The following is a 41664-nucleotide window of genomic DNA, read 5'->3' as shown; positions in this document are numbered from 1 at the left end:
CACTAATTTCTTCAGGTGCTTTTGAAGAAAGGATAGCCTGGTTTCCAGATTTTGAGGTGAAGACTAGAGTAAACAAGAACTGAAAGAGTACCACAGGACTAACACCGCGAGTTTTTTTTACATTCGCTCGGTTCAAGAGTGTTCCAATTTTGAATTCTTTAAAAAAGTGGGAAACGGTCGATTCAACCTCGTGATTTTCTGATTTTTCTGGTAAAATATTAGTCATAAGACATCTCTCCTTTGAATGTTGTTGTGGTGACTACATTTTACCAAAGAGAGGTGTCTTTTTGTGTGTTTTTTGATAATTATTTATAAGAAGTTTCAATAACCGCAAGGGTTAAACTTGGATATTCAACTGCAAAACTTGAGTTAAGTAATTGATTCCAATCAGAATCCTGATGATATAAATCTTCAATACTATCTTTCAAATCATCTATTGCAGTATTAGTTACTAATTTAGCGTTTACTAAATTTCCAGAACTTGACCTTGCAAATCGACCAATAAATTGTAATGTAATCGGCAGTGATTTATATTTGTCATGAATTGCTGCTATTTTTAATGAAGGAATATCTATTCCTTCACCAAACATGTCAACACATACCACAATTTTAGACTTGCCATTTTTAATTTTATTTAAAGATTCTCTGTTTTCATTTTTCTTACGCCCAGAATGAATAATAACTGGGTTCAGTTTATAATGCTTAGAATAAATATCATTAAATAAGTTTTCTGCTCGCAGACGATTTTTTGCCCTAGCTAAAAGAACATGATCTAAACCTTTTTTTATATCTTCAGACAATAGTTCTATTACCATTTTTGCAATTTTTCATCTGATTTTTTAGCTTCAAATTCTTGTATTGGATAAAAATCAATAGGTTTAAAATACCCACTTTATTGAGCTAAACTTAAACTGTAATTGTAAATAATCTTTCCTTCAAGTTTTTTCCATCATTTCTATATGGTGTCGCAGTATATTGTAAAAGTTTTTTATCTAAAAACTTTTCTCTTACAAATTTCCAGTCGGGCGCTGCTAGATGGTGGGCTTCATCAAAAACAACAAGTTCCACATTATTAATTAAATGTTCAAATAATTTATTTGGCATATTCTTAATTAAGGTAGGTGTTGAAACAATAATATTTGTATTGTCGAGGTCTTTTAGAAACAGTTCTACTTTATCTTCTTTAAACTTTGATTTATATAATATGCAGTTAGGAAAAACTATTTCATTCGATAACATATCTAACTTAGGTAGTATTCCGAAATGAGTAGCTCCCTCAAAAACTTGTCTCCTTTTCACTGTACGAGTTTTTCCAACTATCTACAATAGTATTTTTATCAAAAGACTCTCCATCAGAATTCAAACTATATACAACTTTATTTCCGTTACCAATAGTTTTTTTAAATTGTTTACTCATATTTGTCACCTATCCTTTTGCCCTTATTAAAGCATCTATTTATTTGTAAGAACTAAAAACAATGAGTACTTTCTATTATCTATAAAAAGTTAGATAATTTCGACAAAATAATTGGATCTCTTAAAGGTAGATATTCGCAAAGTTGTTAACGTTTGCATTTATTAGTAGACAAGCACATGGGGTAAATATAATAATGTGCTTGTGGACAATTACTTCCTCTGCAACGGCAATATGTCGTTCTGCATTACTTCCTTGAGATCTGACCGAACTGTTTTCCAATAGCGCAGTTTGGGTACAGGGTTCTCTACTTTTTCTCTGTAGGCCTCATAATTTGCTGACTGCTTGAGTTCGTTTTCGCCGTTCTGCTTGTCTCTCTTAGGATTGTAATTAGCGACAACATACGTCAGTTCGTCTTCGTTAACATGCCATTTTTCCGAAAAGTCATGGATGAATTCCTGCTCCTCACTTTGGATCATATCTTCCAGAACATTAGACACGTTTTTATCTCTAAAGTCTTCTGGATTCTGTTTGATGCCGTCCCACAGTTTTTGCATGACAAGTGACAATTTAGGATTGCTTTTACCCAATTCAGCGATATACTTATCCACTTCTGCATTGGACACTTCATCTTCACGAGCAAGTAACTCATATTCATCGTCTCCACTTGGTACGAATGCCTGGATAAGCATAACGATATACTCATAGTTGATGTCCTCTGTTTTGACGGATTCCAGTTCGTATTCAATGTCGATCTCTACTGGATCATCTTCGTCTGGTTCATTTCTCAATTCGTCTAAGGCATTGACATACTTGCCGTTGAACTCTTCTATTTCCCTGAGCTGAATCGGAAAGTCCGTTCCCATCTGTTCCATTTCAAAATCGCTGTAGACTTGCACTGCCGCAAAACTTCTATCTAGTGCCTGATAGGCTTTTACGAACTTCTTCAGCTGTGCCGTATTTAAAGCTTCCACGTCTTCCGGTTTCTGTACAAGATCTCTTAGTTCTTTAATGGCTTCGATAAATGTGGCCTGAGCTTCTTCCCAAGTTGGAGCCAGCACTTCATTTTCTCCGCCATTCGAATACAGCACCAATGCTTCTTTGACTTTCTGCTCAAATATTTTAGGTGTCTGGAAGGTCACGATCTGTCCATACTTTTTAGGTTTTTCAAATAAACGGTTTGTTCGTGAAAAGGCCTGTATCAAATCATGTGGCTGCAAAGGTGACCGGTCGATAAATAACGTAGATAGACAAGGAGCATCAAATCCAGTAAGTAAGCGGTCCACTACGATCACTAAATCAAGCTGCTCACTACGGAGTTTGAACAGATCCTTTTTACGGGCTATACGCTCGTTCACGTTTCCGTTGTATGCACGAATCGTCTCTATCGTAAAATTGGTTCCGAACTCATGATTATAATCTCTTAATGACTCTTTCATTTTATCCTGATTTGTGATTGACGCTTCCTCGTTTTCGCTGATTGAATAGGTGATGGCCACTTTTGGAAAGTCAGGCAATACTTTCTTCGTTTCTTCATCAATTGTTACAGCGGCCTCACCTGCTTTAACACGTTTGATTAAATCATAATACTGTTGTGCCTGTGCTATTGAAGAGGTTGTCAAAATTGCATTAAATGTGGGTTCAGGAGCGTTCTGAAAACCCAATTTTTTTCTCGATTTGTTGACTATGGAATTAATAACCTCTAGCATATGTGCTTCTTTTTCGTAAACATCTTTTGGTAAGCGAGCTTCTTTATCGACCCATTCCATCGTATCTAAATCAATCTCACTATTACCTAATGCAGCTAGTACTGCTTTGTCCAACTGCTCTTCAGAAAATGTAGACTTGTATTCAACCTGAAAGCCTAATACAGCTTTATCATGTATTGCTTCCTTGACTGTGTACTCGTGTAGACAATCGCCATACTGCTGGGTAGTTGTCCGAGGCAAGTCTCCCACGACTTTTTTCGCGTTTTCTAAAAATATCGGTGTCCCTGTAAAGCCATACCATAACGAGTAAACGAAGAATTCTTCAATTTCACGTTTTTTGGCTGGACTGATAGCTCGGTGACATTCATCTACAACGAATGCCAATTTTAACTGCGTCATCTTTTCAAAACGCTTCGAGTTCTCACTATTTCTGAATCGTTTCATTACGATATCCAGTTTCTGTATCGTAGTCACGATCACATTCCGATCATCTGAGAGCAGTTTTTTGATGAGCATTTTAACGTTATCTGTTTTATCGATATCGATAACATCATTTTCAGCGTAGGATGTAAATGATGACGTCGTCTGCTGGTCCAGATCTACCCGGTCTACAATAAAAATAGTCTTTTGTAATGAAGGGATTTGAAGCAGATTCCGAGCCACTTTGTAGGAGGTCAGCGTCTTACCTGATCCTGTCGTATGCCACACGTATCCTGACTGTTGTCTGGTTGACGCACGTTTGACGGCTTCGATCGCATGTATCTGATAAGGGCGAAGTAATATCAGTGCTTTCTTCTCGTGATCGATCACTGTATACTGAGTAACCATCTTGTGAGCCATCGGTATAGATAGCACAGACTCCGCAAACTCAATATAATCCGTTACTGGCTGATTGTGTTCATCGACCCATTTAGTTAGAAACTGTTCGTTCAGCTTTGTATCCTGAGCTGAGGCTATATAGCGGGTATCTGTTCCATTTGTGACAACAAACATCTGCAAAGTGGAATAAATACCGGTAAACTTACCTTCTTTTAAGTACTTTTTGATTTGTCGAAAAGCATCCATATAAGGATGTGCTCTGTTTTTCAGTTCGATATGAATCATAGGAAGTCCGTTGATGAGCAAGGTAACATCAAAGCGACGATTTAAGTCTTCGATGGATCGTTTTTCAGATTTGAACTGGTTGATCACTTCATAAGACGAAATGCCACCAGCAACGTCCTGACGGTTTATTACGCGTAATCTTATCGTTCCAAGTGACGCATCTTCTCGCTGAACTTGAACTTTAGCAATGCCGTTTTCCCCTGCCAGCCATTTAGCAGCGGCGTAAAAACTGGGAAAGTTCAACTCGTTTTTGATCTGACGAAATTCCTGTTCAGTCAGCGGTACCCCGTCTAAAATATCTTTATTATTGGATTCAAGTTTCTGCCTGAAATTTTCCCACAGGTCGTCCTCAGTCCGCAAGTCTTCTCTATATGTCCACTGAGACTCACCAGTTACGAGTTTTTTTATAAGATTATCTTCCAGTACCTGTTCTGCCGTAAAGACAGCCATATCTTTCACCTCTATTCCTGATTGATTGAATTAAACAAACATCTTCTGCAAGAACGCCTGTTTCATTTCTTTGTATGCTTCCGCTTTTTGCTTGTGCTGTTCGATCGTGTCGTCTAAAGTCTTGAAGAACTGTCCGATGTGTTGTTGTTCTTCGAGTGACGGTAATTGAATTTTTAAACCAGCTAATGATGATCGAGTCAGTTGTGGTTGTCCACTTCCCGCAATATACGGATCAAAATTGAAAGCTGTCATTAGCTGGAGCATATAATTGAAATCCAAATCAGTATTCTCATAAGTGTTTACAACCATTGCATTACTTGTAATCCATGACATTTCAGGAATCAAATTGACAGTTCCGCAAGTGTTACCCCTACATGCAACAGCTATTTGTGGTTCTACATGATTATATTCAGAATAATAACCAATGAGACCATTAGCACCATAAACGGGGTATCCCGTTTCTGTAAAATCAGATTGTGGTAAATTTGAAGGTTGATACACACCCACACAATCAAGAAGATTCACTTCTTCCCAATCATCACTAAAGCCATTAAACCGCAATTCAGGAACACTCTCCTCTTTATTCGGAAACATCTTTTGAAGGAAAGCTTTTTTTCTTTGTTTTAGAAGGGTAAGTTCATGCTGATGAAGAGCGATAGTATCGTCAAGTTGTTTGAAGAAAGTGCCGATTTTTCTTTGCTCATCAATATTCGAAGGCGCTAGGTAATTATATTGATTTAACTCATCCCTATTAATCTTCGGCATTCCTGTTCTCATAGAAACAGATACTGAATACTTGTAAAAATCTTTTGTCTGTAATATTACGAATAAAAAATATTGATCGATTCCGTTATGTGAATTTAAAACATATGTGTCGGCACTAGTTAATCCTTCAAAGTTTACGTAAGCATATTTTGCTAATTGTGGATTGATTTTACCATATATAATATCTCCAGAATTAAAATGGAATTTACCACTAATTAAATTATCCTCTCTAACAGTTTTAACGTTATTAAGTATTCGTCCTGTAAAAGATTCAATGTTTCCTGGACCGATATGAGGAAGATCATCATACTTCCCCTCCTTGGGATCGACCATGTCGGTGGATATATTTACGGTATCATACCACTTACGCTGTTCCCAAGCATCAGTGAAATTCTTAAATCTAATTTCGGGTTTTACGTTATTCTTACTCATGACGTTCACCACCATCATTACTTTTGTAACCCAACAACTCCATGAATGCATCTAATTCCTTTTGTGACTCCTCGGTAGAAGCAGTCAACTCTTGAGCCATTTCAGCTAGTGCTTTATCAGACTCCTCTATTTTAGCTCTTGTTTCTTTTAATTCTTTAGCAACTTCCGCAAGTGAAATAGGTTCTTCTTCTTCAAAGGTATCAACGTATCGAGGAATATTTAAGTTATAGTCATTTTCTATAATGTCATCGTAGCTTGCAACTTGAGCATATTTATCGACATTTTCTCTTTTGGCGTAAGTTTCCAGAATTTTTTCGATGTGTTTCTCTTCTAATATGTTCTGATTTTTCGCTTTTTTGAAATCGTTTGAGGCATCAATAAATAAGACGTCTTTTGACTCACGATTTTTCTTCAAAATGATAACTGTGGTCGGAATACTTGTATTAAAGAAAATATTAGCTGGCAAGCCAATAACAGTATCAATTGCCCCATTTTCAAGTAAGGCTTTACGTATTTTCCCTTCTGCTCCTCCTCGGAACAGGACGCCATGAGGCAACACGATAGCCATTACTCCAGAATCCTTTAAATGGTAATAGCCGTGCAGCAGAAATGCAAAGTCAGCTTTCGACTTGGGTGGCAATACGCCGTACATAGAAAAACGAGGATCGTCTAAGAAACCTTTTTCTCCTGACCATTTTGCACTGTAGGGTGGGTTCATTAATACACCATCGAAGTTGGTCGGTTCTTCTGTCGGCCAGTCTGCATCCAAAGTATCTGCATTGTGCAAGTGCTGATTGGACACATCGACTTTATGCAGGAACATATTCATTCGTGCCAGATTGTATGTAGATGTATTCAGTTCCTGACCAAAGTAGTTAACAGTCCCTGGTTCGTTGGTGTATTTTTGGACATTTAATAATAGGGATCCCGATCCCATTGTTGGATCTATGTTCATGCATATTTTGATACAAAAATAAAAAGCCCTCTCTGGGGCTTAACCCCAGAAAAGGCTTGAAATCAGTGCGTTTAGGGCATCCCTCGGACTTGCTAAACGCATTAGATTGCTAACATATTGAGTTATTCGCTTGGTACGTTACCGAATAAATCTAACTTGAATACCCTTAGATTCATTAAGTCAGAATAATTAAAAAGTATAGGTAAAATTAAAAGGTTCAGTGTAGATATGTTTCCTCTAACACCATGCCTTGAGAGTACAATAAAGATGTCACTTAAGCCTGGTACACCCTTGGCGGTATGGGATTATACTTTTTTTACACCACTTTACCTTTTAGTTTTGGTAGAAACCAAAGTTATTATATTAGTATTCGCCATTCCACTCTGCATAAAACGCTTATAAAAAACTTCATATCTTTAGATCTTCTAAAACAGTTCATCCAAAAGAGTATAGTAACGAATTTTGTCCCAATCAGGGACAATATCCAATTTTTCGAATAATATATCTGCTCTAAATCCCTGATACTTCTTGTCACAATATTTTCCCTCAAAATTATGCAAGAGACTTCGATAACACAAAGCAATATCCTGCCATCTATCTGCGATTCCAGCCTTCCCCAAATCGATATATCCAGAAATTTTTTCATCTGACAAAAAGATATTTGGAAGACAAAAGTCTCCATGGGAAAATACAAACTCCTCTTCCGGTCTATTTGTTATAAGCCACTTTAGTAGATGTTCCGAACTCTCAAATCCATTTTCGCCAAATGTTTCAGGTTCAACATCATCCATATCTACCACATTGTTTTGCACATTATGTTTTGCCATCTGTAATTTTTCATCAAGTCCATGCATATACGTACAATTACTAATGTCAACTTTCCAAAGCATCTTAAGACCTTCTGCCAAAAGATTTACTAGTTGCTCTGGATTTCTCATATATTGATCAGCACATGACATCTTACCAGACACTTTGGTCATTAAGAGATAATTCTTATCCTCAGCCTTTTCATAAGCCAATACCCTTGGCACAGGTAATTTATCTTGCAGCCATTCCATAACCTGATATTCGTGTTCCGATTCTTCACTTATTGATTGAATTTTAAGTACTTTATCAGTAAAAATAATAACTGTTGAATCTGACATACCAACATCATCATACGAAAAGTTTTCATTTCCAATTAGATTTTTAATTTTGTCTGGTAAATCTAACATACATTATCTCATCCCTTCAAAAAACTTATTACCACTGTATTGATTTTTTTAAGACGTCATTTTTTGATTATACTACACAACTGTAGTAATTCTGCTTGGCAACAATAATCAACAACACCTTATTACTTAAAATAGACTAAATATCTCTGTTAATTTAATAACTGCAAAAAACGCCTTTCGGAAGTTCCCTATTATTTCTGTTAATCCATACAGCATAATATCTGCCCTATCAATATTAGAGACTATTGGGACAATAGCACTACCGTCTCAACGTGTTTTGAGAGGAATTCATAGCTGTCAAAGGACAATTTCCATTTTCCTTTTTTACTTAATTCTCTTTGAGGGAACATATCCATTGTGGACTTGCGTATGTGGGAAGATATCCAGGATTGAACCTTGTATGCAGGAACATATCCAGATAGTATTGTACTTATGAGAATAGTTTGCCAAGTAACTGAACTTAGTTTCATAGTGCTATCTTTTTCCATTTTCTTATCTTGGTTCTAAAAGTCCCAAAAGGAGCAACAGTATTAACGTGAATAAATTTATATACTTCCCATACTGCTGTTTTTGTAGCTTCATCAGCCCACTTTCTCATATGAGGTAAAAATAATTCTTCATCACTTAGTACATCAATCATTTTATTGATTGAAATAACATTTCTGTTTAGCCTATCCTTTAACTCCTCTAAGGATAAATTTGCATAGGTATCTGAAAACCACTGATATAATTCACCAAGCTGATTCCACCTAAACATATCTGATGGTGTCTTTACTGTTAAGCCGTTTTTCTCATCGGCTTCCCATTGCAGGAGCAATGTTGTCCAGCCAACTTGATAAGCAAGGTTTTCAGATGGTGTTCTGTCAACTTCGTCAACGCTTTTGTCTTTCAGTGATTCTGGGATATTATTAAATTCAGAAATATACTTTTCAAAACTTTTATTTATCTCAAATTTTAGCTCTTCTTTATCTTTATATGTTCTCATAATACCTCCTGTTATTAATACAAGGTCTAATTGATAATAATCTTTCTAGAAAAATAGAATAATTACGATGGTAAACCTCTTGAACCTCTATGGCTCAAATTTGTAACATAAATGAAATCGGGGAATTAATCCACTGTGGACTTGCGTATACGGGAAGATATCAGTTCCTTTATCCGATTAAAAAAAATACCTCCGACAAGTTGGAATCATGTTTGTTCCAAAAAAATTGTCTACTCAGTTTCTATTCCAGCAAAGAATGTATCACTTTAACAATGGTCAAGCCGTAATCAACAAAGAAGCTTTTTTGTTCTTCCGAATAGTTTTTTCTTTCCGATATTGCATCATCTGTGGCATGCCTAAAACAATGCATTTTCTTTCTATAGCTTGTTACTACATCGTTAGAAATATAATCAAAACAAATCGTAGAGTAATCTGGTGTAAGGAACTTACCGTTCTTCTTTAATAAACTTTCTATTAAATTTGCTATCTCTGCAAGTTTTTCATCTGTGCTCATATTATTGAACGATGCTTGTCGGTTTGATACCTCAATAAACTTTTGATTGATTGAATCATCTATATCAACATAGGTTGATTTCTGTTCAAATGTCAACCTTGCGACAAATGTTCTTCTAACAGCATATCGAACAGTCCCGTTATCATCATCTCCCTTTGCAATAATTCTGTTCCTAATTTCTCCATAAGTAAAGTCACTAGGTGCAACAGGTGGTCGTGCCAACAATCTAGGAAATTCTTTTATAACATATCCTATTTTGTATAAATAATACGATATAAGATAAAACCAACATTTATTTTCATTACCAGAAAAATCTACATCCGGTTGGCATAATTCCCTAAACTTTGTTATTGCTTCCTCCGCATCATACACCTCAAATTCATAATCCTCTACTTCCGTATAACCACTAAATATATTGTACCCGCAAACGACAGTCAATATTATGTTATATCAACGTTTACAGACACTTTCCAATTATGGAAGGTGTCTTTTTTTATGAAATGGCTAACTTTTGGCTAATTTTTTGTCGAGTATAAAAAAGAGCAATCATCCTTAAAATAACTAAGTGGATGATTGCATTCTAAATGTTTAAGATTTAAAAATTAGCTTTTCCACCTTTTACAGTTAAATTAGGGTAATCTTGCATTCCGTTTATAATAGGTTGTGCCTTAGTAATAATTTTACGAAAAACGTCTAGTTCCAAAGAAGCTTTGTGAGAAGCTTCATCTTTCCAAACTTCAAAAATATGGACAGCATTTTGATTGTCAGGGACAGTTGCAACTATATAACAAAAGCAATTATCAATTGATTCCATTTCTGAACTAGCCTCTAATAAATACTCTAACAACTCATCACGTTTTCCTTCTTTTGCTTCTAAATAACCATTCACTCCAAAAAAATCCATTGTCAAAATTCCTCCTTATTATTTCCTAAATTCCACGTGCATTTTTTATTAGCTTAAAAGAACACTATTTCACGAAGAATTTAAACTGATACTCCCACATTGTAACATTATTTACCACCACCTTTCGATCTTTCATGTCTATTACTTGGAAGACGTTGTGAAATGCCCGCATCTTCTAACCGCTTATTCCACTGCAAAAGATTTTCATCTGTATGCCAAACCAAGAGCCATCTATACAAAATATGCTCTGGTGTCTTTTTCCATTGATGTCCTGCTTTTTCAATTAAATCTTCAGCGTAAAATTGGTGTAAGTTTAACCCTATACACAGCGCCATGACTGTCGGCAATTCTTTTGTAAGTGATTCATTATTCCTGTAATCACTAATTATTCTTGCACTTAATCCGGACCGCTCTGCCAGAATCTCATTCGTTAATTCCCTTCTTTTTATGTGGTATTCCAATGTTTTCGAGAAACTACCAGGCATGTTCATAAGCTCTTCTGACATTTCTATAGAATATGCACTAATTATCGAAGTCTCTTTCACACGGTCCTGTATCTTTTGATTATCCTCATACTCAGGATTATACTTTGCCTCAATAAAAGGAGCTGCATCAACATCTCTACACAGAAAACACCTTCTATAAAACGAATCATCATAAAGCTTACTGATTCTATTAGCTCTATCAAAAACCAAGCAACATTCATCAACATGTTCCAAGGCATACTCTGTCAATTCAAGTGAATTGTCATCATGTCGTATTACATATTTAGGATCATTCATGCAGAACATGGAGTTAACATAAACGACTTTACCTGAGTATACTATCTCAGAAAGTTCTTCTGACATACTCGCTTCATACAATGCGTTCATCTCATCAATAACAAATGTTTGATTTTTATCTAAAGTACCATCATTAAATGAGTATGGAGGGTAATACTTTCCACCTACATATACAAAAGTTCCAGCCGCCTGTTGAAAACCTATATCAATCGCTCGTAGTTTTGCGGCTAACTTTGACACATTGAAAAAGTTAGCAAGTTCTTGAATAGCTAGTTGCATAACCTCAGCTTTGCGAAGTAGGGGATGTTGATTATGCAAAAGATTCAAAATCTCATTTAATTTCTGAGTTGTTGTTTTTAATGGCATCATAATTCGTGGCGCCAGTACATTTGCTTGCCATTCCATCCAATGTAACGCTTTGTCGATACCGTCTGTATTATCTCCGTATTCTTCAACAGTTTCACATCTTATTGCATTCAAACCAGAATTCAACAACTTTTGAAGTTCAAAGAAATTTGAATGCATATCATGATGGATACACTCATGAACTATTGTGTTGTTTATAGAACCAATATTCCTCATAAAATACACATCTGGATTTACCAAAATAGTCCCAACATCAATTGTTTCTGTTCGAGTATCTATCATGTTCTCCTCGAATACTTCTGCTTCGGTCTCGCTAAAAACTGACATCCCAAAAATATTAGAAGGCAAAGGTGCATAATGCATTGTAAGACACATATTATCCAACAACTCGACCATATCTATTGGCATCGGATTTTCAAGTGCATCAGGATAATTTCTTTGCAAGAACTTTTCAGCTTCTTTATCAAGATCCTCTGAATAAATATATGGAACCAGATACTTTGATAAAGCATTTTCTTTGCAAAATCTTTCCCTGCTATACTCTCTAACATCAATTATCATTACTTTTCGCAATCCTGATATTAGATGCCCGTAAAAAGACACAATAAACCATTTTGACTTCATATCAGCCTCATAATCTTGTTTACCCATGCCTTTTAAAACAATATCAGCATTGATAGTTGCATTAAAAAAAATTTGACGATGCTCGATACCATAAAAAGAAATACTTGTAACACGGAAATCATCCAGTTCAATATATGATGGGTCCAAGACAGTATATGAGTTAAAATCAAATGCTCTCCCTTTATTATGGATGAATTCCTTTATTGCTTCACTTATTTCGTTATAATATACATCTCCGAGATACTCTTCGAATGATTTGTAGGCCTTCTGCACCTTCTCTCACCCCCCTGCCAAACTTAAAGCGTCTTGTAGTATTGGTTAATCCTCGACTTTTTCAACAACAACGATACCGCTGATCATAACAGCATGGTCTGTTTCTCCACAATATGGACAGTCCACATTTTCTCTATCTTTACCGCCTGGATAGCCTCCCATAGACTCTCTCCAAGTAAATTTGCCATTGAATTTTTACAAATAATCACATCTGACATAAGTCACCCATTCACTTTGATTATTGATTAATAGTACTGCTCGATGTACTTATAGGCTCTGTCAAAGACTTCTTTATCCTTGATTTTATACTTTATCCAGACAACACTTCTAAGAGCTTTCTTCACTTCCTGCTTCCCAGCTGTGGTTCCCTGCCAACCTTCGAAACGAACAATCTTGACGATATCATCTATGTCTGCAACAATTCGCTCAACAATAATTGGCGTCTTGGAATTCCTTACCCCATCAAAAAGCTCAGTCAATGCTGCCTTTCCTTTGTCTAGCTCTTCCTCAGGCACAACATCTTTTTCAGCTTCTGCAGCCTCCCGCGCAAGTTCCAATAACAGTTTTAAAAACTCAATACTGGTTATTAAACCCTGTTCGTGTTTCTCACGGAGATTCTCAAGCTTTTCACCTAATTTAACGAATTTGATGTCATTACTGTGCTTCCGAATCTTCGCGACTAAATCAATTTCAACTTTAATAGTTGTCTTCCTCAAGTCTTTTTGTTTCTCAATGAATTCATCAATTAGATCTGCATCCATTTTGAGAATTTCCATATCATCATGAACTTGTCCTACTTGTAAGTTTTCATGAACAAGCTCCAATGTTTTAGCACCAAGTGAAGCCCATATTAATGCACCTCGACCATCTGTAGGTTTTATAGACTCAAATACTCTAGTAAGCCATTGAAAATCATATTTCATTGGATTTAAAAACGGATCCGGTGACACTGCGTCCCAGGCTTTGTTAAGTACTCTATAATCAGCTCCAAATTCGTCTTTGATCTTATTGTTAGGTAGGCATTCTTGAGCAGCTATTAAGCCTTCCCAACCTTCTACGGTTCGATCTACTCCCATGAAGTAGCTTAAGCATTTTCGCATTAGGGCTGGAACTTGTTTCTTAACTTCTTCAATATTTGTAATAACTTTCTTCATACTTGATTCATCAAAATCTAAAGCTGTCGCTACATTGTCAAATATACCAATATAGTCAACGATCAAGCCATGAGTTTTACCTTCATCATAGGTTCTGTTCGTACGACAAATTGCTTGCAACAAATTATGATCCTTCATTGGCTTATCAAGATACATTGCCTGTAAAATTGGTGCATCAAAACCTGTTAGAAGCTTTGAAGTTACAATTACTAATTTCAATGGATCATTAGGTTCTCTGAATCTGTCCAAAACTTTTCCTTCAGCATCTCTGTCACGTCTAAACTCTTTGTACTTATCCTCTTTGTCATTGTTTGTGTCCATGACGATTGTAGTAGCATCAGAACCCAGTAATTTATCAAGTTCTTCTTTATACATAAGACAGCAAGCTCTGTCATAACAAACTACCTGTCCTTTATATCCGTTCGGTTCAATTTTTTCCTGGTAATGTTTGGCTATGTGCTCACAAACTTTTCTGATTCGTTTGCGGTCATACATAATCGCTTTCATATTGACTCTTTTAGATAACTCCGCTTTATCTTCTTTAGATAGGTTTTCTGTTAAAGCTTCAAATTCTGCATCTATCTTTTCTCTATCAACATGAAGATCTACCGGCACTGGTTCGAAATTCAATGGAAGTGTCGCATTGTCACGAATAGAATCTGAGAAAGAATACTTGCTCATGTATCCACTCTTATCTTCAACCGCACCAAAAGTGTTAAAAGTATTTCTATCAACACGGTTTATTGGAGTACCTGTAAGGCCAAAGAAAAAAGCATTAGGTAGTGCTAAACGCATTTTGCTACCCAAATCACCTTCCTGAGTTCTGTGAGCTTCGTCAACCATCAGAATAATGTTGTCTCTACGATTTAACTCTTTTTCAACATCACCAAACTTGAAGATTGTTGTGATCGCTATTTTTCTTTGATCACCTAAGAAAAAAGTTTCCAAGTCTTCTTTTGACGATAGACTTATAAGATTAGGAATATCTGATGCATTAAACGTAGCTGTAATCTGCGTCTCAAGGTCTATTCTGTCGTCAACAATAACAACCGTTGGATTGTTTAATTCAGGGATCATTCTTAACTTCTGTGCTGCAAAAACCATTAGTAGTGACTTACCCGATCCTTGAAAATGCCATATAAGCCCTTGCTTTGGGTACCCTGCTTTAACACGATCAACAATTAAATTTGCACCTTCATACTGCTGGTAACGACAAATCACTTTATACTTACGATATTTTTTATCAGTTGCAAAGACCGTAAAAAACTGAAATATATCCATTATTTTTTCAGGTGTAATCATATCAGCAATACTTATTTTCACATCAGCGAGGCTTCCTTCACTTTTATGATCTGGCGTATGCCAAGGCCCCCACATTCCAATGGGCATAGATACTGATCCATATCTGAAACATTTACCTTCTGTAGCAAAATTAAATATATTCGTCACAAACATTCCTGGTATGCTTTTTTCATATGCAGCTATATCACCTGCAGCATCGAGCCATGTTATAGCATTACGTACAGGTGTTTTAAACTCACCGATAACAACGGGGAATCCATTAATAAGTAGAACAACATCTAATCTCTTACCATTCTCTTTTTGAGGGTAAACCCATTGGTTTGTTACAATATATTCGTTCAGTGCTAAATCGTCTTTGGTCATTGTTCCAAAGAATCGTATAGGTATCATACGTCCATCTTTTCCAAATGGATAAGAATTCTCCTCGAAAACCATTCTTTTAAACAGTTCATTCTGTGTCACCAGATTGTGTGGTTGTACGGTCAAAATTATCGTACGCAACTTATAAATTACTTCATCAGCTCGCGTCGGTTCTTCTGCGATCTCTGGATTAAGACGTATTAGCGCCTCTTTTACCATGGATTCAACCATCACATCTGAATAATCGCGCGGAAGTTCTTCTGCAGGTATATATTTCCACCCATTACTTTGAAGTGTTCTAATCGCCATTTGCTCAATTGTGTTATCTTCATTAAACATCAAGCTTTCCCCCCTATCCTTATAATAATTCTAAATTCACTTAGCCAAAGTTTTTAAACATCAAAGCTTTTGTAGTTATTTCAAGGTTATCAAGATTCTGTTTCAATTTAATTTTCGATTTGTTGGTTTGTTCCATAAAACCTGCATATTCTTCTTGTAATGCTTTGGGTGGAAGTGGTACCAATACCTTATTAAGCATTGATTTTGTAATTTGATTAACTGTGGATGTCTTTGCTTCAGTTAATTGTCTGCGAAATCCATCTTGTTGAAAAAAAGAAAATAAATAATCGTGATAGTCAGACCTGATGATTGTCATAAACGCACCAAAAGTCATCTTCTCATTAAGATCTGGTATTTTGGCTACTTTACCTACCAAATCTGCACTACCGTTTCTACTACACATTAGGATGTCGTTCACTTTCACTATCAATCGATCCTTAACGTCAACATCTACTCTTACATTATCCTCAAATACCAATGTGGAATTTTGAATATTTCCAGATCTTAATACTATCATCCCGTCAGAAGTAACATTAGCAGGTTTATATGTTAATCCAATAAAGTAGTCAGCAATTTCTCCTAGGGTCTTTACTTCCCAACCTTTGGGATTTAAAAATGGATCTCCAAACATCTCTATAAATTGTGATTTGGCAAGTTCGTCAGAAAGGAAAAGAAGTCTTTTATATGATTCTTTTGTATCATTAGCTGCCCACAATATATCAGCAAGTTTTTCTTGTTCGTCCATATTAGGAAGGGTAAATTCTAATTTTTTAAGTGCACTCCAATTTATTGTTGGTGATAATGACCCCACTGAAATTCTTATTGCGGCGTCGAAAAAATAGTCAGAACAAATAAAAAAGGGAAATAACTTTGGCAAAATCACATTCTCATTTGGGCGTAGAACCATGCCATGCGCAGAGAATAGTCCATCGTGAGGGGCTATAGACGCTCTTCTTAAGTACGCATTCCTTTTTCCAAAAAGAACGTCTCCTTTTTGCATTATTAGTTTGTCTCCTTTTATTGGCACTTTACTACCCCATCTTTGAATTGAAAGGCTACCACTATCTAAATGCTCGAGTCCGATATATGTTTCCATATCCTCTATCGTAGGTTTTCTCTTTTGAGTTATATTTAATGCAATATCTTCAAACTTATATTTAGGCATAATTATCATCACCACCATTCTCTAAAATCATAAATTTCAAACTCTCGTAGGATTCTCTAAAACTATCACTACTTCCAAGCCACTCATCAAGCGACTCTTCAACAGTATATAATATTTCTTCGTCTTCATCTCCATTAGATCCACTTACATAAAGCGGAATGCTCAACTTACTATCATTACTGATAATTTCTTCTATAGTAGCAATTGATGAGAAGCCATCATATTCTTCGAATTCAGTGTAAGTTTGAGCTATCTTTTGTATATGCTCTTCTTCTAAAAAGCTTTCAGCGTTTTTTCTTGTCACTTCATTTTTGGCATTAACAAATAATACACGACCTTTTCGTTTATGTTCTTTTTTCATTCTGCATATTATAATACATGCCTCCATTGGCGAGTTAAAAAATAAGTTTTTTCCAATTCCGATAACGCATTCAACCAAATCACTTTTTATTAATTTTTCACGCATTTCCTTTTCTTCGTCTCTAAACAGAACACCATGTGGAAATAAAATGGCGCATCTTCCTGTTTTGGGATCCAGACTCTTCAAAATGTGTTGAAAAAATGCATAATCCGCTCTTCCTTGGGGTGGCGTACCTAGAAAATTTCGACCATACTTGTCAGCTGAAAACGCGTCTCTATCCCATTGCTTTATGGAATATGGTGGATTTGCTAAGACCAGATCAAACTGCATTAACTCACCGCGCTTTACAAATGCAGGTTTTTTTAAAGTATCGTCATTAACTATATAAAAGTCTTTTACACCATGCAAAAACAAATTCATTCTTCCAATAGCAGATGTAAGTGCATTAATCTCTTGTCCGTATGCTTTGACATTTCTCCACTCAAGTCCTTGGTTTTTTAAATACGCTATTGCTGAAATAATCATTCCTGCACTGCCACAAGTAGGATCATAAATACTCTCACCCGATTGAGGTTTAAGCATCTCTGTCATTAAGTGAACAACCGTACGATTTGTATAAAATTCTTGAGCAGTATGCCCACTATCATCCGCAAATTTCTTAATTAAATATTCATAGCCTTGTCCTAGCTCATCTTCAGGACAATTTTTTAGGCTAAGTGTCTTTGAGGAAAAATGTTCAATAAGATCCTTTAGTAATTTATCTGGCAATCTATTTTTATTAGTCCAAGCACCATCTCCAAATACACCTTGTAATTTCTCAGGATTCGCTTTTTCTATAGCTCTAAAAGCCTTTACAATGGCAACACCAATATTTTCTGATGTATTTCGGACATCACTCCAATGATATCCTTTTGGGATTTTGAATCTATGATTTTCTTCCCATTCAAGCGCTTCCTCATCCCCATCATATTTTTCCAATATTTCTTCACACTCTTCATCATAAACATCGCAAATTCTTTTGAAAAACATAAGAGGAAAAATATATTGCTTATACGAACCAGCATCAATATGCGTTCGCAAAAATACTGCTGAATTCCATAAATATGATTTTAACTCGTCTAACGTAATTCTATTACTCACTAATGTATCCCCCTTCTGTTAGTAATGATTTTAAGTTCTCTTCCGCAGCAATTGTCTCTTCAAGAGCAGCAAAAAATTTCTTTTTTACTTCCTTAGGGTTAACAGTTTCCATGGGTGCTCTCTCAATATAACCGTTCACAGAAAGTGTGTAGTCATTTTGTTTTATATCTTCAATAGACACTAACTTAGCTTTTTCAACAACTGATCCGTAATTTTTAAATAGGTTGTAAACTTCTTCAACATCCTCATCAGTCATAATATTCTGTGCTCTTTGCGCAGTATAAATTTTAGACGCATCAATCAAACAAACTTTACCTTTATGTTCTGGTAATTTATTATTGTTCAACACTAAAATACATGCAGATACTCCCGTACTGTAAAACAATCCGCTAACTAACGTAATAACGCATTCTAGCTTGTCAGATTCTATTAGTTGTTTTCGAATTTCTCCTCCTCTACCTCCTTGAAAGAGGACCCCTTGTGGGAGAACTACTGCACACCTTCCATTCTTTTTATCCATAGACTTAACCATATGCTGAAGCCAAGCAAAATCAGCGCTAGAGTCGGTAGGACTTCCCCAAAAATTTCGACCATAAATGTCTGATGAAAATTGATCTGCACCCCATGCCTTTAATGAGAAAGGAGGGTTTGCAATTACGCAGTCAAATGTTTGCAATTCTCCTCGATGTAGGAAAAGGGGAGACTTCAAAGTATCACCTTGCTTAACTTTAAAATCTCTAGCTCCATGTAGGAATAGGTTCATTCGTGCAATAGCCGATGTCGCTAAATTCTTTTCTTGTCCATATATTTTCCCATAAGTGCTTTTGTCATCACGCATATTTCGTATCGCTTCAATTAGCATGCCTCCAGTCCCGCAAGCTGGATCATACACACTATCTCCTGGCTTCGGATCAAGCATTTTGACCATTAACTTTACAACTGAGCGCGGCGTATAGAATTCTCCTGCATTCTTCTTAGATAGGTCCGCAAATTTCTTGATTAGGAATTCATAACTATCTCCCATTACATCAGATGAGTAGTTTTCGTTACCTACTCTAATTTTTGACATGTGTTCAATAAGATCTTTTAATCGCTCATCAGATAGTTTGTTTTTATCTGTCCAATTTGCATCATCAAAACTAGAAAAAACACCGTAGAGTGTATCAGGATTGGCGCGTTCAATACCGTTCATAGAGTTAGCTATTGCGACTCCAACATTCTCACTCACTGCACGAACATCATCCCAATGACACCCATCTGGAATTACAAAACGATGATTCTCAGGGAAACTTGCGAATTCTTCATCGCCACCTGATAATTCTAATGCGGCTTGCGTTTCCTCATCGTAAACATCCGATAAACGCTTAAAGAAAAGGATCGGTGTTACATAACTCTTGTACTCGTCCTGATTGATTGGACCGCGTAAAATATTACAAGCTTCAAAAAGATGAGAAAACAGTTTCTGGCTTGATGTCTCTTCTGGCTGTGAAGAACTTTTCTTAAGCGCTTCATCAGCTGCATCCATTGCAGATTGCATCATTACTCCTCTACCCCCAATTCTTTTTTCTGTTTTAACAGCTTCTTCTTTAAAGCTTACGCTTCCTGAAGACTGTATCTTTTCCAATTTTGAAGGATATCTATTTTCAAATTCTAATAATATATTAAGAAGTCGTTCATCAAGATATGTCAGTGCATGCTTCCTAATATGAGTTGGGATTCCGTAGTAGGCTTCTGCGATACCACCAGTAATTGCAGCCAGCGTGTCACTATCTCCTCCAATCGAGATTGCATTACGAATTGCATCTTCGAAACTTGTTGATTCAAAAAATGCCACAAGAGCTTGTGGTACAGTTTCCTGACAAGTCTCATTGAATTTATAAGTGTCTCGAATTTCATCAAGAGTGAAATTTATTGGATAGTAGTGCTTATCTATGTAGTCACGAATCTCCAAGATATTTCTGCCGCTACGAGCCAAAAACACTGCAACTGCTGTGGCTTCTGCACCTTTTATACCTTCTGGATGATTGTGTGTGACCGCTGTTACTTCATGAGAAAGCATTTTAACTTCATCAATGGAGTTCCCAGCAAAACCACAGCCACTAACCCTCATTGCGGCCCCGTTCCCATAACTGTTATATGGTTCAGGTGAATCGCTATACATCCATTTATTAAACATTCCTCCATAACCACAATTCGGATAAGGACGTCCGACTGTCTGCATACACCTAACAGCTTGTTCACTTAAATCGCTGTAATCAGTCTTGCAGGCCATTAGTGCATCACAAATAGCTAAGGACATCACAGTATCGTCTGTGAAAAAACATTTATAAGTTAATAAATCAAAATCTTTTGAGCGATGATTATCCCATTCAAATCTAGAACCGACAATATCGCCTATAATAGCTCCAATCATGTTATCTCCTCCAAGTTGCAAGACTTTTGCCTTTCGGACGTGTAGCCATCGCAAATAATTTAATGTTCATACCTTCGCAGTTCCTTATAAAAGGACTCTCTATTGTTAAACTTTGAAAATACTATTTTGTAGACGTTCTTCAACTTCACGCCATCTATCTTCAGCAAGACGAACAGTTTCAGCGTATTTTGTATACTCTAATTTATATTCATCAGCTATTACCTTTTGCTCATCAATTCTAAGTAGGGGAACTTCTAATGTCTTCAAGTCTTTATAGCTGGTGTTAATGACGACTGTCCCTTGTTGCTTTCCGGCTAAGACTTTGTTTCCCATTGGACTATCCAAGAACACTTTCAAATATATCCCTAGAAGTAGTTTGTCATTTGGTCTAATCACAATAATATTGGAAGATGCTATACACGGGTAATTTTGTTCTTCGAAAACTGCTATTCTTATAGCCGTCCCTCGGGCAGGTAATAGGAGGTCCCCATCTTTGAGTATATAATTTGCAACTTTTCTCTCTTCCTCCTCAATAAAATCTAGGCCCTCATAATCAATTTCAAAATCCTTTAGATTTGATATATTAACGACTCCAATGCTTCCGTTGGGGTCTTTTTTGTTGACCGCTTTTCCTCTAAAAACTTCAGCAATGTTGCCCAGCTCTTCCTTTTTAATGCTTGAGTCTTGATAACGCTGCCAATCTGCGTCTACCATGGCAAAGAAATGATCAACATTCCAATATCCCATTTCCATTAACTCATCTAACATCACAAAGGTATCTTCAGTAAGAACCAGTTCATTGATTCCGTCTCGTTTGGTATTTTTTCTAGCAGAATCATATCTTTTAATCATTACATCTTCGGTTCTTCCAGTTGTTATTGTAAACATATAGGTCTTGATGGCAGTAGCCGTAAATATTCCTGCTGGTAACTCAGCAATTTCTTCTAACTTATACATGCCTTGGATAAACTCTCTTAAGTCTTTTACAGTTCCAGATGCAAAAGTTATCCTTGCAGGGAGTACTATTACAAGTTCACCTGAACTGTTTAAGTGTAGTAGCAAGTTTTCAACAGCAATCATTTCATACTCTCTGCAGATAAACTCTCCATCGTCTTCAGCACGTTCCCTAGCTCCAAAAATTGGTACAGCTAAGATTAGATCGAATTTCCTTGATGTAAATTCATAATCATATATGCTTGTCTGCTCCACAACTACATTGGAATATCCTTTAAACATTTCATCAAGAAGCGCTTTACTAACGTTGTTCATCGTCGTTATTACAAATTCGCAATCAGAATGATTATTCACCAACTCGGAAAGGTTGGGTGTGAATTTTTCAGCTTCAGGAATCAGCACCAATTTAGTGGTTGGCTTGAAATGTTTTTCAAACTCATCAATCAAAACGCTCGGTATATAAAACATCTCTTTTGGATCAGCAGATGCAAGAGCTTCTTCCCAATCCATATCTTCATCATCCATAGCCAAAAAGGCACTATAAAAAGCCTTTGAATCTTGAAAAGGGTTCTTCATATCATGGCTATCTGCTATTGAAAGCATGATTTCATAAGCTTTTAGTTCACTATGCTTTTTAGAGGTAGTCACAAACTCCTCTTTTGTCTTCTTTAAAAGGAAGAGCGCAACAGGTAGCTCAGATAGAACTGTATATCCTCTTAATGCATTATAGCGAGTCCAAATTTGGTTCATTCGCTTGTCGTTACGCATATTAATGACCTCCTCAGATAAATCTCCAAATACTACTCTAAATAAAATATAGCACCCCCAACGAACCGTGTCAATCATTATTTTATTTTGGTATTCAAATACCAAACTTATTTATTCAAATTATAAAGGAACAAAAATAATTTAAAAATAATTTTGAAAAAAGTGAAGTCCCACTTCCTGTTACTTTTTCAGCCTTATCAATACCGTTACATCTTTGTTGGTGTAACGGTTGATTATTTTGCCCCGATTTCAGGAAGTCCCACTTCGTTTAAAAACATATTTCACTCAATTATGATTAGTACATAGTTACAACAAAACATCATTTAACAGCCATGTACAGGCATCTTCCAAGTGTTAAGTGATGAAAAACTAAATACGCATGCTCCAGCCACTTGGAAGTGCTGGTGCCAGTTTGAGATGGAGATAACTCCTGACTACGGTACCAGTCTGCCTTGAGGCTTATTAGCTATGGCATATGAGCTCTCCATCTCGGTTTAAAGCCGAAGGAGGGCTATTTATATGTCAATCAACGAAAACCAAAGTCAACCAAAAAACAAGGATTTTTATGATGGTGCTTGGCACCTAACAATTGAAGATCAAGTTATTGAAGTCACCGAAGAAGTGTATCGCGCCTATAAGCAACCATTGTGGGCAGAGAAAAAACGTCAAGAACGCGAGAAGCGCTGCATCATCAGTGACGGCAAAGGCGGCACAAAGAGATGTACTCGAAACTGCCGCGAATGCGATCTGGAACGTGCTGAAAAAGGTTTACCACTAATTGATCGGACAGGCAGTGTCCTCTCATTAGACAAGTTTAGTGATGATGGTTTCGACGTACCAGATTCAATTAACATTGATGAACTCGTGGAGGACAAGTTGCTTCTTGAGGAACTCTTCGCTGCCCTGGATGAACTAGACCCAGAGAATCGCCGTATTGCTGAGCTCTTTAGCATAGGAAAAACCGAACGAGAAATTGCTGAGTGCATTGGTTGCGCTCAAAAGACAGTCAACAATCGTAAACTTAAACTTTTCTCCCAACTAAGAGAAGTCCTAAAAGACTGGATGTAATTCATTACTCAAAACGCCCTCTGGTGTCCTGTGGATATCAGAGGGCATCATAAAAACTATTTTTCAAAGTCATTACTCAAACTTCTCACTTTTGTCCTGTGAGGGTTGAGGGGAACAAAACAGCCCTCGGAACGGAGGTAAACAATGCAGAATCAAGCAAACCAAACTGACACTCAGGGCCGGGATCCTGAAATGGATGAAGAACTAGCCGATGTCCTTACCACCATCAGCGTAGTGTCAAAGCGCCTTGCTAAGAAGCTTACAACGCTATCGCAGCAAGAGAAAGAAAAAGGAGGAAAACCAGATGGGCAAAATGAGTGAACTCTCTCTACTAGTTAAGGAGCTGAACCAATGTGGTGAAACGCTGATAGGCATATCTCAGTCTCTTTCCAGCATGTTCAGTAGTAGCGATGAACCAACACCAGCTAAATCAGCACCGGAAGAAAAGGCCATAACGCTGGAAGAAGTTAGAGCGGTTCTGGCTGAAAAAAGTCGAGATGGTCATACATCAAAAATTCGAGAGCTACTTCAAAAGTATGGTGCTGATAAGCTGTCAGAAATTAATGCTTCAGATTATCCAGCACTCCTAGCAGAAGCTGAGGTACTTGGAAATGGGTAAGCATGCACTTCTTTCAGCCTCTTCATCTCATAGGTGGTTAAACTGTCCTCCTTCTGTCAGGCTCAGTGAGTCTTATGAAGATAAAGGAAGTAGCTACGCCGCAGAAGGCACCGACGCTCATACCCTATGTGAGTACAAATTAAAAGTTGCTCTTGGGCTCCGAGCCAAAGACCCAACAGAGAATCTCACCTACTTTAGTGAAGAGATGGAAGAATGTGCGAACGGCTATGCAGCTTACATTCTTGAGCAGGTAGAAACTGCAAAAGAAAAATGTTCGGACCCGGTTGTTCTTATAGAGCAAAGGCTGGACTTCTCTAAGTACGTTGAAGGCGGCTTCGGGACCGGAGATTGCTTGATCATAGCTGATTCGGAGATCCACGTATGCGACTACAAGCATGGACAGGGGATTTTAGTTGAAGCTGAAGATAATCCGCAGATGAAGCTCTATACACTAGGTGCCCTAGAAATCTTCGATGGAATCTATGACATCGATACTGTTTCCATGACTATCTATCAGCCTCGTAGAAACAACATATCCACCCACACAGTATCTAAAGAATCCTTGTACCAGTGGGCTAATGAAGTTCTTAAACCAACTGCAGAGCTAGCCTTTGCCGGTGAAGGAGACTTCAAGTGCGGTGAGTGGTGTGGGTTTTGCAAAGCGAAACATGAATGCCGCACCAGAGCTGAGTACAACATGGAGCTGGCCAAATACGACTTCAAGATACCCCCTCTACTCGATGATTACGAGGTTGAAGACATCCTAATTAAAATAGATGGTCTAATCTCTTGGGCATCAGATATCAAAGATTACGCACTGCAATCAGCAGTCAGCGGAAAGCAGTGGAACGGATGGAAGCTGGTCGAAGGACGCTCCAATCGAAGATACACTGATGAAACTGCGGTTGCTAAAGCCGTCAGCGCAGAAGGCTTTGATCCATATGAACAAAAGCTTCTTGGCATTACTGCCATGACCTCTCTTATCGGTAAGAAGCGATTTGAGGAAGTTCTAGGAAGCTACATTGAAAAGCCTCAAGGGAAACCAACACTGGTTCCTGAGAGCGACAAACGTCCGCCAATTAATACAGCACAACACGATTTTAATGAAATTTAAGGAGGAAAATCATATGTCCAATAATGCAAACAAATCAAACAGCAACCCCATGAAGGTTATCACAGGTCCTGACACTCGCTGGTCTTACGCCAATGTCTGGGAAGCAAAGTCCATCAACGGTGGCACTCCAAAGTTCTCGGTATCCCTCATCATTCCTAAATCAGATACTGCAACTGTAGCAAAAGTCAAAGTTGCCATTGAGGCTGCTTACCATGAAGGTGAAGCAAAGCTTAAAGGTAACGGAAAGTCTATCCCACCTCTTACAAGTATCAAAACGCCTCTCAGAGACGGAGATTTGGAAAGACCAGACGATCCAGCCTATGCCAATGCCTATTTCATCAATGCAAACTCCGCTACTGCTCCAGGCATTGTAGATGCAGACAGAAATGTTATCCTTACTCGCTCCGAGGTTTACAGTGGAGTATATGGTAGGGCAAGCATCAACTTCTACGCCTTTAACAGCAACGGAAACAGAGGAATCGCCTGCGGTCTTAACAACCTCCAGAAAATAAGAGACGGCGAGCCTCTTGGTGGAAAGTCCAGGGCTGAGGACGATTTCGCCACTGACCTTGATGAGGATTTCCTGTCTTGAAAACATTAAGCATCGATATCGAAAGCTATAGTAGTGTAGACCTCGCCAAAAGCGGGGTCTACCGCTATATAGAATCACCTGACTTTGAGATCCTACTTTTTGGATACTCCATCGATGGTGGCGATATCGAGGTGATCGACCTTGCCAGTGGTAAAAAACTTCCTGAAGAAATACAATCAGCCCTCACTGATCCATCCATTACTAAGTGGGCTTTTAATGCCCAGTTCGAAAGAATCTGTTTGTCTAAATGGCTAGGTTTTCCTAATGGTCAATACCTCAGCCCAAAATCCTGGCGATGCACAATGGTCTGGTCTGCATATATGGGTCTACCTCTATCCCTAGAAGGTAGTGGCGCTGTCCTTGGACTGAAAAAGCAAAAACTCTCTGAAGGAAAAGACCTGATCAGATACTTTTGTAAGCCCTGTAACCCAACCGCTACAAATGGTGGCCGGTCTCGTAATCTTCCAGTCCATGCTCCTGATAAATGGTCTGAATTTAAGTCCTACAACCTTCGCGATGTTGAAGCTGAAATAGCCATCCAGGAAAAACTTTCAAAATTTCCCGTGCCTGAAGAAGTGTGGAATGAATACCACCTTGACCAGGAGATCAATGATCGTGGTGTATCCTTGGATATGCCTTTTGTAAATGAAGCAATAAAGATGGATACTCGCTCTCGTTCAGAGCTGCTCCAAAAAATGAAAAGACTAACGGATCTTGATAACCCTAACTCCGTAGCACAGATGAAGAACTGGTTATCGGACCAGGGACTTGAAACAGACTCATTAGGTAAAAAAGTGGTCTCAGAACTCCTTGAAACAGCTCCACCTGATCTTAAAGAAGTACTGGAGCTAAGACAATCACTGGCCAAGTCCTCCGTCAAAAAATACTCTGCCATGGAAAACGCAGTATGTGCAGATGGCCGTGCCCGAGGCATGTTCCAGTTTTATGGTGCTAATCGAACAGGACGATGGGCAGGAAGGATTATTCAGCTTCAGAATCTTCCTCAAAACCATCTGCCCGATTTAGAACAGGCAAGAGCTCTTGTTCGCTGTGGAAATTTTGAAGCTATAGAAATGCTTTATGATTCCATACCCGAGGTTCTCTCTGAACTTATCCGCACCTCCTTCATTCCTAACCCTGGTCGCAAATTTATCGTCGCAGACTTCTCTGCTATTGAAGCCCGGGTTATCGCTTGGCTTGCTGGTGAAAAATGGCGTCAGCAAGTTTTCGAGTCCGGTGGTGATATCTACTGTGCTTCTGCTTCTCAGATGTTTGGTGTTCCTGTTGAAAAACATGGGGTCAATGGCCACTTAAGGCAAAAAGGTAAGATCGCAGAATTGGCCCTTGGTTATGGCGGGTCCGTTGGTGCTCTTAAAGCCATGGGTGCTCTGGAGATGGGTCTTAATGAAGATGAACTACAACCTCTGGTTACTGCTTGGCGTACTACCAACCCAAATATAGTCAGGCTTTGGTGGGACGTAGATAAGGCTGCCATGAAAGCAGTTAGAGAACGGACCGTCACTGAAACACATGGCATCCGGTTTTCTTACCAAAGTGGCATGCTCTTTATCACCCTCCCTTCTGGAAGAAGACTCTCCTATGTAAAACCTCGCATTGGAACAAATATGTTTGGTTCAGACTGCATCACCTATGAAGGCGTTGGTGGCACAAAAAAATGGGAACGCATCGATAGCTATGGCCCAAAGTTTGTTGAGAACATCGTCCAGGCAACCAGTCGTGATCTTCTGTGTTATTCCATGCAATCGCTCAAGGATTTTAACATCGTCATTCATGTTCATGATGAAATTGTCATCGAAGCTGGTATGGAATCATCAATCGAGTCTATCTGTAATCAAATGAGCCACACTCCACCTTGGGCAAAGGGGCTCTTAATGAGGGCAGATGGTTATGAAACGAATTTCTACAAAAAAGATTAGTCCTTTATTACTCACAGGGCAGTTTTCTGTCCTGTGAGTATTAGAAGGCACTTAAGCCTTCAAGAAATGGAGGTAATAAATATGTTCTATGTAAAGCAAACAATCAACGACTCATTGGAAATCAAGGTAGAAATCCATGATGACAATGTATTTACCACCTGTCCAGATTGCGGTGTTGAAGTCTGTGTAGACATCTCGGAGTTATTCAGCGATGGGGAAAGCGACCTTTATGGAACTGCTCTTTTCTGTGCAGAGTGCAGCAAGTCCAGATTGGAGGAAATCCTATGAAAGAATTAATTCCAAAAGACAAATACGGCATATTTGCAGACACTAGGGACACTGCACGAGTGGACAGTCTTTACGTGGCAGAGTTTTTTGATAAGGAGCACAAAAATGTTCTTAGAGATATTGCACGAATCACTGACCCCACTTCTGGGTTAAGTGAAAAATTTGCTTGGCTCAATTTTGAGCCGTCCTCTTACATCAGTTCTCAAAATAAAAAGCAGCCCTGTTACATGATGACAAGAGATGGTTTCACGATGCTTGTTATGGGTTACACCGGACAAAAGGCCATGCGATTTAAAGAGCTTTATATTAAACGTTTCAACGAGATGGAAGATTTCATCACAACTTTGGTTACAGCTCGTAAGGATTTCCCTCTGCTGACTGAAAATATAAAGCTGCTTCACGAAAAGCCCAAGCCTTATCACTTCAGCAATGAATGCGACATGATAAACCGTATTGTAACAGGGATGTCTGCCAAGCAAATCAGACAAAAATATGGTCTTGAAAAAGGCACCAGCATCCGTCCGTACCTAACCGATGACCAAGTTAAAATGCTTGAGACACTTCAAAAAGTTGATATCGGACTACTTCTCTCTGTTCCAGACTATGAACAGCGCAAGCGATACCTGGAATGGTACAAGATGAAGATTTCCGATAAGCCAGCATAAAGGGAGGTTCTACTAATGGGAATTGACAAATTCAACGCTGAAGGTTACTACGACCCCACTGCTTATGATGCCTTAACTAAAATCGAACAAAGAGAAAAGGCTGCCAGAGCCTTCCGGCCTCTTGTGTATATCTGCTCACCCTATTCCGGTGATATTGAAAGTAACACGGATTCCGCCAGACGATATAGTAGGTTCGCGGTTGTGATGGGGTGCATTCCCATCGCTCCGCATCTACTTTTCACTCAGTTTCTTGATGACAGTGATCCTGATGAACGAGAACTTGGTTTATTCTTTGGAAATGTACTGATGTCAAAATGCTCCGAAGTTTGGGTGTTTGGAAGCCACATTTCCTCCGGCATGAGAGCAGAGATCAACTGGGCAAAACGTAAAAACTACCCCATCCGCTACTTTTCATCTCAGTGTAAGGAGGTTTTGTAAATGAAGATTTCTTACGGTAACAGTCGTATGGATAAAAAGTGGAAAAACAACGAGATCTCTTGGGAGGATTTTCGCACCAGAGTCAGCTCCACCATTCGTACTACTGAAACCATAGAAGAATATAAAAAAATGTCTAAAGATCAGCAAGCTTCCGTCAAAGATGTCGGTGGCTATGTGGCTGGTCACTTACGGGATGGTCGTCGTAAAAAGGGAAACGTACTGTGCCGCTCCATGATCCTCCTTGATATGGATTATGGCAAGCCTGGTATATGGGATGACACAATCGCCCATCTTCCATATAGATGCTGCGCATATTCTACCCATAAGCACACGCCGGAATATCCTCGAATTAGACTTGTTATTCCACTCTCTCGTGAAGTGAGTGAGGCTGAGTATCCCGCTGTGGCAAGAATGGTGGCCAAGGAAGTCGGCATTGATCTCTTTGATGACAGTACCTATGAACCCCATCGATTGATGTACTGGCCCTCCACCTCGCAAAACGGAGAATTTCTGTACAAAGAAAAAGACGGAGATCTCTTAAACCCAGACGATTATCTATCCAAATATGATGATTGGCAAGATGCATCTACTTGGCCAGTGTCCTCTCGTCAGTCAGAAGTTGAAAAACAAAGTATCACTGAACAAGCTGATCCACTTTCCAAACCAGGTATTGTGGGTGCTTTCTGTAGGACCTATAGCATCACAGATGCCATCACAACTTTTCTATCTGATGTTTATGAGCCCTCAACTATGCCGGGACGATATGACTACATCCCCGCTGACAGCGCTGCAGGTGTGGTGGTTCATGATGACAAGTTTGTCTACTCCCATCATGCCACGGATCCATTATGCGGAAAGCTCCTCAATGCATTTGATCTTGTGAGGCTTCACCATTTTAGAGACCTTGATGATAAGCATCCAGAAGAAACGCCTATCACCAAGCTTCCTTCCTACAAGGCCATGACAGAATTTGCCTCAAAAGATGAACAGGTGAAACTTCTACTGGTTCAAGAAAGACAGGCTCGCGCGGTGGATGATTTTGATGATGAGGATACAGATTGGCAGAAAAGGTTGGAATATGAACCCCGCTCAACTGTTCTAAAAAACAATCTGCACAACATCACGCTTATTCTACAGAACGACCCAAATCTACAGGCACTGGTATTTAATCAGCAGCTTGATGGTATGGAGATCAAAGGCAGCGTTCCTTGGAACCACCCATCAAAATATTGGCGGGACGCAGATGATGCCCAGCTTATCAGCTATATCGACTCCAATTACGGGACCTTCTCACAGAGAAACTATCAAATTGCTGTAGCCAAAGTCACTGACGATAGGTCCTACCATCCCATTCGAGAATACCTGGACTCTTTACCGGAATGGGACAAAGTACCAAGACTAGATACCTTGCTCATTGATTATCTCGGCGCTGATGACAATAAGTACGTCCGTGCTGTTACAAGAAAAACCCTGTGCGCTGCTATCAGTCGTGTTCAAAATCCTGGGTGTAAATTTGACTCCATGCTCGTCTTAAACGGACCACAAGGTGTCGGTAAAAGTACGTTGATCTCAAAGCTCGCTGGCGAATGGTTCTCCGACAGCTTAAACCTTGGAGATACAAAAGACAAAACCGCTGCAGAGAAATTGCAGGGCTACTGGATACTTGAAATTGGTGAACTGGCAGGTCTTAGAAAAGCTGAAGTGGAAACCCTGCGTTCTTTCCTCTCAAGGCAAAATGATATCTACCGTGCGGCTTTTGGAAAACGAGCAACCCCTCATCAGCGCCAGTGCATCTTCTTCGGCACCACCAACGCAGAGTCCGGCTATCTCAGAGATACAACAGGAAATCGTCGTTTCTGGCCTGTTAAAACTCCAGGTGGTGGAAGCAAACATTCATGGCAAATTACCGCTGAAGAGATCCAGCAGATTTGGGCTGAGGCTCTGGTATACGTCAAGGCTGGCGAAAAACTCTATCTGGACTCCTCCATGGAGCAGTTAGCCAAGGCTGAACAGCGTGATGCCATGGAATCCGATGAACGTGAAGGTTTGGTCAGAGAATACCTGGATACACTTCTCCCTGATGATTGGGAACAGATGGATCTATTCGAAAGAAGAAACTTCTTAAGTGGTGTTGAGCTTGGCGGCATTGGTCGCACTGGCACCAATAAGAGGCAAAGCGTCTGCAATATGGAAATCTGGTGTGAGTGTTTTGGTAAGGATCGGTCAAATCTTAAGCGCACCGACTCCAATGAGCTCTCTGCAATTCTCATAAAACTGGACTGGGAACGTCTACCGAAAAAAGATAGAACTACCCTTTATGGACCACAGTACATGTTTGTTCCTAAGTCTGTTCCCAGGTCTGTTCCTGGAAACAGCTAATTCTAGGAACTGTTCCTGGAACAGGTTTTGTTCCAGGAATATCAGGATAGGAACACTTTCAGGAACACCCCAAAGGGGCCGCCGCTAGGCCCCCACATAAGTTTTGTTCCTGTGTTCCTAATATCTTTATCTAATTAGAAATATAAAAAATAATACCAGTAAGACTCGAAATACGCACATTTGCGCGCGTAAGGGATTTCTGGGTTATAGGAACAGCTTAACTAAGGAGGTCAATGAAATGAAAAATAACGAAGTCAACTCTGCATATATTGCCCGGTGTCAAAGGCAACTGAAAAAATGGAACGCACCACTGGATGGTTGGTACTGTGATGATGTGGTTGATATTGAAGAAGAAAACTCTAGTGATGGCCTTTATACCTGTGAACTTTGTGGTTGCACTAGGGTCAGGTTCATTCATGTGATGCATCATGATGATTACTTTGAAGACATAAAGGTTGGCTGCATATGTGCCGGCATCATGGAAGGCGACGTCCTTGCTTCTAAAGAACGTGAGCGTCTCATGAAAAATCGAGCAAAACGAAGAAGTAACTTCCCAAACCGTAAATGGAAAGAAAACCGCTATGGTGGGTTTAGTCTTAAATACCAAGACAACTGGGTCAACATTCAGCAAAGCAGATTCAACCAGAACCACTATGGCGTCAGCTGCAATGGGAAATTCATCTGGAAACATAAAGGACGTCCCATCACTAGCTTTCTAGCTGCTACCTACGCCGCTTTTGACCTTGTGGATCCAGTAGAAAGGATATATGAGCTATGAATGAAAAATTCATTGAGCAAAAGTTAGTACTCACCGTAAAAAGCATGGGCGGCATTGCACCAAAGTTTGTCAGCCCTGGTTTTGATGGCATGCCGGATAGGTTAATCCTTCTCCCCGGAGGTAGAATTGCTTTTGTTGAAGTCAAAGCACCTGGAAAGAAACCTAGGCCCTTACAACTGGCAAGACATAAGCTCCTTCGCGATCTTGGCTTCAAGGTTTATGTTCTGGATAGCGTAGCAGGAATAAAGACAATAGTATCCGACATGGGAGGTGATGCCAAATGAAGTTCATACCACATGATTATCAGCAATACGCAAGTGCCTACATCGAAAACAATCCTATTGCTGCCATATTTCTTGATATGGGCTTGGGTTAGGAAAAACTGTGCTGACCCTTACCTCTATAAGCAATTTACTCTTTGACAGCTTTAAGGTTCATAAGGTTTTGGTGGTTGCCCCTCTTCGTGTGGCACGAGATACGTGGCCCCAAGAACTTGAGAAATGGTCACACCTAGACCATCTTATCTGGTCAGTAGCTATTGGTACTGAATCAGAAAGAAAAGCTGCACTTATGAAGAAAGCTGATATCTACATCATCAACAGAGAAAATGTCCGGTGGCTTGTGGAAGACAGCGGCATCCCTTTCAACTATGACATGGTGATCATCGACGAGCTTTCATCCTTTAAGAATCACAAATCTAAAAGATTTAAAGCCCTGATGAAAGTTCGTCCCCACATCAAAAGAGTGGTGGGTTTAACTGGTACTCCTACAGGAAACGGACTCATGGATCTATGGGCTGAGTTTAGGCTTCTGGATATGGGTAAACGCCTGGGTAGATTCATTGGCAAGTATCGAGACGACTACTTTATTCCAGATAAGCGTAATGGCCAGATTATCTTTAGTTACAAGCCTCTACCCTTTGCAGAAGATGCCATCTACCGACAGATTTCCGACATTACCATATCCATGAAATCCACTGACCATTTGAAGATGCCAGAACTCATCAGTTCAGAGTATCCAGTAAAGCTATCAGAACCAGAGCGTAAACGCTATGAGGAATTAAAGCGCGACCTGGTCCTTCAGCTTCCTGGTGGAGATATCACCGCAGCCAATGCTGCTTCTCTTTCTGGTAAACTGTCTCAAATGGCCAATGGAGCTGTCTACTCCGATACTCAAGAGATAATCAGAATCCATGACAGAAAGCTGGATGCACTAGAAGATCTAATTGAAGCCGCTAATGGAAAGCCCGTCCTGGTTGCCTATTGGTTTAGGCATGACCTTGAGCGCATCACAGAAAGGCTGAGGCACAATAAAATAAAGTTCTCTCGCCTTGATTCTTCTGAAAGCATTAGGAGCTGGAACAGTGGTGAATTACCTGTAGCTTTAATACACCCCGCTTCTGCAGGACATGGCCTGAACCTTCAACAAGGCGGCTCCACTCTCATTTGGTTTGGTCTGACCTGGAGCTTGGAACTCTACCAGCAAACCAATGCCCGTCTATGGAGACAAGGACAAACAGAAAATACCGTTGTTGTTCAACACATCATTACCAAGGACACCATCGATGCACGTATTCTTAAAGCACTAAGAGAAAAGAACAGCACCCAAGCTGCACTAATCAATGCCGTAAAGGCAGATCTGAAAATCTAAGACAACCTATGACAATCCTCGCCAATCCGAGTGAAATCTAAAATATTCGGAGGGCTGACATGAATAAACAAAACGCAAGAGAATACTTCTCAAAAGCTTATCGCATTGACCATCGGATCCGTAGCAAGTTTGAGCAATTGGAATCTTTAAATGCACTGGCAACAAGAGCCACATCGACTTTGAGCTCAATGCCAAGAAATCCGAACCGCTCAACATCCACAATGGCTGATGTGATTGCAAGAATCATCGACCTGCAGGAAGAAATCAATCAGGACATCATTAGTCTTGTAGATACTAAACGTGAAATTATGACCATCATCAAGTCCATAGAAAACTCTGAGTACCAGACGCTTCTTGAGAAGCGCTACCTTTGTTTTCTAACCTGGGAAAAGATCGCAGTGGATATGTGTTACACCATCCACCATCTCTACAAAATGCATAACGCTGCCTTGGAAGTTTGCAGTAAGATTTTAAATCAGGATACCTAAAACCATAGAATGATACCCACCGCATGTGATTATATGTAAAATGGAGGTTTATAAAAATGAGCTACCGTGAAGCTAAAGAAGACAACATCAGAATCTCAAAGGCTGGAAGGATGACCTACTACTTCCCCCACTGCCGCTTCTGTGGTGATGAAGTAAGATCCTTAAACTATCTCAGGGACAGACACTATGTCTGTAAAGAATGTAAGCCCCACAAAGAAATCCTATTAAAAACTGGTATCTTTGATTAGTTGGATACTAAATAACATAGAATGATACCTACGATGTGTGCTTATATATAAAGTGAGTCACAATGCAAACGAGCCTTCTTGGGAACACCCCACGAGGGCTTTTCTTATGCCCAAAAGGAGGTGAACTCATGCCATATAAACCTAAGCGTCCTTGTGCTTACCCAGGCTGCGGTCGGCTTGCTGACAGCGAGCAATACTGCGCTGAGCATAAGAAGGTGGTAACAAAACGATACAACCAGTACCAACGCGACCCTGCTTCCAACAAGCGCTATGGTAGGTCCTGGAAACGCATCAGGGACCGCTACATCAAAGCCCATCCTCTTTGTGAGGAGTGTGATAAGAACGGACGAATTAAAGCTGCTGAAGAAGTCCACCACATCCTCCCTCTCTCCAAAGGCGGCGGCAATGAAACAAGTAACCTGATGGCCCTTTGTAAGTCATGTCACTCAAAGATCACTGCTGAGAGTGGTGACCGCTGGGGGAGGTAAAATCCCTAGGACTTTTTAATTCGGACAGCGGGCTGGGGTGTCGTGTTAAAAAACGCAGATTCAAACGGGGGTATAGCCCCCACTTTGTAAAGGAGGTGTGATCATTGGCAAAAGACGGTACGAACAGAGGTGGCGCTCGTGTTGGTGCAGGGGCAAAAAAGAAACCTCTGGCTGACAAAATAGCCGAAGGAAATCTTGGTGGTAGGAAACTGACTGTGATGGAGTTTTCCGATACGGCAGATCTTGAGGGACAAGAAATGCCTGAACCAAATAAGATGCTTGAAGCCATTCAAAAAGATGGTAAAGCACTGGTGGCTGGTGAAATCTACAAAGCCACATGGCAGTGGCTGGATAAGCGTGGCTGCGCTGCTCTGGTTTCTCCACAGCTCCTTGAAAGGTATTCCATGAGTGTTGCCAGGTGGATTCAATGTGAAGAAGCTATTACTGAATATGGTTTTCTTGCTAAGCACCCCACCACAGGAAATGCCATTCAAAGTCCTTATGTATCCATGGGACAAAACTACATGAACCAGACCAATCGTCTATGGTTTGAGATATTCCAGATTGTAAAAGAAAACTGTACTGGTGATTACAAAGGAGCAAATCCTCAGGATGATGTGATGGAAAGACTTCTTTCTGCTCGTAGGGGCAAATAAAAAAAGGCAACCGAATTACCAGTTGCCTAAACTACTACTTTAAACTCACATATCCAAAGTGATATTGACTGTTGTTGATCACTTGTTGAAGATCAGCATCTGTGGAAGTGACTTTAAATAATCTTGCTGTGAGTGTATTTTCTTCTTGAATGTTTTTTAGCTTAATCCATATTCTTGCTGTTTCGCCGTGCCATAGACTTGGATAATCGTTTGAATCCAAAGCGGAGGGCTGTTTAAATGAAACAATTTCTAAAACATCCGCCTTATAAGCTATGTCGTTTTCACCGCCAGCTTTTTCACCAATACAGAATAGTAGTGAAATCTTTTTACCTAATTGAATGGCTTTATTGTATTCATCAACTCTCTTTTGAGACATTCCGTAATAAAGAGCTTGCGTTGAAAACCAGGTATATCCTCTGATAGCTTCATCAGAGATATAGGCCTGCATTGTTTCATGTCCATTATATTCGTTGCCCTGATTGTCATAAGAAAAACCAAGCTTCATAAACAAGAACAATTCCTCGGAAGTAATAGGTGACTCATTATCACGGTCAGAAAGCATTTGCTTAACACCTTCAACATTAAGGTATTTTCGCTTAAGTTCAAAATAAAGATCTTCGTCTTTAGCAAGCATATACATTTCAAGCATATCATTCAAAGCGACGGTCTTTGGTGTTTCTTTGATAGCTACAAATTCATCGAACATTTGTTGAACTGTTTCATGAGCATTGATTGTCATGTAATTTTTTCGTGGCATATAAACCCTCCTTAATTGTACTACCATTCCGATTGACTGGTTATTTATATTGTACTACCTTTCCGGTCGAGCGTCAATAAGAACTACAAAATAAAAACAGATGGGAGATAATGATATGAGTAAAAACTACAGAACCGCAGAAAGTGTCTGCAAAGGACATCCAGATAAGCTTTCTGATTTAATCGCTGATAGCATTTTGGATGCTTGCCTTCGCAGAGACAAAGCTTCACGTGTTGCCTGTGAGGTCATGGCTACTAAAGGGAAAATCATCGTAGCGGGCGAGATCACCTGCAGCGAAAAAATTAACATCCGCCTTATCGTGAAAAATGCACTTCGTGAAGTGGGATACAGTCCTTGGAGATTTACAGTATTTGTGTTTGTACATCATCAAAGTGTAGATATTGCTGCTGGTGTGGATACAGCACTTGAAGCAAGAAATGGAATTATTGATCCGTACGGTTCCATCGGTGCTGGTGATCAAGGCACTGTATATGGATATGCTACCAACGAAACTCGTGAACTGTTACCTCTACCTTTACTTTTATCTCATAGAATCGTAAAGCGTATTGATGAATGTCGTAAAGGAAAAATCATCAAGGGTATCCTTCCTGATGGAAAAGCACAAGTCACTGTTGAGTACGATGGGGATAAACCTATCCGTATTAAGACTGTAGTAGTTTCTGTGCAGCACCATAAGGACAAAACTCAAAAGAGATTAGAATCAGATATCTTAAACAACGTTCTCTGGCAGTGCTTCGAAGATTTCCCCTTAGATGATGAAACCGAAATTCTCATCAATCCTTCAGGCAGATTTGTTGAAGGTGGTCCTGCTGCTGATACGGGACTTACTGGAAGAAAGATCATGGTGGACACTTATGGTGGTCTAGCTTCTCACGGTGGTGGAGCTCTTTGCGGAAAGGACCCAACTAAGGTTGATAGAAGCGGCGCTTATATGGCCAGGTACATTGCTAAGAATATTGTTTGGAGCGGGCTTGCTGATAAATGCGAGGTCGCTATTTCTTATGCCATCGGAAAAGCAAATCCAGTAGCGGTTAATGTGACATCCTTTGGCACAGGGAAAATCAGTGATGAGGATTTAAGTGAACTGGTAAAAGAGATTTTTAACTTACGTCCAGCTGCTATCATTGAAAAGCTACGCCTTCGAAATGCAATCTACTCCGATACAGCAACCTACGGACATTTCAACTCCTCTCTCTTCCCGTGGGAGAACGTGGATTTCAATCTAAACTTAAGAAAGGTGGCGGAAAGATATGAAGATTGAAAAACTGAAAACGAAGCTCTTACTTCCCGCTGACTATAATCCGCGTAAGGATTTAAAACCTGGGGATGCGGAATACGATAAACTCAAACGTTCCATTGAGCAGTTTGGATATGTAGAACCAGTCATCTGGAACAAGACCACTGGCAGAGTTGTAGGCGGCCACCAGAGATTAAAAGTGCTCCTGGATTTAGGAATGACCGAAGTTGAGTGTGTGGTCATCGAGATGGATGAAGATAAAGAAAAGGCGCTCAACATTGCCCTCAATAAAATCAGCGGCGACTGGGATAAAGATAAGCTAGCTCTTCTTATTGCTGACCTGCAGGGTGCTGACTTTGATGTCTCCCTTACTGGTTTTGATCCTTCTGAGCTGGATGACCTGTTTAAAGATTCCCTGAAGGAAGGAATTCACGATGATGAATTTGATGTGGATGCAGAGCTGGAAAAACCCGCCATGACAAAACTTGGTGACGTCTGGAAGCTTGGTCCTCATAGGCTGGTTTGCGGTGATTCCACCAAAGCTGAAACCTTCACGCTTCTCATGGATGGAAAGCTGGCAAACCTAGTGGTGACAGATCCCCCTTACAATGTAAACTATGAAGGGTCTGCCGGTAAAATCAAAAACGACAACATGGGAGATTCTGCTTTCTATGAATTCCTACTGGCTGCCTTTACTAATACGGAAGCTGTCATGACCGAGGACTCCTCTATCTATGTTTTCCATGCAGATACGGAAGGACTGAACTTTAGAAGAGCCTTTTCTGAAGCCGGCTTCTACCTCTCCGGTACCTGTATCTGGAAAAAGCAATCCCTGGTCCTTGGTCGGTCTCCATACCAGTGGCAGCATGAACCTGTGCTCTTTGGATGGAAGAAAAAAGGCAAGCACAATTGGTACGCGGATCGAAAGCAAACAACCATCTGGGAATTTGAAAAGCCGAAGAAGAATGGCTCTCATCCAACAATGAAGCCGGTGGCTCTTGTGGCCCATCCTATTCTCAATTCAAGTCTTAGCAATTGCATCGTCCTCGATCCCTTTGGCGGTTCTGGTAGCACCCTCATTGCCTGCGATCAGACCCAGCGAATCTGCCACACCATTGAGCTTGATGAGAAGTTTTGTGACGTTATTGTTGAACGCTACATTTCCGGAATACAGACTTCAGATGATGTCTATCTCCTGCGTGATGGCAAAGAATACCGTTACAGTGACCTCCCTGAAAATAATTAACACAACTATCGAAAGATAGACTTGCTATTTACATCACTTAGAGTGATATATGTAGTAAGCAAAAAACAAGGAGGTCAATACCATGAAAATCAATTACAACGTAACCGGTAACGAACGTAAAAAGCTGGTAAAGCTCATCAGTGAAATCACAGAGGTTCCTTCAAAATACCTGGGTGTCCCATCCTGCGCTTACCAGGTCGGACCCTACCACGTCGGAAAAGACGGAGAATTAACCTTTGACACCGAAGTAGCTCAGGACGATATCAAGACGCTGATAAAAAAGCTACAAGTGGCAGGGTTTGAACCTGAGGTGGATGAACCAGCTCCTGCTGAAGTAGAGACCGAGGAAACTGGACTCATCATCCAGATACCAAAAGACTCCCTCTCCGATGAAGACCTGGAGAAGCTAGCCAAACTGCTAGAAGCAAAAGGCAACCTCATTAAGAAAGCTTTGAATGTAGATGCCCTTCCCATTAAAGCCGATGAGGAACGCATAAGCTTCCCTTGGTTTTCAAAACTGCCAAATCCAGATGAGATAAAAGCCTACTCCCAGTTCATTACAAAGCTGTGTGAGATGGCGAAAACCCAAAAGAGAATTACTGTAAAAGAGAAAGAAGTCGACAATGAAAAATACGCATTCCGCTGCTTCCTTCTCCGCCTTGGATTTATCGGAGAGGAATTCAAAGCCCATAGAAAGATTCTCCTTCAAAACCTTTCAGGAAGCAGTGCCTTCAAAGGAGGTGCTCCAAATGAAACCGATCAGTAAAGAAAGACTGGCCCACCTACGCAAGCAGTACCCCACTGGCGCCAGGGTTCAGCTCCTTTGGATGGATGATGTGCAAGCACCACCAGCGGGCACAAAAGGCACCGTGTGGGGCGTGGATGACACAGGCTCTATCATGGTCCAGTGGGACAACGGCAGCAGCTTGAATGTGGTTTACGGCATTGATTCCTGTAAGGTAATCGATGAAAATTCTAGGAAGGAGTCACAGCAATGAAGGCTTTATTTGGTCGAAAGTTCTACAACTTTAAGGAACTAAAAGAAGCAACTGAAGAAGCAAAGGAAGATGGCGTCATTGGCTCCGAATACACTGTGATTCGAGAAGTTGAACTCAGTGATTCAGAGTTCAAGAAGTTCACCAGTGATTTTCTAGAGGATCAGCCCTGGATCAAGAAGTCAGATGGTGGGACCAACGAAAAAGGTGAGCTTCGATGCATTAGGGTCATTAACAAAGACACCGGTGAAAAGATACTCACCAATCCTGAGGGCTACTCCTACTGCCGTTACTGTGCGATTGAAGATTAATTTGGGAGACTTAAAACCTGCTCTATTACTACAGAAATGACTTGCTATTATTCTCGTTTAGAGTGATATATGTAATACCAAAACAAAACCACACTAAATGGAGGATGAGAACATGAAAGAAATCAAAGCATTTGAAGAAGCTAAAGCAACCGGCGTAAACTTTAAGGAGTCTGGAATCAACAGCACAATGTACTGGGCCTACGAAAGAAGCAAGGAAGCAGGAAACGACACCATCGACTTTTCTGAGGTCATTTGGGATTGCGACATTGAACACATTGTTAAAGCCTGTAGAGCCTACGGAATAGACCACATCACCATTTCAAGCACCTTCTCAGGGCTGATCGCAACCCTATCCGAATTTGAAAAGCACGGCTGCAGGATGGACGGACTTACCAAGGTTAAGACAAGCTACACCGACTGGCAGACCGGCGAAAAGCAAATTCTACCAGCAATCTTGGTTAGGATTTAAGGAGGGCTTAGACCATGTGGAGAAAAGGTAAAATCGAAGTCGAGAACAGAACCATACATTACTGGATCAAATGCTTTGACTTAGGCTCCCCTTACGGCATTGATGAGGGTAGAATATCAAAACTGATGCTAAAGCGAGATGGCCAGATCATTGCAAACTTTGATAGAGGCTGGGACATCGAACCCATCGACGCCAATGCGCAAGCTGCACTTGAAATATTCATGAAGGAATACAATTAACAACAAGACAAAAACGCATGACGGAACAGGGCTGCATAGCTCTTTTCCTCGTTACAGAAGACCTTATGGTCTATTTTTTATGTCTTTTTAAAGGAGGTGTCCGCATATCCGAAAACTTAAGAAGTATAAACCAACCTCTTACATGGCGAAGGATTCCTATTACAGCAAGGAGATGGCGGACTATGCAGTAGGTTTTATTGAATGCCTCTCCCACACCAAAGGAACCTGGGCTGGGAAACCCTTTGAACTGATAGATTGGCAAGAGCAAATCATCCGGGATTTATTTGGAACCATAAAAGCAAATGGCTATCGCCAGTTTAATACAGCTTATGTAGAGATACCAAAGAAGATGGGAAAAAGTGAGCTTGCAGCGGCTGTTGCCCTGCTCTTAACCTGCGGAGATAACGAAGAACGTGCTGAGGTTTATGGCTGCGCTGCAGATCGTAACCAAGCCTCCATCGTTTTTAACGTGGCTGCTGATATGGTGCGAATGTGCCCTGCCTTATCCAAGCGGGTAAAGATTCTGGACTCACA

38 protein-coding genes and 5 pseudogenes (1 of these 43 running past the window's edge) are annotated in these 41664 nt (G+C 39.8%); 25 read left to right on the top strand and 18 right to left on the bottom strand.

Features of this window, described 5'->3' with window-relative positions; genetic code table 11:
- From BLR76_RS00730 to BLR76_RS00660, 17 genes and pseudogenes are all read right to left on the bottom strand, one after another.
- Positions 1-226: pseudogene (locus BLR76_RS00730) on the bottom strand (hypothetical protein); the annotation flags it as partial.
- A 79-nt stretch (positions 227-305) separates the two neighbouring features.
- A complete protein-coding gene (locus tag BLR76_RS12130; protein WP_245682987.1) occupies positions 306-815 on the bottom strand; it encodes a DEAD/DEAH box helicase in 510 nt (169 codons plus the stop codon).
- 91 nt (positions 816-906) lie between these two features.
- Positions 907-1299 (bottom strand): DEAD/DEAH box helicase family protein, encoded by a 393-nt coding sequence (locus BLR76_RS12125; RefSeq protein ID WP_245682986.1) that lies wholly within the window; start codon positions 1297-1299, stop codon positions 907-909.
- 327 nt (positions 1300-1626) lie between these two features.
- Positions 1627-4677, bottom strand: coding sequence for a type I restriction endonuclease subunit R (locus BLR76_RS00720; RefSeq protein ID WP_091264236.1), 3051 nt, complete (start codon positions 4675-4677; stop codon positions 1627-1629).
- 30 nt (positions 4678-4707) lie between these two features.
- Positions 4708-5874 (bottom strand): restriction endonuclease subunit S, encoded by a 1167-nt coding sequence (locus tag BLR76_RS00715; protein WP_176759563.1) that lies wholly within the window; start codon positions 5872-5874, stop codon positions 4708-4710.
- Positions 5867-6820 (bottom strand): annotated as a pseudogene (locus BLR76_RS00710) (type I restriction-modification system subunit M); the annotation flags it as partial. The pseudogene BLR76_RS00710 and the gene BLR76_RS00715, both read right to left, overlap by 8 nt.
- A 434-nt stretch (positions 6821-7254) precedes the next feature.
- Positions 7255-8043 (bottom strand): APH(3') family aminoglycoside O-phosphotransferase, encoded by a 789-nt coding sequence (locus BLR76_RS00705; RefSeq protein WP_091264228.1) that lies wholly within the window; start codon positions 8041-8043, stop codon positions 7255-7257.
- 466 nt (positions 8044-8509) lie between these two features.
- Positions 8510-9028, bottom strand: coding sequence for a ClbS/DfsB family four-helix bundle protein (locus tag BLR76_RS00700; RefSeq protein ID WP_071131225.1), 519 nt, complete (start codon positions 9026-9028; stop codon positions 8510-8512).
- A 241-nt stretch (positions 9029-9269) separates the two neighbouring features.
- Entirely contained in the window at positions 9270-9914 is a 645-nt protein-coding gene (locus BLR76_RS00695; protein WP_245682985.1) for a hypothetical protein, read from the bottom strand.
- Between the two features lie 223 nt (positions 9915-10137).
- The gene (locus tag BLR76_RS00690) at positions 10138-10446 is read right to left on the bottom strand and encodes a putative quinol monooxygenase (RefSeq protein WP_091264226.1); all 309 of its coding nucleotides are present in this window, start codon (positions 10444-10446) and stop codon (positions 10138-10140) included.
- A 107-nt stretch (positions 10447-10553) separates the two neighbouring features.
- Complete coding sequence (locus BLR76_RS00685; RefSeq protein ID WP_091264224.1) at positions 10554-12491, bottom strand: helix-turn-helix domain-containing protein; 1938 nt, start codon at positions 12489-12491, stop codon at positions 10554-10556.
- A 245-nt stretch (positions 12492-12736) separates the two neighbouring features.
- On the bottom strand, positions 12737-15646 hold the full coding sequence (locus BLR76_RS00680) for a type I restriction endonuclease subunit R (protein WP_091264221.1): 2910 nt from the start codon (positions 15644-15646) through the stop codon (positions 12737-12739).
- 40 nt (positions 15647-15686) lie between these two features.
- The gene (locus BLR76_RS00675) at positions 15687-16811 is read right to left on the bottom strand and encodes a restriction endonuclease subunit S (protein WP_091264254.1); all 1125 of its coding nucleotides are present in this window, start codon (positions 16809-16811) and stop codon (positions 15687-15689) included.
- Positions 16804-18312, bottom strand: coding sequence for a type I restriction-modification system subunit M (locus BLR76_RS00670; RefSeq protein ID WP_091264219.1), 1509 nt, complete (start codon positions 18310-18312; stop codon positions 16804-16806). Before BLR76_RS00670 ends, BLR76_RS00675 begins: the two co-directional genes overlap by 8 nt.
- Positions 18305-19753: pseudogene (locus tag BLR76_RS12120) on the bottom strand (type I restriction-modification system subunit M); the annotation flags it as partial. The pseudogene BLR76_RS12120 and the gene BLR76_RS00670, both read right to left, overlap by 8 nt.
- Positions 19754-19942: 189 nt before the next feature.
- A pseudogene (locus BLR76_RS12115) lies at positions 19943-20725 on the bottom strand (ADP-ribosylglycohydrolase family protein); the annotation flags it as partial.
- Between the two features lie 105 nt (positions 20726-20830).
- Positions 20831-22447: a restriction endonuclease subunit S gene (locus BLR76_RS00660; RefSeq protein ID WP_091264215.1), complete on the bottom strand. Its 1617-nt coding sequence runs from the start codon at positions 22445-22447 to the stop codon at positions 20831-20833.
- A gap of 519 nt (positions 22448-22966) precedes the next feature.
- On the opposite strand from BLR76_RS00660, the gene BLR76_RS00655 reads away from it, so the two are divergent.
- The 17 genes and pseudogenes from BLR76_RS00655 (at position 22967) to BLR76_RS00580 (ending at position 35855) form a co-directional block, all read left to right on the top strand.
- Positions 22967-23515 (top strand): RNA polymerase sigma factor, encoded by a 549-nt coding sequence (locus BLR76_RS00655; RefSeq protein WP_091264213.1) that lies wholly within the window; start codon positions 22967-22969, stop codon positions 23513-23515.
- 144 nt (positions 23516-23659) lie between these two features.
- Positions 23660-23836, top strand: a complete 177-nt coding sequence (locus BLR76_RS11725) for a hypothetical protein (RefSeq protein ID WP_176759562.1) — start codon at positions 23660-23662, stop codon at positions 23834-23836.
- Positions 23820-24134 (top strand): DNA ligase, encoded by a 315-nt coding sequence (locus BLR76_RS00650; RefSeq protein ID WP_091264211.1) that lies wholly within the window; start codon positions 23820-23822, stop codon positions 24132-24134. The genes BLR76_RS11725 and BLR76_RS00650 overlap by 17 nt, the downstream gene beginning before the upstream one ends.
- On the top strand, positions 24127-25248 hold the full coding sequence (locus BLR76_RS00645) for a DUF2800 domain-containing protein (RefSeq protein ID WP_091264208.1): 1122 nt from the start codon (positions 24127-24129) through the stop codon (positions 25246-25248). Before BLR76_RS00650 ends, BLR76_RS00645 begins: the two co-directional genes overlap by 8 nt.
- Before the next feature lie 13 nt (positions 25249-25261).
- Positions 25262-25840: a DUF2815 family protein gene (locus BLR76_RS00640; protein WP_091264207.1), complete on the top strand. Its 579-nt coding sequence runs from the start codon at positions 25262-25264 to the stop codon at positions 25838-25840.
- Positions 25837-27777, top strand: a complete 1941-nt coding sequence (locus tag BLR76_RS00635; RefSeq protein WP_091264204.1) for a DNA polymerase — start codon at positions 25837-25839, stop codon at positions 27775-27777. Before BLR76_RS00640 ends, BLR76_RS00635 begins: the two co-directional genes overlap by 4 nt.
- 81 nt (positions 27778-27858) lie before the next feature.
- The gene (locus tag BLR76_RS00630; protein ID WP_091264201.1) at positions 27859-28065 is read left to right on the top strand and encodes a hypothetical protein; all 207 of its coding nucleotides are present in this window, start codon (positions 27859-27861) and stop codon (positions 28063-28065) included.
- Positions 28062-28730, top strand: a complete 669-nt coding sequence (locus tag BLR76_RS00625; protein WP_091264200.1) for a Rha family transcriptional regulator — start codon at positions 28062-28064, stop codon at positions 28728-28730. Before BLR76_RS00630 ends, BLR76_RS00625 begins: the two co-directional genes overlap by 4 nt.
- Before the next feature lie 15 nt (positions 28731-28745).
- On the top strand, positions 28746-29168 hold the full coding sequence (locus tag BLR76_RS00620; RefSeq protein WP_091264197.1) for a DUF7768 domain-containing protein: 423 nt from the start codon (positions 28746-28748) through the stop codon (positions 29166-29168).
- On the top strand, positions 29169-31547 hold the full coding sequence (locus tag BLR76_RS00615) for a virulence-associated E family protein (protein WP_091264195.1): 2379 nt from the start codon (positions 29169-29171) through the stop codon (positions 31545-31547).
- 238 nt (positions 31548-31785) lie between these two features.
- Positions 31786-32325: a glycoside hydrolase family protein gene (locus tag BLR76_RS00610; RefSeq protein WP_091264193.1), complete on the top strand. Its 540-nt coding sequence runs from the start codon at positions 31786-31788 to the stop codon at positions 32323-32325.
- Positions 32322-32609 (top strand): VRR-NUC domain-containing protein, encoded by a 288-nt coding sequence (locus BLR76_RS00605; protein WP_091264191.1) that lies wholly within the window; start codon positions 32322-32324, stop codon positions 32607-32609. Before BLR76_RS00610 ends, BLR76_RS00605 begins: the two co-directional genes overlap by 4 nt.
- Positions 32606-33975 (top strand): annotated as a pseudogene (locus tag BLR76_RS00600) (SNF2-related protein). The gene BLR76_RS00605 and the pseudogene BLR76_RS00600 overlap by 4 nt, the downstream one beginning before the upstream one ends.
- Positions 33976-34034: 59 nt before the next feature.
- Positions 34035-34463 (top strand): DUF1492 domain-containing protein, encoded by a 429-nt coding sequence (locus tag BLR76_RS00595; RefSeq protein ID WP_091264189.1) that lies wholly within the window; start codon positions 34035-34037, stop codon positions 34461-34463.
- Between the two features lie 56 nt (positions 34464-34519).
- Positions 34520-34711, top strand: coding sequence for a hypothetical protein (locus BLR76_RS00590; RefSeq protein ID WP_091264186.1), 192 nt, complete (start codon positions 34520-34522; stop codon positions 34709-34711).
- Between the two features lie 128 nt (positions 34712-34839).
- The gene (locus tag BLR76_RS00585) at positions 34840-35199 is read left to right on the top strand and encodes an HNH endonuclease (protein ID WP_091264183.1); all 360 of its coding nucleotides are present in this window, start codon (positions 34840-34842) and stop codon (positions 35197-35199) included.
- A gap of 104 nt (positions 35200-35303) precedes the next feature.
- Positions 35304-35855, top strand: a complete 552-nt coding sequence (locus BLR76_RS00580; protein WP_091264181.1) for a P27 family phage terminase small subunit — start codon at positions 35304-35306, stop codon at positions 35853-35855.
- Between the two features lie 34 nt (positions 35856-35889).
- On the opposite strand, the gene BLR76_RS00575 is transcribed toward BLR76_RS00580, so the two are convergent.
- Positions 35890-36612, bottom strand: coding sequence for a hypothetical protein (locus BLR76_RS00575; protein WP_091264178.1), 723 nt, complete (start codon positions 36610-36612; stop codon positions 35890-35892).
- Between the two features lie 115 nt (positions 36613-36727).
- Here BLR76_RS00575 and metK point away from each other — a divergent pair, with 115 nt between their 5' ends.
- The 8 genes from metK to BLR76_RS00535 form a co-directional block, all read left to right on the top strand.
- Positions 36728-37894: a methionine adenosyltransferase gene (gene metK / locus BLR76_RS00570; protein ID WP_091264177.1), complete on the top strand. Its 1167-nt coding sequence runs from the start codon at positions 36728-36730 to the stop codon at positions 37892-37894.
- Positions 37884-39116, top strand: a complete 1233-nt coding sequence (locus tag BLR76_RS00565; protein WP_091264174.1) for a site-specific DNA-methyltransferase — start codon at positions 37884-37886, stop codon at positions 39114-39116. Before metK ends, BLR76_RS00565 begins: the two co-directional genes overlap by 11 nt.
- Positions 39117-39198: 82 nt before the next feature.
- The gene (locus BLR76_RS00560; protein ID WP_091264173.1) at positions 39199-39882 is read left to right on the top strand and encodes a virulence protein; all 684 of its coding nucleotides are present in this window, start codon (positions 39199-39201) and stop codon (positions 39880-39882) included.
- Positions 39866-40114, top strand: coding sequence for a DUF4314 domain-containing protein (locus BLR76_RS00555; protein WP_091264170.1), 249 nt, complete (start codon positions 39866-39868; stop codon positions 40112-40114). The genes BLR76_RS00560 and BLR76_RS00555 overlap by 17 nt, the downstream gene beginning before the upstream one ends.
- Positions 40111-40422 (top strand): hypothetical protein, encoded by a 312-nt coding sequence (locus tag BLR76_RS00550; RefSeq protein WP_091264168.1) that lies wholly within the window; start codon positions 40111-40113, stop codon positions 40420-40422. The genes BLR76_RS00555 and BLR76_RS00550 overlap by 4 nt, the downstream gene beginning before the upstream one ends.
- A 112-nt stretch (positions 40423-40534) precedes the next feature.
- Entirely contained in the window at positions 40535-40891 is a 357-nt protein-coding gene (locus BLR76_RS00545) for a DUF7698 family protein (RefSeq protein ID WP_091264166.1), read from the top strand.
- Positions 40892-40905: 14 nt separating this feature from the next.
- Complete coding sequence (locus tag BLR76_RS00540) at positions 40906-41130, top strand: DUF7678 domain-containing protein (protein WP_091264163.1); 225 nt, start codon at positions 40906-40908, stop codon at positions 41128-41130.
- Positions 41131-41272: 142 nt separating this feature from the next.
- Positions 41273-41664: the start of a terminase large subunit gene (locus BLR76_RS00535; RefSeq protein WP_425425686.1), read on the top strand. The gene runs 1174 nt beyond the window's last position; the window shows 392 of its 1566 coding nt (coding positions 1-392); its start codon is at positions 41273-41275; its stop codon lies beyond the right edge, outside the window.

Origin of the sequence: Alkalibacterium thalassium (assembly GCF_900101165.1) — a bacterium.
Taxonomy (GTDB): domain Bacteria; phylum Bacillota; class Bacilli; order Lactobacillales; family Carnobacteriaceae_A; genus Alkalibacterium; species Alkalibacterium indicireducens.
The sequence above is the reverse complement of the archived record's forward strand: the minus strand, read 5'-3'. Positions and strand labels throughout refer to the sequence as shown.

Bases quoted from the DNA above. Each gene is read 5' to 3' on its own strand.
- BLR76_RS12130 (WP_245682987.1), bottom strand. From the start codon at position 815: ATGGTAATAGAACTATTGTCTGAAGATATAAAAAAAGGTTTAGATCAT.
- BLR76_RS00720 (WP_091264236.1), bottom strand. From the start codon at position 4,677: ATGGCTGTCTTTACGGCAGAACAGGTACTGGAAGATAATCTTATAAAA.
- BLR76_RS00715 (WP_176759563.1), bottom strand. From the start codon at position 5,874: ATGAGTAAGAATAACGTAAAACCCGAAATTAGATTTAAGAATTTCACT.
- BLR76_RS00705 (WP_091264228.1), bottom strand. From the start codon at position 8,043: ATGTTAGATTTACCAGACAAAATTAAAAATCTAATTGGAAATGAAAAC.
- BLR76_RS00700 (WP_071131225.1), bottom strand. From the start codon at position 9,028: ATGAGAACATATAAAGATAAAGAAGAGCTAAAATTTGAGATAAATAAA.
- BLR76_RS00690 (WP_091264226.1), bottom strand. From the start codon at position 10,446: ATGGATTTTTTTGGAGTGAATGGTTATTTAGAAGCAAAAGAAGGAAAA.
- BLR76_RS00680 (WP_091264221.1), bottom strand. From the start codon at position 15,646: ATGTTTAATGAAGATAACACAATTGAGCAAATGGCGATTAGAACACTT.
- BLR76_RS00675 (WP_091264254.1), bottom strand. From the start codon at position 16,811: ATGCCTAAATATAAGTTTGAAGATATTGCATTAAATATAACTCAAAAG.
- BLR76_RS00660 (WP_091264215.1), bottom strand. From the start codon at position 22,447: ATGCGTAACGACAAGCGAATGAACCAAATTTGGACTCGCTATAATGCA.
- BLR76_RS00655 (WP_091264213.1), top strand. From the start codon at position 22,967: ATGTCAATCAACGAAAACCAAAGTCAACCAAAAAACAAGGATTTTTAT.
- BLR76_RS11725 (WP_176759562.1), top strand. From the start codon at position 23,660: ATGCAGAATCAAGCAAACCAAACTGACACTCAGGGCCGGGATCCTGAA.
- BLR76_RS00650 (WP_091264211.1), top strand. From the start codon at position 23,820: ATGGGCAAAATGAGTGAACTCTCTCTACTAGTTAAGGAGCTGAACCAA.
- BLR76_RS00645 (WP_091264208.1), top strand. From the start codon at position 24,127: ATGGGTAAGCATGCACTTCTTTCAGCCTCTTCATCTCATAGGTGGTTA.
- BLR76_RS00640 (WP_091264207.1), top strand. From the start codon at position 25,262: ATGTCCAATAATGCAAACAAATCAAACAGCAACCCCATGAAGGTTATC.
- BLR76_RS00630 (WP_091264201.1), top strand. From the start codon at position 27,859: ATGTTCTATGTAAAGCAAACAATCAACGACTCATTGGAAATCAAGGTA.
- BLR76_RS00625 (WP_091264200.1), top strand. From the start codon at position 28,062: ATGAAAGAATTAATTCCAAAAGACAAATACGGCATATTTGCAGACACT.
- BLR76_RS00620 (WP_091264197.1), top strand. From the start codon at position 28,746: ATGGGAATTGACAAATTCAACGCTGAAGGTTACTACGACCCCACTGCT.
- BLR76_RS00615 (WP_091264195.1), top strand. From the start codon at position 29,169: ATGAAGATTTCTTACGGTAACAGTCGTATGGATAAAAAGTGGAAAAAC.
- BLR76_RS00610 (WP_091264193.1), top strand. From the start codon at position 31,786: ATGAAAAATAACGAAGTCAACTCTGCATATATTGCCCGGTGTCAAAGG.
- BLR76_RS00605 (WP_091264191.1), top strand. From the start codon at position 32,322: ATGAATGAAAAATTCATTGAGCAAAAGTTAGTACTCACCGTAAAAAGC.
- BLR76_RS00595 (WP_091264189.1), top strand. From the start codon at position 34,035: ATGAATAAACAAAACGCAAGAGAATACTTCTCAAAAGCTTATCGCATT.
- BLR76_RS00590 (WP_091264186.1), top strand. From the start codon at position 34,520: ATGAGCTACCGTGAAGCTAAAGAAGACAACATCAGAATCTCAAAGGCT.
- BLR76_RS00585 (WP_091264183.1), top strand. From the start codon at position 34,840: ATGCCATATAAACCTAAGCGTCCTTGTGCTTACCCAGGCTGCGGTCGG.
- BLR76_RS00575 (WP_091264178.1), bottom strand. From the start codon at position 36,612: ATGCCACGAAAAAATTACATGACAATCAATGCTCATGAAACAGTTCAA.
- metK (WP_091264177.1), top strand. From the start codon at position 36,728: ATGAGTAAAAACTACAGAACCGCAGAAAGTGTCTGCAAAGGACATCCA.
- BLR76_RS00565 (WP_091264174.1), top strand. From the start codon at position 37,884: ATGAAGATTGAAAAACTGAAAACGAAGCTCTTACTTCCCGCTGACTAT.
- BLR76_RS00560 (WP_091264173.1), top strand. From the start codon at position 39,199: ATGAAAATCAATTACAACGTAACCGGTAACGAACGTAAAAAGCTGGTA.
- BLR76_RS00555 (WP_091264170.1), top strand. From the start codon at position 39,866: ATGAAACCGATCAGTAAAGAAAGACTGGCCCACCTACGCAAGCAGTAC.
- BLR76_RS00550 (WP_091264168.1), top strand. From the start codon at position 40,111: ATGAAGGCTTTATTTGGTCGAAAGTTCTACAACTTTAAGGAACTAAAA.
- BLR76_RS00545 (WP_091264166.1), top strand. From the start codon at position 40,535: ATGAAAGAAATCAAAGCATTTGAAGAAGCTAAAGCAACCGGCGTAAAC.
- BLR76_RS00540 (WP_091264163.1), top strand. From the start codon at position 40,906: ATGTGGAGAAAAGGTAAAATCGAAGTCGAGAACAGAACCATACATTAC.